This window comes from Pseudomonas sp. ICMP 10191, from assembly GCF_001467335.1.
Taxonomy (GTDB): Bacteria; Pseudomonadota; Gammaproteobacteria; order Pseudomonadales; family Pseudomonadaceae; genus Aquipseudomonas; species Aquipseudomonas cerasi.
This window is the reverse complement of the sequence record NZ_LKGW01000035.1, coordinates 1-56658: the sequence shown is the minus strand read 5'-3', so window position 1 is coordinate 56658 and position 56658 is coordinate 1. Positions and strand designations below refer to the sequence as shown.

The window sequence follows — 56658 nt, the reverse complement described above, 5'->3', positions numbered from 1 at the left end:
CCCAGTGGCCGAGCCGGTGCTGAACTCTGGCGACACTGCATGGATGCTGACCTCGACCGCTCTGGTCCTGTTCATGACCATCCCCGGTCTCGCGCTGTTCTACGGCGGCATGGTTCGTTCCAAGAACATTCTGTCGGTGATGATGCAGTGCTTCGCCATCACCGGCCTGATCAGCATCCTGTGGGTCGTCTACGGCTACAGCATCGCGTTTGACACAACCGGCATGGAAGCGGGCGTCGTCAACTTCAATTCCTTCTTTGGCGGTATGGGTAAAGCGTTCCTGGCAGGCATCACGCCGGCAAGCATTACCGGTCCTGCTGCGTTGTTCCCTGAGGCGGTGTTCGTCACCTTCCAGATGACCTTCGCAATCATCACCCCTGCCCTGATTGTCGGTGCTTTCGCAGAACGCATGAAGTTCTCCGCGATGCTGGTGTTCATGGGTATCTGGTTCACTCTGGTCTACGCGCCAATCGCCCACATGGTCTGGGGCGGCGTCGGTGGTTTGCTGTGGGACTGGGGCGTTCTGGACTTCGCTGGCGGCACCGTCGTACACATCAACGCCGGTATAGCCGGTCTGGTGGCCTGCCTAGTACTGGGCAAGCGCAAAGGCTTCCCGACCACGCCGATGGCACCGCACAACCTGGGTTACACCCTGATCGGCGCAGCGATGCTCTGGGTCGGCTGGTTCGGCTTCAACGCCGGCTCCGCGGCTGCAGCCAACGGCACTGCCGGTATGGCCATGCTGGTTACTCAAATCGCTACCGCGGCCGCCGCACTGGGCTGGATGTTCGCCGAGTGGCTGACTCACGGTAAGCCAAGTGCTCTGGGTATCGCTTCGGGCGTGGTTGCCGGTCTGGTTGCCATTACCCCTGCCGCCGGTACCGTTGGCCCGATGGGCGCTTTGATCATCGGTCTGGCAGCGGGCGTGATCTGCTTCTTCTGCGCAACCAGCCTCAAGCGCAAGCTGGGCTACGACGACTCCCTGGATGCGTTCGGCGTTCACGGCATCGGCGGTATCGTCGGCGCGATCCTGACCGGCGTGTTCGCAGCACCTGCACTGGGCGGTTTCGGCACCGTGACTGACATCGGTGCTCAGGTCTGGATTCAATTCAAGGGCGTTGCGTTCACCGTTGTCTACACCGCAATCGTGACCTTCATCATCCTCAAGGTGCTGGATGCGGTCATGGGGCTGCGCGTCACCGACGAGGAAGAGTCTGTCGGTCTGGACCTTGCGCAACACAACGAGCGTGGCTACAACTTGTAAGCTTCGGCCTACGCAAAAAAGAATGCCCGGTCTCCGGGCATTTTTTTGTCTGACGTTTGTGGATATACCGCCGCTTTTTGCTGTCATTGATCTTGCCCGTGTCAATGATTTCGGCACCGTGACGCAGCGCAGGTAACGAGGTTGCGACAGTCTTCGTCAACTTGCAGGGAAGCCGGTTTATTGCGCGCTTTGCTTTTTTCTCAGTCGAGTTAGAATGCGCGCCGAAGGTGCGGAGAACGGTATGTGGCATCAATCCAGGATTGCCTTGCGGGCCAGGCCCCGCGGGTTCCATCTGGTGACTGACGAGATAGTCGCGGGTTTGCCCGCATTACGCGATTGTCGTGTCGGGCTACTGCATGTATGGCTGCAACATACCTCGGCTTCGTTGACCGTCAACGAAAATGCCGATCCGGCGGTACGTCGCGACTTTGAGCGTTTTTTCAACCGTCTGGTGCCCCAGGGCGTGGACGGCTACGAACATGACGACGAAGGCCCTGATGACTTGCCAGCGCATTTCAAGGCCAGTCTGCTGGGCTGCCAGTTGCTGTTGCCGGTTACGGCTGGGCGACTGGCGCTGGGCACCTGGCAAGGTATTTACCTGGGCGAACATCGAGACGCTGGTGGATCTCGTAACGTCCTGGCCACCCTTCAGGGTGAGTAGACATCACCGCTGAGATCAGCGGTTGTTGAATTTTTCCGATCGCCTTAGCATTTCCGGGCGGTTGGGCTATAACTAATCAGCTTTCGCAAGTCATGAGGTACAACATGAGCGACGACGACGATATTAAGGATGATCTGGAAGACGATCTGGACGGCGAAGAAGACGATGGTCTCGCAGCTGCCTCCCCGGAAGACGAAGCAGCCGAACCAGACGATTCCGACGTTCCGGCGGCACCCGCAAAAGGCAAGGCCAAGGCTGCTGTCTCGGTCGATGAACTGCCCAGCGTAGAAGCCAAGAACAAGGAACGTGATGCGCTGGCACGTGCCATGGAAGAATTCCTGGCGCGTGGCGGCAAGGTGCAGGAAGTGGAGGCCAACGTGGTCGCCGATCCGCCCAAGAAGCCTGACAACAAATACGGTAGCCGCCCTATCTGAGGCTGCATGGCTGTATGAGGAAAGCCCGCCGTCGCTGCGGGCTTTTCTATGCGCGCCTGTCAGTGCGCTTTCAGGCCCAGCGCGCCAGCACCTCGGGCAGTTGCGACAGGTTGTGGATCTCGGCATCCGGCAGTCGATCCGCATCCCAGGCCTTGCCCTGCGGGTTGTACCAGATGGCGCGCATGCCAGCCTGCTGGGCGCCTGCGATATCGTCCATGGGGTGGTCGCCGACATGCACCGCCGAGCCGGCATCGACCCTTGCGCGGCGTAGCGCCTCCACGAACGGCGCCGGGTCAGGCTTGCCGATGCCCAGGTCCTCGGCGCACAGCGCGAAGGCAAAGTAGTCTGCCAGTCCCAAACGACGCACATCAGCATTGCCATTGGTAATCACGCCCAGCGTGAAGGTCTTGGCAAGAATTTCCAGCATCGGTTGCACCTCAGGGAAAATCTGCACCTGATGGCGGCCATGCAGGAAGACCTCAAAGCCCCGGTCGGCCAGGTCCTGTGCCACGTCAGCGTCGTAACCGGCATCTTCGAGTGCATGGAACAGCACGCGGCGGCGCAAGGCGCTGATGCGGTGCTTGAAGGACGGGTCTTCAGCCACGAGACGCGAGCGGATTTCCCACAGGTGCTCGACAGGAACCGCCCCCAGCCTGGGCGCGTGTTCGCCCAGCCAGTCACGCAATGTGACCTCGGCACCGGCAATGGCAGGAGCGGTGTCCCAGAGCGTGTCGTCAAGATCAAACGTCACCAGCTTAATCATCTGCAGCTCCTTTACGTTTGGCTCGGGGGTGGGCGCTGTCATAAACAGTAGCCAAATGCTGGAAATCCAGGTGCGTGTATATCTGCGTGGTCTTGATATCCGCATGACCCAGCAATTCCTGCACGGCGCGCAAGTCCTGTGACGATTCGAGCAGATGGCTGGCGAAGGAGTGACGCAGCATGTGCGGGTGCAGATTCTGCCCCAGCTCTCGCTCACCGGCCGCCTTGAGTCGCACCTGAATCGCGCGCGGGCCCAAGCGCCTGCCTTGCAGGCTGACAAATACCGCATCGTCCTGCGGATGGGTCAGGGCGCGTAACGGCAACCAGACTTCCAGTGCCTGGCGCGCCTTGCTGCCCACAGGCAATACGCGGGTCTTGCTGCCCTTCCCCAGCACCTGCACCAGACCGTCGCGCAGGTCCAGTTGATCGAGGTTCAAGCCGGTCAGTTCGGACAATCGCAACCCTGATGAGTAAAGCAGCTCCAGAATGGCCTGATCGCGGTGCGCCAGAAAATCATCTTCAACGCCGCCGTCCAGCAATTGTGCGGTGCGGTCGGTGTCCAGGGTCTTGGGCAGACGCCGCTCGCCCTTGGGCGGTGACAGGCCGTTTGCCGGGTCGTGCTGGCAGATGCCTTCGCGATTGAGGTACTTATAGAAGCCGCGCACCGCCGACAGCATCCGCGCCAAGCTGCGCGAGGACTGGCCCTGCTGGTGCTGGCGGGCGGTGAAGCTGCGCAGGTGCTGGATATCGAGGTCACTCCAGCTCGACAACCGGGCCTTCTGGCAATACGCCAGAACCTTGCCCAGATCGCGCCGGTAGGCTTCCAGCGTGTGAGGCGACACCTGGCGCTCACTGCGCAGGTGCATGCAGTAGGCGTCCAGATGCTGTTCCATGGCTAGCGAACCGAGCGTAATGAGTGGGCGAAGCGCGGCAGCAGGCGGCTCAGCACGTCGGCGATATAGCTGAGAAACAGGGTGCCGACCGAGCTTTTGTAATGCTGCGGATCGCGGCTGCCGATGGCCAGCACGCCATGCAGGCCCAGATGATTGAGGCTGGCGATGGCGGTCGAACCGACCTCCTTGCCCTGTTCTGCACCAAACAGAAATGCCAGTTCATGCTCACGCAGGGCGCCGCAGATGATCTTCTCGCCAATCAGGCCGCCGATGGCTTTCTGTGCTTCGGCACCGCTGACCCAGCGCCCCACGGGCATCGGGCTGTCGCTGAACAGGATCAGGCTGACGAAGGGCACCTGAAAGTCCTGACGCAGGCTGTCTTCGACGGCGATGACCAGCTCGTCCAGGCTGGTCGCATCCATCAGCGCGAGGTTCAGGCGTCGGGTCTTCTCGAACAGGCGGTCGTTGTCCCGTGCGACGTCCATCAATTGCGACAGGCGATGGCGCATTTCGATATTGCGCTCGCGCAGCAGCTTGAGCTGACGTTCGACCAGCGAAACGGTGTCGCCACGCTGGTGCGGGATGCGCATCGACACCAGCAGCTCGTCGTGCTCGGCGAAGAAGTCCGGGTGCTCGAGCAGGAAGGCGATGACCGCCTCTGCTTCAAGGTCTGGCGCTGCGCTATCGACAGGCGATTCGCAGGGGGTGCCTGTTGAAGCGGGAGGTTGATCGGTCATGGTACTTACTCACTCAAAGACGAACTTGGCCTTCATAAACCCTGACTGCGGGGCCGGTCATCATGACAGAATGTCCCGGCCCAGCCCATTCGATGGACAGGCGCCCTCCGGGCAGGTCGATCAGCAGTGGCGAATCCATCCAGCCCTGACTGATGGCAGCGACAGCCGCCGCACAGGCACCGGTTCCACACGCCTGGGTTTCCCCGGCGCCGCGTTCCCAGACACGCAATTGCGCCCGCTGACGGTCTACAACGTGGAGAAAGCCGACGTTGACCCGGGCCGGAAAGCGCGGGTGATGCTCGATCTTCGGCCCCAGCTCATGCACCGGTGCGTTATTGATGTCATCGACCCGCAGCACGGCATGCGGATTGCCCATGGACACAGCCGCCATTTCGATACTCTGTCCGTCGACGTCAACGGTGTAACAGGTGGCCTGCTCCGCTGCTTCGAAAGGTATCTCTTCGGGGACAAACCTTGGCGGTCCCATGTCGACGCTGATCTGCCCGTCGCTGCGGATATCCAGTTCGATGATGCCGCTCTTGGTCTCGACGCGGATCTGCTTCTTGGCCGTCAGACGCTTGTCGAGTACAAAACGGGCAAAGCAGCGCGCGCCGTTGCCGCATTGTTCGACTTCGGAGCCGTCGGAATTGAAGATTCGATAGCGAAAGTCCACATCCGGGTTGTTCGGCGCCTCGACCAGCAAAAGCTGATCGAAACCGATACCGGTGTGGCGGTCGCCCCATTGTTTGGCGTGCTTGGGCAAGATATGCGCGTGCTGACTCACAAGGTCAAGGACCATGAAGTCGTTACCCAGCCCGTGCATCTTGGTAAAACGCAGCAGCATGGGGATTACTCCGGCAGCAGGCTTTCGCCAGCGAACAGCTCGGCCACGGTTTCGCGACGACGCACTTCAAAAGCCTGGGAACCGTCGACCAGCACCTCAGCGGCACGGCCACGGGTGTTGTAGTTCGAGCTCATGACGAAGCCATAGGCGCCGGCTGAATGAACGGCCAGCAGATCGCCCTCGGCCAGCGCCAGCTCGCGACCCTTGGCGAGGAAATCGCCGGTCTCGCAGATCGGCCCGACGATGTCGTACGCACGAGGTTCGCTGTCACGCGGACGCACCGCCGTGACATCCATCCAGGCCTGATACAGGGCAGGCCGGATCAGATCGTTCATCGCCGCATCGACGATGGCAAAATCCTTGTGTTCGGTGTGCTTGAGGTATTCGACACGAGTCAGCAGCGCGCCCGCGTTGGCGACGATGAAGCGTCCCGGCTCGAACAGCAGCCCCAGGTCGCGACCGGCCAGTCGCTCACGCACGGCCTTGATGTAGTCGGCCGCCAGCGGAGGTTCTTCGTCGCGATAACGTACGCCAAGGCCGCCACCCAGATCGATGTGGTGCAGATGAATGCCGCAGTCGCCCAGACGATCAACCAGGTCCAGCAGACGATCCAGTGCATCGATGAACGGTTCGAGCGTGGTCAGTTGCGAGCCGATATGGCAGTCGACCCCGATCACTTCGAGGTTCGGCAGTTGCGAAGCGCGAATGTACACGTCTTCAGCCGCTGCAATGGCGATGCCGAACTTGTTTTCCTTGAGGCCCGTGGAGATGTAAGGGTGAGTGCCCGCATCCACGTCCGGATTGACCCGCAGCGATATCGGCGCACGAACGTTGAGTTCAGCGGCCACTTCCTGCAGGCGCTCCAGCTCGTCGGTGGATTCGACGTTGAAGCAATGCACGCCGACTTCAAGGGCGCGACGCATGTCTTCGCGGGTCTTGCCGACACCGGAAAAGACGATCTTTTCGGCTTTGCCACCTGCCGCCAGCACACGCTCCAGCTCGCCACGCGAGACGATGTCGAAACCGGCGCCGAGGCGCGCCAGGACATTGAGCACGCCCAGGTTGGAGTTGGCTTTGACGGCGAAGCAGACCATGTGCGGCATGCCGCTCAGCGCGTCGGCGTAGGCACGGTACTGCGCTTCGATGTGAGCGCGCGAGTAGACATAGGTCGGCGTGCCGAAGCGCTCGGCAATGGCAGACAATGCTACCCCTTCCGCGAACAGCTCACCGTCGCGGTAGTTGAAGGCGTCCATTGGAGTCCCTTAAAGGTGCTTGTGCGATTGCGATTTGGCTTGTTCGTCCGGGGTCTTGGTGTCATCCGGCAGATACAGCGGGCCTTTCTGGCCACAGGCTGTAACAAGACAAGCGACCGCGACAAGCGCAGCAAGCGAAGAGATCAGGCGCTTCATGGCGAAATCCTTTGTAAAAGCATTAATTGCGCCCGAGTATACCGACCACCCGGCACCTTGCCTATGCGAGCGGCGTCCCGTCTGGCGGGCCTTTGGCGTGAAAGCCGCAGCAGAGCGGTGGTTGATCGGATTAATACGATCGTGTGTTGCCAATGATGAGTAAGCTTTGCATTTGCCTGCCTGCGTCCGTATCTTGCCCCTCTGCGCTATTTGCAGACACTTATCGAGGTTCCCGCAATGAGTTTGACCGAAGCCCGTTTTCACGACCTCGTCGATGCGACGCAGCAGGTGCTGGAAGATGTTTTCGACGAGAGCGGCCTGGATGTCGATCTGGAAAACTCGGCCGGCGTCCTCACCGTCAAGTTCGAAAACGGCTCGCAACTGATCTTCAGTCGTCAGGAGCCGCTTCGTCAGCTGTGGCTGGCAGCCCGCTCCGGCGGCTTTCATTTCGATTATGACGAAGAGAACAGCCGTTGGGCATGCGACACCAGTGATGAGCTGCTCAGCGAAATGCTTGCGCGCATCACCCTTGAGCAAGCCGGCGTCGAACTGGATTTCGACGAGATCTGATCGTGAGCCAGTCCCCCGTTCGACCGCCCAAGCCGCTTTTCAGCAACGTCAGCCCGGCAGTAGCCTCTCCGTGTATCAGCCTGTGTCGGCTCGATGAGCAGAAGGTTTGCCTGGGGTGCTTCCGTCATGTCGAAGACATCCGCGAATGGCGCTCGGCCGATGACGACCGCCGCCGCCAGATTCGCCATGAGGCCGATCAGCGTCGAGCCCGCGCCGAGGTTGATCAGGCCGCAGGCTGAAACCGCGTCGGGTTGTGTATTTATTGCGCTGTGTTAGTGTCAGGCCATGCCTCTGCAGATCAGGAGGCTCGTCAAACCCCGCCAATTGGTGGGGTTTTGTTTTATCAGGGAGAATAAAGGAGTCTGCCCAGACCATGACCACAGCACCTTCGATCATCCTCACCCGACTCGATGTACAGCGTCTTGAGAGCTTTATCGCCAGCCAGGACGAAGACACGCCGGGTATCCAGGCGTTGCAGGCCGAACTGGACCGCGCCGACCAGGTGGTTGGCCACGATGAAGTGCCTGCGGGCGTTGTGACCATGAATTCGCGTGTGCATTGCCGCGAAGAAGTCAGCGGCAAGGACTACCACCTCAAGCTGGTTTATCCACAGGATGCGGGCGCGGACGGCACCGTCTCGGTCCTGGCGCCAATGGGCTCGGCGCTGCTGGGCCTGCAAATCGGCCAACACATCGACTGGCCTGCACCGGGCGGCAAGACCCTGAAACTGACCTTGCTGGCAGTGGAGTATCAGCCGGAAGCGGCGGGCGAGTACGAGTAATCGAAGGCGCCGCATCCGCAGAGTGCGTCCGCATCCAGGATGCGGACGCAGAGCGTGCGGAACGATAGGCGCGCGCGGAAGGACAAGCGTACGTCAGGCCTGATCCATCGCCTCGTTCAGCAGCTTTTCCAGTTCGGCCTTGTGGCGCAGGAAGAGAATGCTTTGCCCGTGCTTGCCGTCCAGCAGACCGGACAGGTCCAGGTCGGTGATGTAACAGCGATAGCGCTGGGGCTCCAGGCGTTTGCCGAGGATTTGCTGCGCGACGGCGGCGTACAGTCGATCGCCGTATTCCAGTTCTGAAAACTCGCTGTTGTCGCAGTACAGGGTGGCGTTCAGTTGCCCTGGCGAGGTTTCTTCGATGATTGCCTGCACGTCGTAAAACGCCTTGTCCACTGCAATCGGCACCAGTCGATGTTCGACACGTCGTGCAGGCCCAGCACCGGAGGGCAGCATCTGATAGTAAAGGGTTTCCAGCGTAACCGGCGCGGACGGATCATCCAGCGGCAATGAAGCGCCGCGGCGATAAACCAGCGCGTTCAGAAAGCGCTGCAGCGGCACCAGCAGGCTTTGTTCATCGTGATACGGCAGACGCTGGTGCCAGAGCGAATTGTGTTCGTCGAGTACATACAGGTCAGCATCCGGCTCGTTGACCCGGTAGAACACCTGAATGCACTCAGGCTGACCCAGCGGCAGGATCAGGGACAGATCGTGATCATCGAGTGCCTGCGGGTCCAAGTGCAACGGGCTGTAGGACGACAGTTCCTCACCCAGGTACTTGAACAGACCCGGCAGGCTGTTGACCACCACATGTCCGATCTGACCCGGCTTCATCTCCAGCACGTGATACTGCTGCTGCACCTGAATCAGGTAACGGTGATTGAGCCGCCTCTCCAGTAACAAACGCGCCGTGCCGATCAGTTCTTCAACACGCTGGGCAATCGCGGGCGCGCGGTTGTGGCAGAAGCAGCGCACGTGAATCTGCGGCTGCTTACCACTCTGCGGCAGGCTGCCGAGCAGTTCGCTCATGCAGTCGAGCAGGGCGTGCGGGCCGTCGTAGCGGCTGACCAGGGTTTCGTTCCAGGTATTGAGGGTGATCTGGTCCAGCGTCAGCACCAGATTTTCCCGGACACCCGCATAACTGAGCGAGTCGGTGCGCTCGGTGGTCATCAGAATATTCAGGTCGCGGTGATGCCTGAGCGGATCGACGCCGACATTGATCAACAGCAGGATCTCACTGGGCGTGCTGGGCATCAGCAACGCCTCATCGCTGACCTCGGGCAGAGGCAGTTGAATGCTCTGCTGCAAGGCGCCCATCAGGTTGAACAGCTCGAACTCGCTCAGGTCACTGGCGCCCGGGTGCAATGCCACGCGGGTGGTGCTGTCGATCACGGTATTGCGATGGCACCAGGTCAGCAGGTCAAGCAATTCACGGCTGCGTTTGATGGGTGAGAAATTCGGCCACTCATGAATGCCCAGATTGCCGTTGAACAAGGCCCACTGATGCTTGCCGGGCTCGCGCTTGTCGGGGGAATGCACCAGCGTCAGCGTATCTTCGGCAAGGTCAGGGGCGATGCCCGGGTTGATGAACTCGACCTTGCCCGCCTTGCGCTCAAAAGCCGCATAAAGGCGCCGCCCCAGAATAGTCAGGTCGCGGGCGTTGAGCGCATCGGCAGTGCTTTGCGTTTTGGCGAATCGGCTCTGAAAGCGGTAGCTGTAATTCAACTCGTTGACCAGTGCGCGGCGCTCGCCGGCCACCTGGCGGACTTTCCACTGGCTGCGGCTGTCGAGCAGCGCCAGTTGTCGCTCGTCCCAACCCCACTCCGTCGTCAGGCGTTCCAGCAGTTGACGCTGCCAACCGACGTTGCGCAGGCGGGTCGACCCGGTGAGCTTCTTGTTGACCTTCAGGTACAGGCTGCGCCGCACCAACTCCAGGCGTTCCGGCTCGTTGCGTGCCTGCAGGTGCTCCTCGATACGCCGGTACACGACCACGTAAGGGTCCAGCTCATCCGGGTCCAGTTGATTGGCGAACACCGCTTGCTTGAAACGCAGGCTCAGGCACTGCACGCGAGGATGCTCGCTGGAATAGACCTCGATCAACAGCAGCTTGAGCACAGACTTGTAGGGCGACTCGATGCCTTTGAACAACTGCCACAATCCGGCACCGATGAACTCGGCCGGAGGAATGTGCGACATCGGACCGAGATCGAGCACCTCGCTGGCGCGGATGAAGCGCTTGCTCAGCAGGGTATGGGTGTAATCCTCGTAATTCTGCTCCTCATAGACCGGCACCAGCCACCACATCGGGGTGCGCCCGGCGAGCCAGATCGCCGTGCGATAAAACTCGTCGAGCAACAGGTAATGCTGAGTAGTCCCGCAATCGTCCGAGCTGAGCTGCGAATCGCGCTCGCCACTCTTGAAACGCTGTGGGTCGATCAGAAAAAAATGCGCCTCTGCGCCCATCGTCGCAGCCCAGGCTTCAAGTGCCTGGCATTTCTTGCGCAGTTCGGCGATAGCCTCCGGGTCCAGCTCGCTGTCGTGGCAGACCCAGACATCCATATCGCTTTGTTCAGCCTGAGCCAGTGTGCCGAGGCTGCCCATCAGAAACAGGCCATGAATCGGCTGGGGCGGGTTGCCGTGCCGGGCCTTGTAGGAAAAGGAGCGTGTCAGCCGCTGCGCCTCGGCCAGGGCCAGCGTGTCCGGCTCGTAATGCGAAACGCCAGCAGGCGTGCTGCCGGAAACATAACCGGGCAACAGCGGATGATTGACGTGAAAGAACAGCGGCAGCAGGGTCAGAACGCTCTGCTGGCGAGTCGACATACCTTCCAGCGCACGCGCGTATCGCCCGTCGTTGAGCGACAGGAAACGGTTACGCAGCTGGCTGAGAACCTTGCGGTCGATGCCCTCATCCAGGTCGGGGCGAATTTCAGGATTACGCGTCATCGCAACTCAAGGCATCTGGCCTGTGCAGGCGTGGAATTACCGAGAAAGATGGCGGAGAAGGTTTGCAGCCGAGGGAAGCGGATCCGGTCGGATGGTTATTCTGGCGCCAACGTCCTGTATCGACTGGCGCTCGAATAAGTGAAGGGCCTGCCACGCTTTTTTGTGCGCAGGCCCTGCGCCTGTCAGGCAGCTTGTTTAGAGACGTTGAGGATGGTCAGCAATGATTGGGCATGCTGGGCGGCCTCGAGCCCGAGGCTGGTCAGATAACCGCCATCGACCTGGGTCGTCAGCCCTTTATCGAAGAGTCTTTGTGCTGCTGCGACGGCCGTGGGTGCCGCTACATGGTGGACTTTGAGGCCTTCCTGGGTGTTTCCCAGATTGAACAGTGCAAGGATTTCCAGTTCGGCAACCAACTCAGGGGTATACGACATAGGTACTCCAGACTTTTTGTAGTAGTACGACCTCACCGGCTGGTGGGTGTGCTCTGGAATCGACGTGTCCGATCTGCGCTCGTCGGTTCTGGATGACCGTTAAAGCCGGTTTGGCGTGTGGCCCCGGAGGATCAAGCGGCAGCGGGGCATTTGCAGTGTAGTCAGCGTCTGAAGTGTTTGCAGCATATATCTTGCTGGCATGCTCGGACCGCAGGATTACTTTTCCGGCGGCAGGTCGGGCAGGGCGCGCAGCGCTGCTTCATACCATTGAGTGTCGAACGGACGGTCCTGCTCCAGCAAGGCATCGATCTCGATAGCCAGCACGTGGGCCATCATCTCCAGAATATCCTCACGCTCATAGTTCACCAGGGTCAGCATGTTGAAGACCGCTCTGGCTGCAGGCGGATTACCGGCTTCGATCTGGTTTTCGATGGCTTCGATCAGGGTCGAGGCAGCAAAGTCTTCTTCGTCATTATCAATGTCGTCGGTCATGGTCAATCCTCAGGTAAGGCAGGCAGTCTAACCGGCGACCTGAAAACAACAAACCCCGGAGGTCCGGGGTTTGTCAGTACATTGGCGAAGATCAGTCCGCTGTCGGCTGGCCCATCGGTACAGGCTCTTTGCTGCGCCAGTGCGGCAGGGATTCCCAGTAGCGTTCGCCCTTGGCATCGTCGTACATGCCTTCCCAGCGCGAAATGACCAGCACTGCCAGCGCATTGCCGATCACGTTCAAGGCGGTACGCGCCATGTCCATGATGCGGTCGACACCGGCGATGAATGCCAGGCCTTCCAGTGGAATACCGGCACTGCCCAGGGTCGCCAGCAGCACGACGAAGGAAACGCCCGGTACACCCGCGATGCCTTTAGAGGTGACCATCAGGGTCAGTACCAGCATCAATTGCGCGCCAATCGACAGGTCGATGCCGTACAACTGAGCGATGAAGATCGCTGCGATGCTCTGATAGAGCGTCGAGCCGTCGAGGTTGAACGAGTAGCCCGTAGGCACCACGAAGCTGCAGATCGCCTTCGGCGCGCCATACGCTTCCATCTTCTGGATCACGCGTGGCAGCACGGTTTCGGAGCTGGCGGTGGAGTAGGACAGAATCAGCTCGTCCTTGAAGATGCGCATCAGCTTGATGACCGAAAAACCGAATGCACGAGCGATCAACCCCAGCACCACAAAGGCGAAGAAGGCGATGGCCACATAAACCAGAATCACCAGCTTGGCGAGCGGCAACAGGGAGGCGAAGCCGAAGTTGGCGACAGTCACCGCAATCAGGGCAAACACGCCGATCGGCGCGTAGTTCATGATCATGTGAGTGACCTTGAACATGGTTTCCGAGACACCCTGAAACAGTTTCACCAGCGGCTCACGGACCTCGGCCTGCAGGCTGGAAAGCCCCAAACCGAACAGCACTGAGAAGAAGATGATCGGCAGCATCTCGCCACGCGCCATGGCGGCGAAGATGTTGGACGGGATCAGGTTGAGAATGGTCGCGATAAATGCGTGATCGTGCTGAACCTCGGCCGTAGTCTGCTGATACTTGGAGATATCAACGGTGCCCAGGGTGCTCATGTCGATGCCGGTGCCCGGATGGAACACGTTGGCCAGCACCAGGCCCACCAGAATCGCGATAGTGGTGACGACTTCGAAATAGAGGATGGTCTTGAGACCGATACGCCCCAACTTCTTGGCATCGCCCACACCCGCGATGCCGACGATCAGCGAGGCAACAACGATAGGGATAACGATCATCTTGATCAGACGAATGAAGATATCGCCTGCGGGCTGCAGGATGTTGGTGATCCACCAGGCCTTTTCTGCGCTGAAATGATTGAGTAACGCCCCCACAGCGATACCCAGTACCAGTCCGATCAGAATCTGCCAGGCCAGACTCAGCTTTGCCTTCTTCATATTATTACCCTTGTTCAAAGTGGCTTGGGCACGTCCAAAACCAATGCGCCGAGCTGCTTTTTCAAAGCAGTTTCGGGGCAGAAGCTCCCTTTGGAAATGTCCCGAGAAGGTCACCGCAGACGAGCATCCCAGCTCTGTAGCAGGCGAAAAAAGTCGCAACTATTCCCATGGCGCGCGTATACGTCTAATGCCGTAAACGACTACCTCATGCATGATCGGCATACAAATACGGGAGAAATGTGTTGATTTATGTCACGCGGGAGGATGGCTATTCGGCGCGAAGCTGGCTATTACGTCGCCTTAAGCTGAACAGGGGGATACGGGTACAAAGACGCGATGCAAAGACCCGGACTCGACTACCAGGTCTATTTACCTGATGTACGGTAGCTGAGAGCCCAGGCCAGTCTGTCCGCAGACAGAACGCCGGCCCGAGCAATCTGAACGGGTGCGGGACCCGTCAGCCCTTACCTTTGGTACGGGTCATGTGCGGGCCGCTGTTTTTCTCGAGGTACTCGATGATCATCCCGGCCACGTCCTTGCTGGTGGTCACTTCAATGCCTTCCAGGCCAGGCGAGGAGTTGACCTCCATCACCAGAGGGCCGTGATTGGAACGCAGGATATCCACACCCGCCACGCTCAGTCCCATGACCTTGGCTGCACGCAACGCGGTCATGCGCTCTTCAGGCGTGATCTTGATCAGGCTGGCGCTGCCACCGCGGTGCAGGTTGGAGCGAAACTCGCCCGGTTTGGCCTGACGCTTCATCGAGGCAATGACCTTGTCACCGACCACGAAGCAGCGAATGTCGGCGCCGCCCGCTTCCTTGATGTACTCCTGAACCATGATGTCCTGCTTGAGGCCCATGAAGGCTTCGATCACCGATTCGGCCGCCGTGGCCGTTTCGCACAGCACCACGCCGATCCCCTGAGTGCCTTCAAGTACCTTGATGACCAGCGGCGCGCCATTGACCATCTGGATCAGGTCGGGAATGTCGTCGGGCGAGTGAGCGAAACCGGTGACCGGCAAGCCGATCCCCCGGCGTGACAGGAGTTGCAACGAGCGCAGCTTGTCCCGCGAACGGGCAATGGCGACCGATTCATTGAGCGGAAACACGCCCATCATTTCAAACTGACGCAACACCGCACAGCCATAGAAAGTCACCGAAGCACCGATGCGCGGGATCACCGCATCGAAGCCCTCCAGAGGTTTGCCGCGGTAGTGGATCTGCGGCTTGTGGCTGGCGATGTTCATATAGGCGCGCAGGGTGTCGATCACCACCATCTCATGGCCACGCTCGATGCCAGCTTCGACCAGACGACGGGTGGAATACAGACGCGGATTACGCGAAAGCACAGCGATCTTCATGCAACACCTGAGGAAGTAGAGGCCGGGAACACCGGCTTGTCTTGTACGTAAGTTATGCCCGGATTGACCACCAGCTGGCCGTCGATCAGAGCCTTGGAACCCAGCAGCAGTCGATAACGCATCGACTTGCGGCAGGCCAGTGTGAATTCCACCGGCCAGATACGATCACCCAGGGCCAGCGTGGTGCGAATGACATAACGCACCTGCGCCTGACCGTTGGAGCTTTTAATGGTTTTCATGGCAACCAGTTGCGCCTCGCAGCGACGATGGCGCAACTGCACCACCGTGCCAAGATGCGCGTTGAAGCGCACCCATTTCTGGCCATCGCGTTCAAAAGGTTCGATTTCCGTGGCATGCAGACTCGACGTGCTCGCACCGGTATCGATTTTTGCCCGCAGGCCTGCCACCCCCAGATCGGGGAGCGCCACCCACTCGCGCAGGCCGATGACTGTCAGATGATCGAATGTCTTCAATGTGATTCCGTACTTCTCAAGACTTCTGCCAGGCCTCGGGACTTATCCGGGCCAGGGCTTTGAATGCAGGTTTTGCGAACAGATAACCCTGCATCAGGGAAATGCCGCAGTCGGCGAGAAAGTCCCGCTCCTCCACCTGCTCTATACCTTCGGCAATCAGCTTAATCCCCAAGTCCGAACACATTGTGACAACCCCACGAACAATGGACTGACGCGCGCGATTGCGGTGAATGTCGCGGATCAGGTTCATGTCGAGCTTTATCAGGTCGGGTTGGAAATCCGCGAGCAGCGTCAGCCCGGAATACCCGGCCCCGAAATCATCGATGGCGGTCATGAAGCCGAACTCGCGATACTCGCGCAGAATGTTGCTCAAATGACCGTTGTTGTTCACATGCTCGCTTTCGATGGTTTCGAAAATCAAACGCTCGATAGGGAAGTTGTGTTGCCTGGCGGCCTCCAGCGTACTGCGGATGCACAGCTCGGGACGATACACGGCGTTGGGCAAGAAGTTGATCGATAAACGCTCGGTCATGCCCAGTTTCGCGGCACCAGCAATGGCGGTGGTGCGACAGCTTTGATCGAATCGATAGCGGTTCTGGTCGGTGACCTGACTCAGGACTGACATTGCGCCCTCGCCATTAGGCCCGCGAACCAGCGCCTCATGAGCGAAAATCGACTGGTCGTGAAGGTTCACGATCGGCTGATAGGCGTAGTCAAACGAGAAATCCAGCTCTGGACTGCCAGTGCATCCAGCACACCCTTTTCTAGGGGCGGTCAACGAAGTTGGAAAATCGGTCACGTCGCGCTCCATTTAGGTGTGGGGCAATAAAAAGATGAATAGCTGTTTTTGACAAGTACATATCGGTTACTTCATGTTCATGGCGGCGCAGAAAAAGGGGGCGAGCGTGTGCCGTCGCTTTGTTTATCTGGCCTGGTAAAGTTCAGACTGTCACATTGATGAGGAATTCAAATGGCGCAAAAGCCAGAAGAAGACGATAAGGTCCGCCTGGATAAATGGCTCTGGGCCGCGCGCTTTTTCAAAACACGTGCGCTGGCCAAAGCGGCTATCGAAAGCGGCAAGGTGCACTGTCGCGGCGAACGTTGCAAGCCCGGCAAGGAGCCGCGTATCGGTGACGAGTTTCAGATTCGCATGGGCTTCGACGACCGCACGGTGGTGGTCGAGGCATTATCCATCGTTCGGCGTGGCGCGCCGGAGGCTCAAACGCTGTATCACGAGACGCCCGAGAGCATCGCCAGACGCGAGAACGCGGCGGCTCAGCGCAAGGCCGGCAACCTGGGTGTAACCACCGACGGAAAGCCGACCAAGAAGCAACGCCGGGAGCTTTTCGGTTTCCGCGCCAGCCAGAGCAACGACTGAAACACTGCACCGGGCAGCTCCGGCTATCAGTCCGAAGTGCCATCCAGCTTGGAAGCGCACCGGATAGCTCCTAAAATGCCGGTCAATCCGCATGGCCCACGGCGCTTTCGAGTGCCGGACGGCGTTTGCTCAGCCGCGTGCCATCCATTGTCATTACTTCAGATACCTTTCCTACCTATGCATGATTTCCCGGACATCGATTTCACCCAGCGCTTCATCTTCGACGAAAGCGACGTTCGCGGAGAACTGGTCGCTCTGGAGCGCAGTTACGCCGAAGTGCTCGCCAAGCATCCCTATCCGGAGCCGGTCGCGCAGTTGCTCGGCGAACTGATGGCGGCGGCTGCGCTGCTCGTCGGCACCCTCAAATTCGACGGCCTGTTGATCCTGCAGGCTCGCTCCAGCGGCGCAGTGCCATTGCTGATGGTCGAGTGCTCCAGCGAGCGTGAGTTGCGTGGCATCGCTCGCTACGACGAATCGCTGATCAACCCCGGCGCGGGCCTTCAGGACATGATGCCTGACGGATCGCTGGCGCTGACCGTCGACCCGCGCCAGGGCCAGCGTTATCAGGGCATCGTGGCGCTGGACGGGGTCGACTTGTCGGAAAGCCTCTCCAACTATTTCGTGATGTCCGAGCAGTTGGGTTCGCGTTTCTGGCTCAAGGCTGACAGTCACCGTGCGCGTGGCTTGCTGCTGCAACAATTGCCCGCCGCGCAGATCACCGACGCTGAAGAGCGTGATGCCAACTGGGAGCATGTCATCACCCTGGCCAACACCCTCACGGCCGAAGAAATGCTGAGTCTGGATAACCAGACCATCCTGCATCGCCTGTTTCACGAAGACCCGGTTCGCCTGTTCGATATTCAACCGATCTGCTTCCGTTGCAGTTGCTCTCGCGAACGATCTGCCAATGCGCTGGTCAGTCTCGGGCTGGAGGACGCGCAGCAATTGGTTATCGAGCACAACGGCACGATCGAGATCGACTGCCAGTTCTGCAACGAACGCTATCTGTTCGATGCCACTGACGTCGCGCAGCTGTTTGCTGGCGGCGGTGTCGATTCGCCATCTGACACGCGCCATTAATCATCGCGTAAAGGGCCTCAGAATACGGTGTGGGCCCCTGTAATGCTGTTCTGACAGGAGGGTCCTACCATTTCCGGGCATTTCTGGCATAATCCGGCCCACTTTTACGCTGTAGTAGTGGTTGTTTTTTTACTACAAAACCGTTTGGAGCACTCGGCCACAGGCCGACGGGGAACCTCATGACGCAAACCAACAACGCTGTGTACACCGATCTGAGCACCGACGAACTGGTCAAGGAAGCCCTTGCCCGCAAAGAAGGCGTACTTTCCGATACTGGCGCACTGGTTGTGGAGACAGGCCATCGTACTGGCCGTTCGCCGGTCGATCGTTTCATCGTTGAAGAGCCGAGCACTCAGGACGCCATCGCCTGGGGCCCGATCAACCGCAAGTTCCCGGCCGAGAAATTCGACGCCCTGTGGAACCGTGTCGGTGCGTACCTCGCCGAGCGCGAGCGCTTCGTTTCCCATGTTCATGTAGGCTCCGATCCTGCGCACTACCTGCCCGTCAAGATGACCACCGAGACTGCGTGGCACAATCTGTTCGGCCGTTGCCTGTTCATCAACCCTGAACAGTACAACCCGGCTGGCAAGGACGAGTGGGAAATCCAGAACGCGCCATGGTTCGTTTGCGACCCTGAGCGTGACGGCACCAACTCCGACGGCACCGTGATCATCAACTTCGCAGCCCGCAAGGTACTGATCGCAGGCATGCGTTATGCCGGCGAAATGAAGAAAGCCATGTTCTCGGTGCAGAACTTCCTGCTCCCGGCTTCCGACGTTCTGCCGATGCACTGCGCAGCCAACATGGGCGAAGAGGGCGATGTAACCCTGTTCTTCGGCCTGTCCGGCACCGGCAAAACCACCCTGTCCGCCGACGAAAGCCGTTACCTGATCGGTGACGACGAACACGGCTGGGGCGAAGGCGTGGTGTTCAACATCGAAGGCGGTTGCTATGCCAAGTGCATCGACCTGTCCGAGAAGAACGAGCCGGTCATCTGGAAAGCCATCCAGCACGGCGCGGTACTGGAAAACGTCGTACTCGACCCGGTTACCAAAAAAGCCGATTACGCCGACAGCAGCCTGACCCAGAACAGCCGTGCGGCCTACCCGCGCGAACTGATCGAAAAACGCGCACCGAAAAACCTCGGTGGCGAGCCGAACGCCGTTATCTTCCTGACCTGCGACCTGACCGGCGTACTGCCGCCTGTGTCGATCCTCAGCGAAGAACAGGCCGCCTACCACTTCCTGTCGGGTTACACCGCACTGGTCGGCTCGACTGAAATGGGTTCGGGTTCGGGCATCAAGTCCACCTTCTCCACCTGCTTCGGCGCACCGTTCTTCCCGCGTCCGGCTGGCGAATACGCAGAACTGCTGATCAAGCGCATCCGTGGCTTCAAATCCAAGGTCTACCTGGTCAACACCGGCTGGACCGGCGGTGGCTACGGCGTCGGCAAGCGCTTCAACATCCCGACCACCCGTGGCGTGATCGCAGCGATCCAGAGCGGCGCACTGATCGGTGCCGAAACCGAGCACCTCGACACCATCAACCTCGACGTACCGAAGTCGGTACCCGGCGTCGATACCGGCCTGCTCAACCCACGTAACACCTGGGCTGACAAAGCCGCCTACGACGAAGCAGCAAAAGCACTGGCTGGCCTGTTCGTGGAGAACTTCAAGAAGTTCGACGTGAGCGACGCCATCAAGGCTGCGGGTCCGAAGTTGTAAGAAGCTTTAATTAGCCTCTTTAAAAAACCGCCTTCATCAGGCGGTTTTTTTTGGTCCTGGAATTGAGTACTTGATGTAGGCCCTTTCAGATTGCGAACCGACGATTGAATAGCGTCCGCACAACCTGCGTGGAAATGTCAGCGTTGGCATCTGTCATTTATTATCTTGCCTATGTGTGTGGCCCGGTTTTATTAAAATATTCTTTACCAGAGCATTGAATTTTTTACTGTGGTAGAGATCAAGGCACTTTAATAAATCAAACTTTACGCCCTTTACCTCAGACCCAGCCAGAGGGCTTGTATAGTCTCTGGCTAAATACTTATCAATGAGCGCTTCCACTGCATCAGGGCTTTTCTAAAATCCGTAATAAGCCCATTCGTATGAAGACCAAAATTATAGGGGAAGCCTTGCGCGAATCCATTCCAAGCGTGTAGGAGGCATAGTGATTGCGTGGTCTTTCTGCTCCTTGTCGTCTTGATAGGTGATACTGTTTTCAGAAACCTTAAGCGGCTCATGTCCGGGCTGGCCGTCCCAAAAGACCCTATAGTACCTTCTGGCTAATAGCTCGCCTTGATCGTCGAAAATAGTCAACCGGACCCTCTCCATGCCATCGCCATTAAAAAGGCTATTGTTTACTCCGACTCCGCAAATGCTTATCACAAACGTCTTATTGTCAAAGTTTTTTGTGCCTCCGTTTAATTCTTTGGTGTGGTTGTAGCTTTGGCAGTCAGTGCTGTCTAGCACGTTGAATGCAGCGGAGTAAATAACCAAAGCAGTCAGCATGAAAATAAAGAAGAAAAAAGACCTGAGGTACATTTTTCTTACATGGGTTCTGGGGGTTTGCATAATGTATCCAGCTTTATGATAATATGCTTTTTTAGTTTATGTATTTCAGGTCTGCTGTAAATCATAAAATCGCCACCTCGACCATGCTTTTCTCTCCACTCACTATAAGAGCTATTGTACACAGGCCAGTAAACATCTTTCTCCATAAATTTTCTGACAACACCTGTTCTCTTATCTACTGGCTTGTCAATCTGCCCGCCAGGCAAATAGTCCCAATTGACTTTAGTTTCAGCTATAGGGGCACTACCCATATTAGTATGAATTTTCTTACCGTCAACAAGATCACTGACAACAGCAGAGTAGGAAAGAATCATGTCATTTTTGTTCCAGTGCCCCAGATATTGACTATTGCCATCATTTTTGTCGTTAAAGGAATAGTTATCTTTCAGGTAGGTATACACACTAGTGATGGTCGCCGTAGCTTCAGCGCAAAAAGTTTTGGTTCTGCCTTTATCGTCATATCTGTAGAATTTTTCCACAGCAACTTCAACCATGCCAATAGCAGCATAGATATTAAAATTTCCGAGCGTGGCAGTGAGATCAGTTAAACTCAGGCCGTCAAGAGTGTTACGTGTTGATATTGCCTGAAATTGAATTTGCCAGTCAATATGAAACTGCCTGATATCCCTTATCCAAGGAGACGTATCAAAGGAAAGATTTGCTGCCGAACTAGAATCATCGAATTTATTTTTTACATGCTTGAGGATTTTTTGTTTAGCACCTGCAATTGCTTTTTCAGAGTAAATTTTTTCTTCAACCAATTCATTAAATTTTTCTGCTACGCTTCCATACTTCAAAGCCCATTTTAATGTCACTGTTGTGTCATCAATGGGTTGAACTGAATTGGGTTGGTCATTGTAGATATGCTTAGGGTTAGCGAACCACCGTCTGGCGATTTTGGCAGCTGTCGGCCAACCTATTTTGTCCATAGCCAAAGGAACATCCTGAAGATCGAACTTTGGAAGCTTTTCCTTATCTTCCGCATCGCTCTCTAACGTATAGGGCTTTGAGGGTTTGGTTTCCCCGGAGGATGGTTTATTACTTTTAACTTCAGTAAGCGATCTCTTACCTTCCGCTTCTGTTTTTTGCGCTATGAGTTGCTCTTTACTGCGCTCTGTGGGCTTTAAGACTACTTGACCAGGCGCGCAACGATCATAGGAGATTTTTTGTGAAGTATTGATGGGGACAGCACCTTCTAGGCCATCATTTTTTTTCCATACTTTGCCACGAAAAATAGACCGTTTCATCGTGTAATAAGGTATTTTCTTTACTTCAGCCATAAACCCTTTCCTTGGTAAAACAATCAAATCCCAAATCCGCTCAGCACCTCTTGCGCAGCGGCAGGACTGCCGGAGCAAAGTAATGCAGGTCTGCATTGTTTAGCCTGTGTACCCAAACCGTCAATTTCGCTGCACACCGGAGTATCAATTCTCTCTCCATGTGACTCGATTAACATTGTGAGCCCGCACGTCCGCGACGTTTGACCGCGTGATGGATGGCCCAGCCTGTGCCGTTCATGCGTCGAAAATTCTGCCCATATGGCTATTGCTTCGGCCACAGCGCATTAGGCCAGTGATCAGCTCAATCGCAGCGGTCGGGAGTTGTCCACCCCGAGTGGTGGAGGGGCAAGACTGATCGCCTGATTCAACGGCAACCGTCGTAACCGCGAGGTCGCCGAAGCCATGTTGTAATTAAACATCTTCGAGTACGTTCCCAAATGCGCCCCCGGAAATGCTCATGAAGACGCCTCGACTTGTCGGGGCGTTTGCTTGTCTGGAATACTGATTTCCATTTGTGACGATGACAAGGAGGTGGCTTGTGACAGCGACCGGAATTCAGGTACGTCGTTTTGTGCCGAACGATGAGCAAGGTGTGTCGGCATTGATCCTGCCCATCCAGCGTGAAGAATTCGGTATCCCCATCACCGCCGAGGATCAGCCTGATCTGAAGGCGATTCCAGAGTTTTACCAGACCGGCACCGGCGATTTCTGGGTCGCGGTGCAAGGTGATCACGTCGTCGGCAGCATCGCGCTCAAGGACATCGGCTCAGGGCAGGCAGCGCTGCGCAAGATGTTCGTCGCCGCGCCGTTTCGCGGCAAAGAGTTCTCGATTGCAGCCAAGCTGCTGGACCGTTTGATCGAAGAGTCGACTCGCAAAGGCGTGACCGAAGTGTTTCTGGGTACAACCGACAAATTTCTCGCCGCACATAGATTTTATGAGAAGCACGGTTTCCAGGAGATCGCAAAGGAGGATCTGCCTGCGAGCTTTCCGCTAATTGCGGTGGACAGCAAGTTCTACGTGCTGGGTCTGAACCCTGAGTAAAGCTGTGGCCGCAGCTCAGCCCAACGGATTAAACCCGCTCGCCGCACTGCAATAGCGTTGGCGAGTGGCGGATTCAGCGAGACGCTTGCACTGCTCCTTGAAATACACCTTGGCACCCTTGCGACACTCCCGGTATTCGATTGAGCCTCTACGCCAGTTGTGGCACACGCTGGTGCCGTCGATTTGAGCATCTGTAACGATCCATTCAGCGTGATAGGTGCGCTTCCTGTCCCACTGCCACACAACGGCCGACTCAACGAATTGCGCCGCTGCGAGCCTTGGCTGCGGCCTTTGCTGTTGTGCCTTGTAGTGGCTCATATAGCTCGCAGACACCATGCCCTGTGCGGTTGAATTTCGAACTGTCTCTTGGCCTTTGCCAAATCGACAGGTAGCGACTGTTTCGTCGATGAGATTATCCGGTCCCATGCACTCAGACAGTGTTTGGGGGCGGCCCGGCGTCTCGTGTAGTGGTAGCGGAGCAACGGCTGAAGCGTCGGCATCGACGAAAGCAGAAGATAGCGCAGGCGCGGCATCGATTGTTTTCGGCAAATGCCGGTAATGAAACAGGCCGTAAGCGCACAGCCCCATCAGTAAAAGCACCATCAATAGATAGTGCTGGAACGTCGGAGCACTCCTTGACTTGCGGCGCTGAGCACGCGCAATTGTGTCTTCCTCGTCGACACTCAAGTTCTCGGAAGCGTTACGGCGATTCTTCATGTCTTGCAATCAAGCCTCCTGAATATCTGACTGGCTTTTCAGCGCGTTGAAAATGTCCATCGCCGAGCTGTCCCCCGATGTAATGTTGGCGGCGTAGTTGGCGGGATACTGGGCTTTTTCTATGGGTGGCAGCTGGTCATAGTGGGCGAGAAGCATCACCAGTGTTTGCGTGCTTTTGCCGGTTTCATTGTATTCGTCGGTATAGCGTTTACACATCGCCCTGTTCCAGCTTTCCTGTTGAACATGGTTTTCGGACGAAGCCGCGCTTCTCTCATTAATGGTGAAGTCGCCACTTTCGTCATACATAACCAACCTCAATTGATCCTGAGATAAGCCTGCGAACGGGTTGGTGCCTGATCCATTCTTGAACGAAGTCGCCTGCCTCGCTCTTTCGAGCCGCGCAGGGTCGTCCGTATCCGGAATCTCTGCGTCGTGCAGTTTCCTATTGGCGTGATAGCTGTTGCCTGCAATTTTGTCACTAATACTGTTTGCCAGGGACCTCAGGCTTTTGAAGTCAAGACTGCTGTCGCGAGCTTGAGCTCGTGCGGCACTACTACTTAATTGACGGGACAATGTCGAGAAGGTGACACCGTCAATAGCAGATGCAGAATCAAGTTCTTTCAGGCTGGAGTTTAAAGTCGTGGCGGAGGTGCTTTTCTCGACAGTCGTTAGTGCAGTTTTATGGGTGAGGTGTGTGAGGGATGTTGTATCAATCATGCTGCGTCCTCGCGGCAGAGGCCAATCCATGGCTTTATATTCCCTCTTTATATCGGCCCAGCCAGACACCGCTTTAGTTTTCCGCTGAAAAGCGTGCGTATCAAAATGCGACACGCACGCTCCGGGGGCTTATTTCATGGTGAATTCAGCAGCCCACGCGTAGGTGGAGAGATTGGTGGCGCGAGACGTCGCCGCGCAGACTGCGCCGCCTTCAGAGTTTGCAGTCCGGTTCCATTTCGGCACCTTGGCCCCGCCTGCACCGGGAAGCTTTATGAAGGTGGTCGAGAATACGCAAACCTTGGAACCCATGACGTAGCGAACACTGGCGTAGCTGGTATCCGGCGAGAGAGTGCTTTGCACCGAGTAAACATTTGAATCTCCAATTTGGACTTTCGGAGCAATAGCCGTTCTGGCATTAAGCCGAGTCGACATTTCGTTGCGAGTGACCGGCTTATACTCCGCCACCTCCGTTCCAAGATTCTTGAACGTCACAGTGACCGGGGGTCCCGCTTGCGCCGTAACGCTGGTGCACAGTGTTGCAAAAGCAAGGGAAGCCAATAAGGTCTTGTTGGTTTTCATAGGGAATAATCCTTAAGTTACATGAGTAATTTCATATTGATTTTGAATAAGGTAAACGCGAGACGAAACGGGGTAGCGGTCGTTCGTGCCCATACGGATCGTTCAGCTTATAGCGTGTCGCGGAGGGTTAGTAAGTCGTGCGCACAGTGAATGCGTCGGTCAGATAAAGTATCTCCCGTCAACATGATAGATAAAGGTTAAGCGATGCATAAAGCGCATGACTGCCTTGATGGGCCCGTCAGGAGCAAATTTTAACTTACTGAAATTAGTTATTGTTTTTTAACACAAGCGACACGGAAGGCAAGTAGGAAACTTCTGATTCTTCGTGCATTGGCGAAAGAAATTTTTAATTCTTGTCTTTTAGCGCTGCATTGGATTAACTGCGCTGGCGAGAGCTAAACATGTAAGTATATTGCGCCCTACAAGGCTGAAGGGCGCAATAACTTTCTTCACGTCACCGCATAAAACTTGCGCACATACCCCGTGCTGGTCCATTTGCAGGGCGCGCCCTGGGCGACGAATACGGTATCGCCGGTATTCACACTCAGGCTCGGGCCGTTTTCCAGGCTCAACACTACGCTGCCTTCGATCAGGTTCATCAGTTCATGGATCTTGTGCGGCCGCGAGATGCGCTCGTAGGGTGTGGAGTCCCAGACGCCGATGCGCAAAGTGCTTGCGGTGTCTTCAAACAGGTTGTTGCTGCGGCACTGCGGCAGCGCGCTGATCATGATCGCCGGGTCTGGCGGTGACGACGGCGTGAGCATGGCGAGGCGGTCGAGCGCGGTGATGCCGGGTTTGTCTGGCCCGCTGGCCTGGGTGGACGCGCAGAACGCCCAGAGGCTGTCCGGTTGCGCTTCGATACGTACTTGAGTGCCGCGCCCGATCACGGCACTTTCGCCGGTCTTGATCATGATGCTCTCGGTGCCGGAGGTCAGAGTGGCGGACCCGCGATGCATCACCAGCATTTCGGTGTAGGGGTAGGCTGCCAAGGACAGTGACATGCCGAAGTGAACGAGGCCGGCCGCAATACCCTGTTCATCGACAAATGCCGTGCGGCGGCCACTGTCGAACGGGTCATGCGCATCAATGGGGCCGGTGGTGAATTCGGTGTCTACCGGGCTGAGGTCAGCGCGGGCCAATAGCAGGACTGTGGGGTGGGGCATTGAGTCGGGCTCCTGAAGTTGAAGAGTGGCTGATCGTTCCCACGCTCTGCGTGGTAATGCCTTTCGTGACGCTCTGCTTCACATGCTCAAGACCGGACGCAGAGCGTCCAGAACTGCATGCCAACGCAGAGCATTGGCACGATGATGTTCTTCCGGGCGATCAGCCGATCGCCTGGGTAATCAGCGCAAACTGGCGCACACCCTGACTGGCTTGCGGGACTGCGCCCATGCTCATGCAGGTCACGCTATCGACGCGCTTGAGGCCGGCGTCCTCCAGCCAGTCGGCCAGGCCGCTGTCGGTCGGGATGTCGATACGCACGAAGGCATAAGGCACGCGGGCCAGCAGTTCTCCGATCATGTGTTTGGCCTGGTCGACGCTCTGGGCGACGACAGGGCCGAGGCACAGGCCACGGCCGAACGGGCGCAGCAGAGCAAAGGCCTGTAACTGGCCGTCGTGCTCGATGCCGACGGCGTGCTCAAGGTTGTTCAGCACATCGCCCAGCGTCACCGAGCGGTCCATGCCCGAACCGGCGTTGGCCAGTTCCAGCACGCGAGGGTGGTCAGCCTCGCTCAGCCCCCGGCAACGTTCCTGTGCCTTCAATTCGGTGGTGCCGGTCGGTTGTGCCTGCCCCTGACGCTGCTGGATCTCGCCAAAACTGACAAACCCCATCTTCGCGTAGAGCGGCGCACCCGCCAGTGTGGCGTTGAGGACCGCCGTGCGGGGCGCGACGCAGCCGACGGCCAGCTCCATCAACTTGCGACCAATGCCCTTGCCCTGATATTCGTCGCTGACAATCACCAGACCAATGGTAGAAAACTCGCCCTGATGGCAGGCAAAGGCACTGCCGATCAACCGCCCGTTGTGTACCGCGACAAAGCCTTGGGCGACACGTTGCAGCATGGCCCAGTCCTCAAGCCGATGCGGCCACTTCAAGGCGATGGATAACTCGTGCGCGTTGCCGACGTCGGCTGCGGTCATGGGGCGAAATTCAAAATCGAGGCGTTGCTGAGCGAGCATGACGTGTCTCCGTCCAGAAGGATGCACAGGCAATAAAAGGATGCGTCAGGCATGTTGTATCCCACCTGCTGCGGACGGTGACAAGAGGGCTGCACGCATTCGGCAGATTCCACGAAGTGCCGTTCGCCAGACCACAGTTACTGCTTAAATCGGCGCGGCCTCCGGCAGCAAATGCTTAGGGTTTTCACCCCGTGTTCAAGCCTTTTATATAGGGCTCGGAGTTTGTCGCCCGCCAAGCGCTGTCGCGGCGCAGTTTCTGCGGCGCAAACCCGCGGGTTTGAGCCCGAGCGCCCTGAAAAGGGTCATAAAAGCGCCGAAAACCGGGCTCTGCCCAAGGCTGGAGCGCCCCGCAAAGTCTGCTGAGCGCGCACCTCAAAACGGTGGTTTCTATCAAGCAGCCATCACTTTTAACGCCATCTGCTGATTTCACGGTGTTGTAATGAGGTTGTGCTGCAGCGTGCATCACCGCCCCTGAACATCAGGCCGGATTGCTCGTCATGCCATGACCTCAACGAACTTTCAGGACCGCACACAATGAGCTTTCTTCGACCAAAATTCATTACGTTCGACTGCTACGGCACCTTGACCAATTTCCACATGGGCACCATGACGCGCGAGCTGTTTGCCGACCGCGTTGCGGCTGAACAGATGGATCAGTTCGTCAAGGATTTTTCGGCGTATCGTCTGGATCAGGTCATGGGTGACTGGATGCCGTACGACGAAATCCTCAAGGTCGCACTGGCTCGCACCTGCAAGCGCTGGAACGTTGAATACCGCGAAGAAGGCCAACTGTATTACGACGCCGTGCCGACCTGGGGCCCGCACGCCGATGTGCCCGCCGGCCTGTCGAAAATCGCCGACAAGATCCCGCTGGTGATTTTCTCCAACGCCAGCGACAGCCAGATCATGTCCAACGTCGAAAAGCTCGGCGCGCCGTTCCACAAGGTGTTCACCGCTGAACAGGCCAAGGCCTACAAACCGCGTCTGGCTGCTTTCGAGTTCATGCTCGACAACCTGGGTTGCGGCCCGGAAGACATCTTGCATGTGTCCTCGAGCTTCCGTTACGACCTGTTCTCGGCGCATGACATGAAGATCAGGAACAAGGCATTCGTGGCGCGTGGTCATGAGCAGCCAGCCAACAGCAGCTTCGAATACCACCAGATTCCCGATATCGGCGGACTGGCCGGGCTGGTCGGCTTGTAAGCCAGGCCCGGCGCCTGACACCGGCATTTTTCAAGGTGCTCTTCGATGAGTGACAAGGGGAACGAGATGCGCAGTGAGTCTTACTGGCTCGATACGGCTCCAGGCTTTACCGGCGCGCAGGACGGCGCAGTGGAGGGGCAGGCTGACGTGGTAGTGGTCGGTGGCGGTTTCACCGGCCTTGCGGCGGCGCGTGCATTGGCCTTGAAAGGTGCCAGCGTGGTGGTTCTGGAAGCAGGCCGGGTGATCGGCGAAGCGTCGGGCCGCAACGGGGGACAGTGCAATACCGGCGTGGCCCAGGACTATGCGTCGCTGAGCGCAACCCTGGGTGCCGATCAGGCACGCGAGTATTACAAGGCTTACGAAAGTGCGGTGCAGAGCGTCGTGACCGTGATCGAGCAGGAAAACATCACCTGCGACATCAAGCGTAACGGCAAGCTCAAGCTGGCGGCCAAGCCAGGGCATTACGAAGGACTGGCGCGCACCTGCGAGCTGATCCGCCGTGAAGTCGATGCTGACGTCGAGCTGCTGTCCGCCCAGGACGTGCGCGCCGAAATCGATTCGAACGAGTTTCACGGCGGCCTTCTGCAGCGCAACGGCATACAGATGCATGTCGGACGTTTCGGTCTGGGTCTCGCCGACGCGGCGGTGCGTCATGGCGCAAGGGTCTATCAGAACGCAACGGTAAAGGACTGGAAGGCCAACCGTGGCGGCTTTGTGGTCAACACCTCGAAGGGCTCGATCCAGGCCGGCCAGCTGCTGCTGGCGACCGGTGCCTGCCAGCATGGCGGACTGGGCTGGTATCGCCGGCGCATCGTGCCGGTCGGCAGTTTCGTCATCGTCACTGAAGTGTTGCCGCAAGCGCTGATCGACCAACTGTTCCCCCACCAGCGCGCTTACGTGACCAGCCGTTTGATCGGCAACTATTTCCGCCTCACGCCGGACAACCGCCTGCTGTTCGGCGGGCGGGCGCGCTTCGCCATGTCCAACAGCAGCTCCGACGCCAAGAGCGGCAAGGTGCTGCAGGCGGCCATGGTGCAGATGTTTCCGCAACTGGCACACGTCAAGGTCGACTACTGCTGGGGCGGACTGGTGGACATGACCTCGGACCGTCTGCCGCGTGCAGGCGAACACAACGGGGTCTTCTACTCGATGGGTTACAGCGGCCACGGTGTACAGATGTCAGTGCACATGGGGCGGATGATGGCCGAAGTCATGGAAGGCAAGGCACAGGCCAATCCGTGGAAGGACCTGAGCTGGCCAGCCATTCCCGGCCACTTCGGCAAGCCATGGTTTCTGCCGCTGGTAGGCGCGTATTACCGCTACCAGGACAGCCGCCACTGAGTGTTTGTTTGACCGTCGTCGTGTGTGTTTGAAGGACGCTCCGGCCAACCGTGAGCAATTCGGAATTTCCCCTTTTCGACAGGTAGAACTGATATGGCTGATAACAAAACCGACTCCGCGTTGATCACAGGCCAAGACAGCCTGCGGGTTTTCGAAGGTCTCAATCGTGGCCTGTCGCGGCGCGATGCGTTGCGCATGCTGGGTGTTGCAGGTGTGGTTGCGGCGGGCTCCACCAGCCTGTTCGGCGCGGCCGGCAAGGTCTTTGCCGACGACGCGGATGCCCCTGTCAAAGGCAAGCCGGGCGGCCGCATTCGCGTTGCCGGCATGTCCAGTTCTACCGCCGACACGCTGGATCCGGCCAAAGGCGCGCTGTCTACCGACTACGTGCGTCATTTCATGTTCTACAACGGCCTGACCCGTTTCGACAGCCATCTGGTGCCGCACATGGAGCTGGCCGAGAAGATCGAAAGCGACAACGCGACCGTCTGGACCGTGACCCTGCGCCAGGGCGTGACCTTCCACAACGGCAAGGCGCTGACCGCTGGCGACGTGGTGTTCTCCCTGTCGCGCCACAAGGACCCGGCCACCGGCTCGAAAGTCCTGCCACTGATGGCACAGTTTTCCGAGATCAAGGCCACCGGCCCGCTGGAAGTGCAGATCACCCTCAGCTCGCCAAACGCCGAATTGCCGTCGATCCTCGCCGTTTCGCACCTGCTGATCGTGCCCGAAGGCACCACCGACTTCAGCAAAGGCATCGGCACCGGGCCGTTCACCGTCAAGGAATTCAACCCTGGCGTGCGCTCGGTCAGTGCACGCAACCCCAACTACTGGAAGCCGGGCCTGCCGTACCTGGACGAGATCGAATTCATCGCCATCAGCGACGAGCCATCGCGGGTCAACGCGCTGCTTTCCGGCGACGTACACATGATCAACGAGGTCAATCCGCGCTCCACCACACGCATTGCCGCCAGCGCCAAACACCGCGTGGTCGATGCACCGTCCGGCAACTACACCGACCTGATCATTCGTCAGGACCAGATGCCCGGCAAGAGCCCGGAATTCACCGAGGCCATGAAGTACCTGCTGGACCGTGAACAGGTCAAATCGGCGGTGTTCCGTGGCTACGCGCGCGTGGGTAATGACCATCCGATCTCGCCAGGCTCGCGCTACTTCAACGCCGACCTGCCACAGCGCGCCTACGACCCGGAAAAAGCCAAATTCCTGCTCAAGAAAGCCGGCATGGAAAAGATCACCATGGCCGTCGCGGCATCGCCTGCTGCCACGGGTTCGGTGGACATCGCCGTGCTGCTGCAACAGTCCGCCAAACAGGCCGGGCTGACCCTCAACGTCAACCGTTTGCCAAGCGACGGCTACTGGTCCAACCACTGGATGAAACACCCGCTGAGCTTCGGCAACATCAACCCGCGCCCCAACGCAGACGTGATTTTCTCGCAGTTCTTCCAGTCCACCGCGCCGTGGAATGAATCCGGCTGGAAAAACGACCAGTTCGACCAGTTGCTGTTGCTGGCCCGTGGCGAAACCGACGACGCCAAGCGCGCCAAAATGTATGGCGACATGCAGGCGCTGGTGAGCCAGAACTGCGGCATCGGCATCCCCGTGTTCATCAGCAATATCGACGGTGTGGACAAGCGTATCCAGGGCTACTCCAGCAACCCGCTGGGCGGCTTCATGGGCTACATGTTCAGCGAGCAGGTGTGGCTGGACGCATAAATGCAACGCTGAACCGAGCAGGAGGATGCAGATGAATAGCAACACACTCTGGTTGATCGTGCAGCGCTTCGGCGCGGCGATCGTGACGTTGTTGATCGTTTCCATCGTGGTCTTCGCCATCACGGCAGTGTTGCCCGGAGACGCAGCGCAACAGGCCCTTGGGCAATTCGCGACGCCTGAACAGGTCGCGGCATTGCGTACCCAACTGGGTCTCGATCAGCCAGGTGTGGTGCGTTATCTGCATTGGTTGACCAACCTACTCGGCGGCAACCTCGGCGAATCGGTCTCCAACGCGATGCCGGTTTCCGAGCTGATTGCCGGACGCTTCCCGAAAACCCTGATGCTGTCGGCCACCACCGCGCTGGTATCGGTGCCGGTCGCGCTGGCACTGGGCATCGGCGCCGCAATGGGCCGTGGCGGTCGCCTCGATGGCGCGCTGAATTTCATCACCCTGTCACTGGTCGCGGTGCCCGAGTTTCTGGTGGCGACGCTGGCGGTGCTGATTTTCGCCGTCAACCTGGGCTGGCTGTCCGCGCTGTCCTACGGCGCCGATGTCAGCTCGCCGTGGCAGTTCATGCGCACGTATGCATTGCCGGTGATGACCCTGTGTTGCGTGATCGTGGCGCAGATGGCGCGCATGACCCGCGCTGCGGTCATCGACCAGCTGGACAGCCCGTATGTGGAAATGGCGCGCCTCAAGGGCGTCAGCCCGGTGCGCATCGTCTTGCGCCATGCCTTGCCGAACGCCATCGGGCCGATCGTCAACGCCGTGGCACTGAGCCTGTCGTACCTGCTCGGCGGGGTGGTTATCGTCGAGACCATCTTCAACTATCCCGGCATCGCCAGCCTGATGGTCGATGCCGTGACCAACCGTGACATGGCCCTGGTGCAGGGCTGCACGATGCTGTTCTGCTCCGCTTACCTTGGGTTGGTGCTGATGGCCGACCTGTGTGCAATTCTTTCCAATCCGAGGCTGAGAACCCAATGACTCAATTCATTGCGAAATCGACGCCTGCGGCGCCGCAACCGGTGCTTCGCAAAAAGGCGTCCCGTCCGACCTCATGGCTTGGCCTGCTGGGCGCTACGGTGTGCTTCATCTGGTTGATGGTCGCCCTGTTCGGCCCCTGGCTCGCGCCGCATCCGGTGGGCGAAGTGGTCTCCGACAACATGTTCGAAAACATGAGCGCAGCCTACCCGTTCGGCACTGATTACCTGGGCCGTGACATGCTCAGCCGCGTGCTGGTCGGTGCGCGCTTCACCGTCGGTCTGGCATTGATTTCTGCCGTGCTGGCCAGCGGCATCGGCACCCTGTGTGCGCTGCTGTCGGTGATCGCGCCAAAATGGCTGGACGAAATCATCAGCCGCCTGATGGACGCGTTCATCTCGATCCCCAGCAAAATGCTGGCACTGATCATGGTCTCGGCGTTCGGCTCGTCCGAAGTGTTGCTCATCTGCACGGCGGTACTGAGCTACACGCCAGGCGCGTTTCGGATCGCCCGCAGCCTGGCGGTGAACATCGAGGCGCTGGAGTACGTGCAAGTGGCGCGCACACGCGGCGAGGGCCTTATCTACATTGCCTGCCGGGAAATCCTGCCGAACATGCTCAACCCGGTCATGACCGACCTGGGCCTGCGCTTCGGCTTCATCGTCTTGCTGCTCAGCGGCATGAGCTTTCTGGGACTCGGTGTACAGCCGCCTGACGCCGACCTTGGCTCGCTGGTACGCGAGAACATCGGCGGCCTCAGCCAGGGCGCTCCGGCCATCGTGATCCCGGCACTGGCCATCGGCACCCTGACCATCGGCGTCAACCTGTTCATCGACCGGCTGGCCTCGCGGCGCGGCCGTCGTTCGGGAGGGCATTGAGATGAGCCAGTTGATTCGTGTGCAAGACCTGCGTGTGGTTGCCGAGGGCGACCATGGCGAGCTGGAGATCGTCAAAGGCGTCAGCTTCTCGCTGGAAAAAGGTGAAGTGCTGGCACTGATCGGCGAGTCGGGCTCCGGCAAGACCACCATCGCGCTGGCCCTGCTCGGTTACGCCCGACGCGGTTGCAAGCTGGCTGGCGGGGTGGTTCAAGTGGGCGAGCACGACATGCTCAGCCTGCCCGAAAGCCAATTGCAGGGCCTGCGTGGCAACCGCGTTTCCTACATTGCACAAAGCGCCGCAGCCGCCTTCAACCCGGCGAAAAAGCTGATCGATCAGGTGATCGAAGGTGCGCTGATTCATGGTCTGGGCAGCCGCGCGGAACTGGAAGCCAAGGCTGTCGAGCTATTCCGCGACCTGGCCCTACCCAATCCGGAAAGCATCGGCCGGCGTTACCCGCATCAGGTCTCGGGTGGCCAGTTGCAGCGCGTCATGGCGGCCATGGCGCTGATCAGTGATCCGTTGCTGGTGATCCTCGACGAGCCGACCACCGCACTGGACGTCACCACGCAGATCGACGTGCTGCGTGCATTCAAGCGAGTCGTCCGCGACCGGGGTGCCACGGCAGTCTATGTCTCCCACGACCTTGCGGTGGTGGCGCAGATGGCCGATCAGATCGTGGTGCTCAATGGCGGGCGGATCATCGAACAGAGCAGCACCGCCGAGCTGCTCAAAGGTCCGGCGGATGCCTACAGCCGCAGCCTGCTGGCGGCGGCGCGTCCGGATAAAGTACTGAGTCCGGCCAGCGAAGTGGTCAAGGACAGCACGCTGCTGACCATCAAAGGCCTGACGGCGGGGTATGGCAAAAAAGACCTGCAAGGCATGCCGATGATTCGCGTGCTGGAAGACATCGACCTGACCATCCGCCGTGGTCAGGCCATCGGCGTGATCGGTGAGTCGGGCTCGGGCAAATCGACGCTGGCCCGTGTGGTCGCCGGTCTTCTGGACCCGGCGCATGGCAGCCTGACGTTCGACGGTGCCGACTTGTCCGGCACCCTGGCAGGTCGTACCGAAGAACAGTTCCGGCGCATCCAGATGGTGTTTCAGAACGCCGATACCGCGCTCAACCCGATGCACAGCATCAGCGCGATTCTGGCCCGCCCGCTGAAGATGTATTTCGGCCTGAAGGGCAAGGCCCTGCGCGAGCGCATCGATGAGCTGATGGACCTGGTGCGCCTGCCTCGCGAGCTGGCCGAGCGGCGTCCCAACGAACTCTCGGGCGGGCAGAAACAGCGCGTCAACCTGGCCCGCGCCCTGGCGGCCAAGCCGGACCTGATCCTCTGTGATGAAGTGACCTCGGCGCTGGATACCGTGGTCGGTGCATGCATCCTCGAACTGCTCGGCGAACTGCGCCGCAAGCTGGGGGTTTCCTACCTGTTCATCAGCCACGACATCTCCACCGTTCGCGCGCTGTGCGACGACATCGTGGTGATGTACAGCGGCCACAAGGTCGAAGAGGGCAGCCGCGAAGCCTTCAGTCGAGTGCCGTTCCATCCTTACACCGATCTGCTGGTGCATTCGGTGCCGGAATTGCGTCAGGGCTGGCTGGAAACCTGCGGTGTGACCAGCGGCAAGCTGCCGCCCATCAGCGCACCGGCCAACAATCCGGAGCTGTGCACCTTCCTCAATCGCTGCCCGGCCCGCATCGAAGGCCTGTGCAACAAGACCGCGCCGGGTCGTCGCCTGATCGCAGGTGGCAGCGAGATCCTTTGCCACCGCGACAGCGACGAGCTGCAGGCCGTGCAAGAAAACCTGAACCCTGAAACCGTCGGAGCTTACGCATGAATGGCCGTTTTGTGAGACTGGGCGAACGCGAACGCCCGGTCGTGAGCCTGATGGTCGATGGCGCGCCCATCGAGGCATTGCAGGGCGATACCCTGATGGTGGCGTTGCTGACCCGCAAGGCCACATTACGCCAGTCCGAGTTCGACACCGGGCGCCGTGCAGGTTTCTGCCTGATGGGCGCCTGCCAGGATTGCTGGGTCTGGACCCGCAGCGGCGAGCGGCTGCGCGCCTGCTCCAACGAGGTCCGCGACGGACTCGACATCGTCACCACCCAACCGGAGGCGAAATGGCCACTTCTTCACGGTTAGACGTTCGCAACCCCGGCAGCCCCAGAGTCGTCATCATCGGCGCCGGCCCGGCAGGCACCCGTTGCGCCGAAACCTTGCTGGCTGCAGGCATCAAACCGATTTTGATCGACGAAAACCGGCGTGACGGCGGGCAGATCTATCGCCGTCAGCCAGAGGGCTTCAAGCGCGATTATTCAGCGCTGTATGGCACCGAGGCGGCCAAGGCGCGTGACCTGCATGAAAGCTTCGATCGCCTGCGCACGCAGATCGACTATCGCCCCGACACGCTGGCCTGGAACCTGACCCACGGCGAACTGTGCTGCGCCAGTCAGGGCGTGCACACCGTGGTCGAATACGACGCACTGATCCTGTGTGCCGGGGCCACCGACCGCCTGATGCCGATCAAGGGCTGGCAGCTGGCAGGCACCTACAGCCTCGGCGGCTCGCAGATTGCGCTCAAGTCGCAATCAGTCTCGATTGGCAGTCGCGTGGTGTTCATGGGCAGCGGCCCGCTGCTGTACCTAGTCGCCAGCCAGTACGTCAAAGCCGGTGCCGATGTCGCTGCGGTGCTCGACACCTCACCGTTCGGCAAACGCGTCAGCGCGATGCCCAAATTGCTGGCGCGTCCCGGTCTGCTGTTCAACGGCATGAAACTGCTGGGCCAACTGTACAGCGCCGGGGTGCCGGTGCATCTGGGCGTGCAGCCCGAGGAAATCATCGGCAGCGAACAGGACGGCGTGGTCGGCGTGCGCGTGAAGCTGGCCAATGGCACCTCGCTGAACGTCGATTGCGATGCTCTGGCGCTGGGTTACCACCTGCGTCCGGAAACCCAGCTGGCTGATCTGGCCGGCTGCCAGTTACGCTTCGACGAAGCGTCCGGGCAATGGGTGCTGGCAGTTGATGAAGAGGGGCGTACTTCGGTCAAAGGTTTTTACGCCGCAGGTGACGGCGCGAAGATTCGTGGCGCCGATGCCGCCGAACAGGCCGGTCGACTGGTGGCGATGGCACTGCTGGAGGACCTCGGGCGACCTGTGGATAACTCGCGTCAGGAAGAAGTACGCAAGAGCCTGGTGGCAGTGGATCGCTTTCGGGTCGGGCTGGCCGAGGCGTTTCCGTGGCCTGCGGCCCAGGCCGCTGCCTTGCCCGATGACGCCATTGTCTGCCGCTGCGAGATGATCAGCGCCGGTGAGTTGCGCGGCGTCGTACGTGAAAAGGGAGCCTGCGAAGTCAATCGCGCCAAGGCTTTCAGTCGCGTCGGCATGGGCCGCTGCCAAGGCCGCTACTGCTCGCAGGCCGGGGCCGAGGTGATCGCGGCCGAAGCCGGTGTGCCGGTCGAACAGGTCGGTCGCCAGCGGGGTCAGGCGCCGGTCAAACCGTTGTCGATGCTGATCGACGAGGTGGTGTCATGAGGCAGCCGAGAGTCGATGTGCTGATTGTCGGCGGTGGCTTCATGGGCTCGGCGTCAGCCTTCTTTCTGCGCCAGCGCGGCAAGTCGGTGACGCTGTTGGAGCGCGACGTGATCGGCCAGTACGCCAGCGGCGTGAACTTCGGCAACGTGCGCCGTCAGGGGCGGCATCTTGGCCAGCTGGAACTCGCCAACCGTTCCAGAGCGTTATGGCAGCGGCTGCCGGAGCTGATCGGTGAAGACCTGGAATTCCTGCCCAGCGGCCACATGCGCGTCTGCTATCGCGAGGACGAAATCGCCGAACTGGAAGCCTACGCAGCGGCCCCGGAAGCCCGTGAGCTGGACCTGAAAATCTATAGCGGGAAAGCGCTGCACGAGCGCTTTCCGTTTCTCGGGCCGGACGTGAAGGGCGGCTCCTACGCGCCACACGATGGCCACGCCAACCCGCGTCTGGCAGCACCGGCTTTCGCCCGCGCGGCGATTCGGGCCGGGGCGCGGATCGAAGAGCGTACCGAAGTGGCCCATGTGGAAAAGGTCGGTCACGAATTCGAAGTCACCACCACTGACGGGCGCATATTCACCGCCGATCAGTTGCTGATCACCGCTGGCGCCTGGGGACAGAAACTCTCCACGCAGTTTGGCGAATCCGTGCCGCTGGACACCCACGGTCCGCAGATGGCCGTGACCGAGCCGGTGCCGTATGCACTGCCGACAGTGATCGGCGTGTTCACCAAAATCCCTCACGAGGTGATCTACTTCCGGCAGATCGCACGCGGCAACATCGTCATCGGTGGTGGTTTTCGCAGCAAGCCGGACATGATCAACCGCCGCGCCTACGTCGAGCCGCGCAGCATCATCAATCAGGTGCAGCAAATGCGTCGCCTGTTGCCCGGCGTCGGCAACCTGAACATCATCCGCGTGTGGAGCGGCATCGAAGGCTACACGCCGGATTCCCTGCCGGTGATGGGTCGCAGCGGCAAGGTCGACGGCCTGTTCTATGCGTTCGGCTTCTGCGGCCACGGCTTCCAGCTCGGTCCGGGCGTGGGCGACATGATGGCTGAGCTGATCAGCACCGGCGCGACCAGCACCTCGATCAGCCCGTTCGACATTCGCCGGTTTGATGTCAGCCTTGTGGACAACCTCACTGAACAGACGAGTAAAGCCTCATGAGCCCACGCGTACTGGAAATCCTCAAGCGCCTGATCGCCTTCGACACCGTGTCGTCGGAGCCGAACATGGCGCTGATCGAATACGTCCGTGAACTGTTGGCCAGCAAAGGCATCGAGTCGCTGATCGTCAAGGACGAGACCGGCAAGAAGGCCAACCTGTTCGCCAGCACCGGCCCGCGTGATGTACCCGGCGTGCTGCTGTCCGGCCACACCGACGTGGTTCCTGCGGCCGGTCAGGCGTGGACGATGCCGCCATTTCAGGCCACCCTGCGTGACGGGCGCATCTACGGCCGTGGCACCTGCGACATGAAGGGCTTTATCGCCCTGGCTATCGACGCGATGCTCAATGCCGCGGACATGCCCCTGATGCGCCCGCTGCAATTGGCGCTGTCCCACGACGAAGAGATCGGCTGTGTCGGTGTGCGGCGTCTGCTCGACGTCCTGCATCTGGCACCGGTACGCCCGTTCCTGTGCGTGGTTGGCGAGCCGACCCTGATGCAGTTCGCTGTCGGTCACAAGGGCAAGGCGTCCTATCGCACCTTCTGTCGAGGCCAGGAAGCGCATTCCTCGCTGGCCCCAAGAGCGGTCAACGCGATTCATCTGGCCAGCGATTTCATCGCCGAGCTGCGCAACAGCCAGAAGCAGATCGAACAGCAGGGCGCGCGTGACGAGGGCTACGACATTCCCTACAGCACCGTGCACATTGGCCGTATCGATGGCGGCAAGGCGCTGAACATCGTGCCCAACCTGTGCACCATGGAATTCGAGTTCCGCAACCTGCCGGGCGACAATCCCGACGTGCTGCTAGAGCAACTGCGCGAGCGCGCCGAAGTGCTGGTACGCGAAGCGAAACAATTGTCGGGCGTGGCCGCTATCGAAATCGAAGTGATGAACGAGTACCCGGCACTGGAGACACACCCAAGCGTTGAAGCAGTGCGCATGCTGCATGCATTTGCCGAACCGGGCACACAGCACATCAAGGTCTCTTATGGCACCGAGGGCGGCCTGTTCGCCGGGCGCCTGAATGTGCCGGTGGTGGTCTGCGGGCCAGGCTCCATCAAGCAGGCACACAAGCCGGACGAGTTTATCGACGAGAGCCAGATGGACGCGGGCGAGCGGTTTCTGCAGAGCCTGCTGGGGTCATTGAAGCAGTAGAGGCTGCCGTCCGCAGGCAAATTTCAGCATCGGACGCTGCCGTTATCCTGCTTTCAGCATCCTGGACTGTGGCGTCTGCCTAGACTGGCAGTCATCCCGGAACAGGACTCGATCATGCTCAAGAATCAGTTGAAAGACCCCAGCCTGCTGGTAGACCGCGCCTACGTCGATGGGCAATGGATCAGCGCTGACGATGGTGCAACCCTGACCATCAGCGACCCGGCCACCGGCGAGGCGCTGGCGCAGGTGCCGGCCCTGCAGGGCGTCGAAACCCGGCGTGCCATCGAAGCGGCCGATCGCGTCTGGCCTGCCTGGCGCGCGCGTCCCGCGGCCGAACGCGCGGCGCTGCTGGAGCGCTGGCATCAGGCAATGCTCGACAACGTCGAAGACCTGGCGCTGATCATGACCCTTGAGCAGGGCAAGCCGCTGAACGAGTCGCGCGGCGAGATCCGCTACGGTGCCAGCTTCGTCAAATGGTTCGCCGAAGAGGCGCGTCGCTCGTACGGTGAAACCATTCCCGCCCCCAGCGCAGACCGTCGCTTGATGACCCTCAAGCAGCCGGTGGGTGTCTGCGCCGCGATCACGCCGTGGAATTTCCCCAACGCCATGATCACCCGCAAGTGTGCGCCAGCCTTGGCCGCAGGGTGCCCGATCATCGTCAAGCCATCTGACCTCACGCCCTTGTCAGCCCTGGCGCTGGCGGTGCTGGCCGAACGCGTGGGCATTCCTGCCGGGGTGTTCAATGTCATCACTGGCATGCCCACCGGGATTGGCGAAGAACTGACCGGCAACCCGGTGGTGCGCAAGATTTCCTTCACCGGTTCGACGCCGGTCGGCCGTCTGCTGATGCGCCAGAGCGCCGAACACATCAAGCGTCTGAGCCTTGAACTGGGCGGCAACGCGCCCTTCATCGTGTTTGACGACGCGGACCTGGAACAGGCGGTGACGGGCATCATGCTCAGCAAATTCCGCAACGCCGGGCAGACCTGCGTGTGCGCCAACCGGATTCTGGTGCAAAACGGCATCTACGACCGTTTCGCTGCGCGGCTGGTGGAAGAGGTCGCCAAGCTCAAGGTCGGCAACGGCCTGGAAGAGGGCGTGACCATAGGCCCGCTGATCAACCCGGCAGCGGTCAGCAAAGTCGCCCGGCATATCGACGATGCGCTGAGCCAGGGGGCGAAACTGCTGCACGGCGGCTCTCCCGACGGCACCAGCCAGTTCGTCCAGCCCACGGTACTGGGCGATACCCACGCGGGCATGCTGCTGGCCAACGAAGAAACCTTCGGCCCGGTCGCGCCGCTGATGCGCTTCACAGATGAAGCCGAAGCGCTGGCACTGGCCAACGCCACGCCTTATGGCCTGGGTGCGTATTACTTCACCCAGGACCTGCGTCGCTCATGGCGTTTCGGCGAGGCGCTGGAGTTCGGCATGGTCGGACTCAACACCGGCATCATCTCCATGGAAGTCGCCCCGTTCGGCGGCATCAAACAATCCGGCCTGGGCCGCGAAGGCTCCAGCTACGGACTGGATGAATACCTGGAAGTGAAGGCGTTTCATGTGGGCGGGTTGTAGCGTTCAGAACGGCGTACCAACGCGGAGCGTCGGCACGATAGTTGAGATTATCGTTCCTCACGCTCCAGCGTGGGGAACGATAATCCAACGCATCAGTAACCCTGGCCGCGATCCACCTGCCCCTGCATCGCTTCACCACGCTCAAAACGGCGAATGTTATCGAGCAGGCCAGGAAAGGCGCTTTCCGGCTGGGTCATGGCCGCCACATGCGGGGTCAGCAGGATCTTCGGGTGGGTCCAGAACGGATGGTCGGCTGCCGCCGGTTCCTGCTGCAGCACATCCAGTACCGCAGCGCTGAGTTGGCCGCTGTCCAGCGCTTCCAGCAAGTCCGCTTCCACCAGATGCCCGCCACGACCCATATTGATCAGCGCGGCACCCTTGGGCAATTGTTCGAAAAGCTGACGATTAAGGATGCCTTCGGTCTGCCCGGTCAGCGGCAGTACACACAGCAAAATGTCGCACTGCCCCAGAAAGGCTTGCAGTTGCCCTTCCCCGGCATAGCACTCGACAGCGTCGATTCGATGCTCGCTGCGCGCCCAGCCCGACAGTTGGAAACCGAACGGTTTGAGGCTCGACAGAATATGCTGCGCCTGCAACCCAAGCCCCATCACGCCCACTCGACGTTGCCTTGCCGGTATCAGCGGGTGGGCTTTCCAGACGCCTTCAACCTGCTGCTGCCGATAACGCAGCATTTCCCGGTGCAGGCTCAGCACGGCAAAGGTTGCGTACTCACACATCCCGTGACTGATACCGGGGTCCAGCAGACGCACCACCGGCAGCGATTTCGGAATACGGCTCAGGTCCAGCTGGTCCACACCTGCCGAGAGGGCGAACAGCACTTTCAGGTTGGGCAGCAGCTCCTGCAGATCATCGGGCGCCAGCCAGGCACCCAGATAGTGGATGTCGGCCGGGTCGCCGATGTCCGGCCATACCCTCCATTCAATGTCCGGCGCGTGCTCGGCAAACAGGACGCGCCATCGTTCGGCACGTGCGGGATCGGCTTTGTAGAGCAGGGCGGGCATGGGCATTTCCTGAGCATGAAAGGGGAGCCCCATCATGCCGCAAATGCAAAGCAGGATCTGTCGAAACGCCTGCTTCCTGGCCTCTCCAATGTCCGAAAAGCGCCGCTGCCCGGCAGATTGCATGGCGATTTGCGGGCATGAAGGAATCTGCCGTTTGCAAGGCGAAAAACAGTCGATATGGACATCTGAGGGGGCAAGTTCGGCGTAGATCATTTCGCTGAACGCTTAACCTGAACAGCATCGCAGCCACCCCGCCGGCTGCCTGGCCCACGACAGGTATAACCATGAACAGCAAAGTCGACGAAACCCCTCATCTGCTCCGCCAGCGCGATCAGTTCGTGCCGCGCGGGATTGTCACGGCCCACCCGCTGGTCATCGACCGGGCACAGGGTTCTGAATTGTGGGACGTCGATGGCAAGCGCTATCTGGATTTCGTCGGCGGTATCGGCGTGTTGAACATCGGCCACAACCACCCGAACGTGGTCGCGGCGATTCAGGCGCAACTGACCAAAGTCACCCACGCCTGCTTTCAGGTGGCGTCCTATCAGCCCTATCTGGACCTGGCCAAACGCCTGAGCCATCTCATCGCGGGCCAGAGCGGCATCGATCACAAGGCCGTGCTTTTCACCTCCGGCGCCGAAGCGGTCGAAAACGCGGTGAAAATCGCCCGCGCCCACACCAATCGCCCGGCAATCATCTCGTTCCGCGGCGGTTTTCATGGCCGTACGCTGCTTGGCACCACGCTGACCGGCATGAGCCAGCCGTACAAACAGAATTTCGGCCCGATGGCTCCCGAAGTGTTCCACACGCCGTACCCGAACGAGTATCGCGGCGTGACCAGCGAAGTCGCGCTGGCGGCGTTGCACGAGCTGTTGGCCACTCAGGTCGCACCGGAGCGTGTGGCGGCGATTCTGATCGAGCCGATGCAGGGCGATGGCGGCTTCCTGACTGCGCCGGTGGAGTTCATGAAGGCCTTGCGTGCGCTGACCGAGCAACACGGCATCGTGCTGATTGTCGATGAAATCCAGTCCGGTTTCGGGCGGACCGGCAAATGGTTCGGCTTCGAGCATTCGGGTATCCAGCCTGATCTGGTGACCGTGGCCAAGAGCCTCGCGGGCGGCATGCCGCTGTCGGGCGTGGTCGGGCGTGCCGAGATCATGGACGCACCGCTTCCGGGCGGCCTGGGCGGCACCTACGGCGGTAATGCGCTGTCGTGCGCCGCTGCGCTGGCGGTGATCGACACGTACGAGCAGGAAAACCTGCTGGCACGCGGCGAGCAGTTGGGCGAACGTCTGCGTGCGGGTCTGCTTGCGCTCAAAGAACGTTACGCGTGTATTGGTGACGTGCGCGGCACGGGTTTCATGCTCGCCATGGAGCTGGTCAAGAATGACGCGGCACGCAGTCCGGACGCCGATCTTAACCAGAAGGTCATCGATCAGGCGCGCATCGGCGGCCTGCTGGTGATCAAGTGCGGCGTGTACCGCAACGTCCTGCGTTTCCTGGCCCCCCTGGTGACCACCGAGCAGCAGATCGATGAAGCACTGGGCATTCTCGACGCTGCCTTGGCACGAGTATTGAAGTCCAGCTGAGCGCAAGCGTGGTCGCGGCCGTCGCGAGACGCTGCGACCACCCGCGCTGGGGATCATTGTTGAATGGAGACGTTGCCTGCCATGGGGCTTATTGATTACCGCGCACTGCTGATCGATTGTGATGAAGTGCTGGTGGACCGTGATTCAGGTGTCTGGGCGGCGTTGCAGCCGTTGCTGGAAAACGGCCTGAATACACCGGAGAAAGATCAGGTGCTGACCGAGTTCAATGACGTGGTCCGCACCTTGTATCCGCGCTTCGACGAACTGGGTTTCAGCGGGCTGCTGTGCTTTGCGCATCGACAGCTGGCCGAACGCCTGGGGATCAAGGCGAGTTGGGAAGAGGGCATGACCTTCGCCCGCTCGGTGCCGAACTGGACGCTGTTCGAGGATGCGCCCGGCGCGATGCTCTACCTGCGCAAGTTCTATCGATTGCTGGTGTACGCCGACCGCGACCTGCAGGATCGCGGTGCGCTGTGCGAACGACTGGGGCTCGAGCCCGACAGCCTGCTGTCACTGACCACCCACCCGTTGGGCGACACGGCGTGGCTTGCCGACATGGATCTGGAGCCGCGTGACACCCTGATAGTGTCACGCCCTCCGGCCTCGGCGCTGAGCACTGGCGGGCTGTGCCTGATCCGCCGCAGCCGTGAGCAACACCGTCAGCCATGCACCGCCGACCTGTGCATCAACAGCATGGCCGATCTGGTCGCTCAGCATCAGCTGTCTTTACGGCGCTGATTTTGCTAGAAGGTAGGCACCGTGAATGGCAATACAAGAGGTAGGTAATGGAAGGCTTGGTCAAACTGGATCGGATTGATATCAATATTTTGGTAGAACTCCAGAAAGACGGGCGCATGACCAACGTCAGCCTGGCCGATGCCGTCGGGCTTTCCGCGAGCCCTTGCCTGCAACGCGTCAAACGTCTGGAGTCGGCAGGTTACATTTCCAGCTACAAGGCGCACCTCAATCTGGCCAAGATCACCGAATCGGTCACCGTGTTCACGGAGATCTCCCTCAGCGACCACAAGCGCGAAGACTTCGCTAAATTCGAAGCCAACATCCGTCACGTCGACGAAGTGCTGGAATGCCACCTGATCAGCGGCGGCTACGATTACCTGGTGCGCTTCATGACCCGCAGCATTCAGCATTATCAGGAAGTGATCGAAGAGCTGCTGGACAAGAACATCGGCATCTCCAAGTACTTCAGCTACATCGTCATCAAATCCCCGGTCATGAAAGACGGCGTACCGCTGCGCAAACTGTTGCGCCACTGAAGCTCCAGCCAAGAGGGCGCGGAGCGTCCGGAACGGCATACCCACTTCAGAGCATGGGCACGAGGGCCATGTGGATTGTGGGAGTGACCGGGACGGCGATCTGCATTGCTTCGAAGGCGGTGGTTAAAGCGACCTGATATCAAGGCTGACTGGCCTCTTCGCGAGCAAGCTCGCTCCCATAGGATGTGTGTATCGCGCTGAGCCACGATGGTGTTTGCCCGGACACCTCGCGCGCCACCCGCTCTGCGATATCCCTGACACCTATCGTTCCTCACGCTCCAGCGTGGGAATGCCTTGCGTGACGCTCCGAGTCACAGATCTGCGCAGCACCGCATACGCAGCCGTGAATACCGGGCAAAGAATATGTATTTCTGAAATTCTGGCATAGGGCTACTATCCGGACGGCACTTTGGCCGGGCTTTTGCTCGTGCAGATTTGAAAACCGGCAGGAGCCCCTGTCGCCATGGATTTCAAAAGGATGTGTTCGATGCCCGTAGCCCCCCGTTTCCTTGACCATTACCGCAAGGCCGACCGGATCATGCTGGGTCTGATCTGGCTGTTGTTCATCTACGCGCTCGGGTTGGCGTTCTGGTTCGACACCTTCACCCAGGCAGTCATCGTCGGTGGCGGCACCGCGGTGGTGCTGACCGGGCTGTATCGGGCCATCGGCGGCACCCGATTGATGCGTTGCTGTTTCGGTGTGGGCCTGATGGTCATGACCGCGCTGCACATCAATCAGACGCACGGGCAGGTCGAGATACATTTCGGCATCTTCGTCCTGCTGGCAGTGCTGACCTTCTACCGCGACTGGCTGCCGATTCTGGTCGCTGCCGTCACCATCGCTCTCCACCACATCGTTTTCCATGCCTTGCAGCACTCCGGCTTCCCGGTGTACGTCATGCACCACGGCTTCGGCTGGAGCATGGTGCTTGTGCATGCGGTGTATGTAGTCGTTGAAAGCGCGATTCTGGTTTACCTGGCCGTGCAGAATCAGGCCGAGGCGGTCGAGAATCAGGACATGCTGGACCGGATGCTGGCCACCACCAACCAGTTCTCTACCGATAGCCAGTCCAGCGAGCGCTCGGGCAAACATGTCTCGCTGGCTCAACGTTTCGAGCAGTTTCTGGCGCAGATCACCAGCCTGGTCGACGGTGTGGTACGTGACACTCGCGGGCTGGGCGAACTGGGTCATGACCTCGCCAAGGCCAGTGGTACGCTGGAAACCGGTGCGCAGCATCAGCTCAGTGAAATCGCCCGCATGACCAGCGCCATGCAGCGCATGGGCGAAGCCATGAACGATATCTCCAGCCACGTCGCGCAAGCTGTGCAGCGGGCCGGTGACGCCAGCGATCAGGTCGCCCACGGGCGCGACAGTGTCGACCGTGCACAGAGCGAAATCACTCAGCTTGCCGCACGCATCACGACCACCGATGAAACCGTACAGGCCCTGGCCAACCAGTCAGAACAGATCGGCAAAGTGCTGGACGTGATCGGCAGCATTGCCGAGCAGACCAACCTGCTGGCCCTCAATGCTGCAATCGAAGCCGCACGCGCCGGTGAGCAGGGCCGAGGCTTTGCGGTGGTGGCGGACGAGGTGCGCAACCTCGCGCAGCGCACAGCGTCGTCGACCAAGGAAATCCAGACCATCATCGAAGACCTGCAAAAAGGCAGTCGTCAGGCCGCTACGGCCATGAACGACAGCCTGCAGGGCGTCGGGCGTTGTGTCGAGGACAGCCAGCGCGCTTCGGAATCCTTGCGCGCGGTCGGCGAAGGCATCGGCCATATCACCCAGCTCAACGGCCTGATTGCCACGACGACCGAACAACAGTCCGCCGTCAGCCGGGAAATTGCCGATCAGCTGCGCTCGGTACAGACCATCGCCGAGCACACCGCTGCCAATATCGGTGTGTTGGCGACCAGCAGCCAGAGCCTGTCGCCGCTGGCCATTCGCCTGGAAGCGCTGGGCCAGAGCTTTCACGCGTAGCTTTCGGGCTCAGGCAAACACCAGCCCCGACGAGCGCAGCAGTTCCTGAGTGTAGGCCTGCTGCGGTGCGGCGAAGATCTCGCGGGACGGGCCCTGCTCGACCACCTTGCCGTCCTTGATCACGATCAGATCATGGGCCAGGGCGTGAACCACCGCCAGGTCATGGCTGATGAACAGGTACGTCAGACCGCGACGGATTTGCAGGTCACGCAGCAGGGCGACGATTTGCTTTTGCACGGTCCGGTCGAGCGCCGAGGTCGGCTCGTCGAGCAGGATCAGATCCGGTTCAAGCACCAACGCCCGTGCGATGGAAATACGCTGACGCTGACCGCCGGAAAACTCGTGCGGGTAACGATGCCGGGTGGCCGGGTCCAGACCGACTTCCTGCAACACGCGGATCACCGTCTGTTCCCGCTCTTTCGGCGTACCGATGTTGTGCGTCACCAGGCCCTCGGCAATGATCTGTTCCACGGTCATGCGCGGGCTGAGGCTGCCGAACGGGTCCTGAAACACCACCTGCAACTGGCGGCGCAACGGGCGCATCAGGTGCTGACTGTGCAGGCTCAGTTCCTTGGTGCCGAAGCGTATGCTGCCCTCTGAATCGACCAGGCGCAAAATCGCCTGACCCAAAGTCGATTTACCCGAACCCGACTCGCCGACAATGCCCAGCGTCTTGCCCTTGAGCAGCTCGAAACTCACCCCGTCCACCCCCTTCACATACTGCGGCTCACGTTTGAACCAGGCCTTGCCCAGCGGGAACCAGACCTTCAGGTCCTGCACCGACAGCAGCGTGTTGCTGTGCGTAGACGGCACCGGTTCGCCATCCGGCTCGGCATTGATCAGCAGGCGGCTGTAAGGGTGCTGCGGACTGTCGAACAGGGTCTGGCAATCGGCCTGCTCGACAATCTCGCCCTCACGCATCACGCAGACCCGCTGGGCGATGCGCCGCACCAGATTGAGGTCGTGGCTGATCAGCAGCAGCGACATGTTCAGCCGCTGTTGCAGGGACTTGAGCAATTCCAGGATCTTCACCTGCACGGTCACGTCCAGCGCGGTGGTCGGCTCGTCGGCGATCAGCAGATCCGGCTCGTTGGCCAGCGCCATGGCAATCATGATGCGCTGCCGCTGCCCACCCGACAGTTGATGCGGATACGCCTTGAGACGTGACAGCGGGTCACGAATGCCGACCAGTTCCAGCAGCTCCAGGGTGCGGCTCAGGGCGGCCTTGCCCTTGAGGCCCTTGTGGGTCACGAGGATTTCGCCGATCTGTTTTTCGACCGTGTGCAGCGGGTTCAGCGAACTCATGGGCTCCTGAAAAATCATCGCCACGCGATTGCCGCGCAGGCTGCGCAACTGCTTGTCGCTGGCGCTGACCAGATCCAGCCCGTCGTAACGAATCGAGCCTTGCGTGCTGACGGTTTTCGCCGGCAACAGGCGCAGAATCGAATGCGCCGTGACCGACTTGCCCGAGCCGGATTCGCCCACCAGCGCCAGGCACTCGCCACGACGGATATCGAGGCTGACGCCATGCACCACTTCGCGGCCGTTGAAAGCGACCCGCAGGTCGCGAATTTCAATCAGGTTGTCTTGCATGTCAGCTCCGAGGATCGAACGCGTCGCGGCAGGCTTCGCCGATGAACACCAGCAGAGAAAGGATCAAGGCCAGCACCAGGAACGCGGTCAGCCCCAACCAGGGCGCTTGCAGATTGCGCTTGGCCTCGCCGATCAGCTCGCCCAGCGACGCACTGCCCGCCGGCATGCCGAAGCCGAGAAAATCCAGCGCAGTGAGGGTGGCGATGGCGCCGGTGATGATGAACGGCAGGTAGGTCAGGGTGCTGGTCATCGCGTTGGGCAGGATGTGCCGCCACATCAGCGCAGCGTCGGTCAGGCCCAGTGCGCGGGCGGCTTTGACGTATTCCAGATTGCGCCCGCGCAGGAACTCGGCACGCACCACGTCAACCAGCGACAGCCAGGAGAACAGCGCCATGATCCCCAGCAGCCACCAGAAACTGGGGGACACGAAGCCGGACAGAATGATCAGCAGGTACAGCACCGGCAGCCCCGACCAGATCTCCTGAATGCGCTGGCCGATCAGGTCGGTCATGCCGCCGTAGTACCCCTGAATCGCCCCGGCACACACGCCGATCACCGTGCTGATCGCGGTCAGCAGTAGCGCGAACAGAATGGAAATCCGCGCGCCGAACAACACCCGCGCCAGCACATCACGGGCCTGTTCATCCGTGCCCAGCCAGTTGATGTGGCCCGGCGGGCTGGGCGATGGCGCGTCCAGGTCGTAGTTGATGGTGTCGTAGCTGAACGGGATCGGCGCGAACAGCATCCAGCCGTTTTTTGCCGCGATCAGCTTGCGCACATAATCGCTGGCATAGTCCGGCTCGAAAGGCAGCTCGCCGCCGAAATCGGTTTCCATGTAGGTGTGCAACACCGGGTAATACATCTGCCCGTCGTAGCTGACCAGCAGCGGCTTGTCGTTGGCGATCAGTTCGCCGCACAGGCACACCAGCATCAGGCCGATGAAGATCCACAGCGACCACCAACCGCGACGGTTGGCCTTGAACAGGTCGAAGCGACGCCGGGTCTGGGGAGAGAACTCGAACATCAGGCGCTCCTCGCGGAAAAGTCGATGCGTGGGTCGACCAGCGTGTAACACAGGTCACCGATCAGTTTGATCAGCAGGCCGAACAGCGTGAACAGAAACAGCGTGCCGAATACGATGGGGTAGTCGCGCGAGACGGCTGCTTCGTAGCTCATGCGCCCCAAACCATCGAGGCCGAAGATGGTTTCGATCAGCAGCGAGCCGGCGAAGAACACCTCGATCAAGGCCTGCGGAATACCGGCGATCACCAGCAACATGGCGTTGCGAAACACGTGGCCGTACAGCACGCGATGCTCGGTCAGGCCCTTGGCGCGCGCCGTGACCACGTACTGGCGGCTGATCTCGTTGAGAAAGCTGTTCTTGGTGAGGATGGTCAGCGTGGCGAAGCCGCCGATTACCAGCGAGCTGACTGGCAACACCAGGTGCCACAGATAGTCCTTTACCTTGCCCCAGGTGCTCAGGCTGTCGAAGTTGTCCGAGAACAGCCCTTGCGCCGGAAACCAGCTCAGGTAACTGCCCCCGGCAAACACCACGATCAGCAGAATGGCGAACAGAAACGCGGGCGTGGCGTAACCGATGATCACCAGCGTGCTGCTCCAGACATCGAACGCGCTACCGTGCCGCACCGCCTTGCGAATGCCCAGCGGGATGGAAATCAGGTAGGTGATCAGCGTCGCCCAAAGCCCGAGGGACAGCGACACCGGGAGCTTTTGTGCAATCAGTTCGGTGACCGGCGCACCGCGGAAGAAGCTGGTGCCGAAGTCCAGTTGCGCGTAGTTCTTGAGCATCAGCCACAGCCGTTCGTGCATCGGTTTGTCGAAACCGTAATGTTCCTTGATCTGCTCGATCAGCGCCGGGTCCAGCCCACGGGTGCTGCGGCTGGCGGTGCCGCTTGCGGCTACTTCGCCCCCGCCGCCCCCCACACCGTTGGGGCTGAAGCCCTGAATGCGCGCGATGGCCTGCTCGACCGGTCCGCCGGGAGCGGCCTGCACGATCAGGAAATTCACAATCAGAATGGCCAGCAGCGTGGGAATGATCAGCAGCAGGCGTCGAATCACATAAGCCAGCATCTCAGTACTCCTTGGCGGCGGCAGGCTTGCCGGTCAGCGCAGCGGCCTGAGCATTGGTCAGCGGCGTCGGGCTGATCTGCCACCAGGTTTCCAGACCAACGTCATAGGTCGGTGCCACATCAGGCATGCCGAAACGGTTGGCGAACACCAGTGGCGTGCCCTTGGAGTAGTAGTTGGGAATCATGTAGTAACCCCATTGCAGGACCCGGTCCAGGGACCGTGCGTAGAGCACCATGTCATTGCGCGTATTGGCGCTGACCAGCCCGTCGATCAGCGTGTCCACCGCAGGATTGCGCAGCACCATGGCGTTGGAGCTGCCCACTTCGGTGGCGCTTTGCGAGCCGTACAGGTTGTACAGCTCACGGCCAGGGGAAATGATCGGATTACCGTTTTTCGGCAGGTTGACCACGATCATGTCGTAGTCCCGCGCATTGAGCCGGTTGATGTACTGCGCCGAATCGATGCGCAGGAAATCCAGGGTGATGCCGATCTGCGCCAGCGTGCGCTTGAACGGCAGAATCAGCCGGTCGAAACCGCCTTGACCATCGATGAAGCTGAACACCATCGGCTCGCCCGCCGCGTTGACCAGCTTGTTGTCCTTCGGATGCCAACCGGCTTCGGCCAGCAGCTTGAGGGCCTGCAACTGCTTGTCACGGATGTAGCCGCTGCCGTCGGTTTTCGGTGGCTGATAGACCTTGCTGAACACCTCTTCCGGCACCTGGCCGCGCAAGGGCTCGAGAATTTTCAGCTCGGCCGGGGTCGGCAGCTCGGTGGCGGCCATGTCGCTTTTCGGGAAATAGCTTTGTTCGCGCACGTAGAAATTGCGCATGACCCGACGATTGATCCAGTCGAAATCCCACAGCAACGACAGCGCCTCGCGCACGCGGCGGTCCTTGAACATGGGTTTGTCCAGATTGAACACAAAGCCCTGCGCGGCGACCGGCCGTTGCGGTGCGAGGATGCGCTTTTGCAGGCGCCCGTCGTCAATCGCCGGGCCGCTGTAGCCGACCACGAAGCCTGAAGAGGAGAACTCGCGGTTGTAGTCGAACATCCCGGCTTGCAGCAGTTGGCGGGCGATTTCGATGTCGCCGTAGTAGTTCACGGTGAGCGTGTCGAAGTTGTACAGGCCACGGCTGACCGGCAGGTCCTTGCCCCACCAGTCCTTGACCCGTTCAAAGACCACGCTGCGTCCGGCATCGACCTTGGCGACCCGGTAGGGCCCGTTGCCCAGCGGCGGCTCGAAACCGCCGCCGTTGGCGAAGTCGCGGGTCTTCCACCAGTGCTCGGGCAGAATGTGCAGGCTGGCAATATCCAGCGCCAGCATGCGGTTGAGGTTGTTCTTGAAGTCGAAGCGAATCTGCAGCGGCCCTTCGATGGTCACCTCTTTGACGTCGGCGAACATGGGTCGATAACTGAAGCTGGCCTTGGTGGTTATCAGCTCGAAGGTGTAGCGCACGTCTTCGGCGGTGACGGGCTTGCCGTCCTCGAAGCGCGCCTTGGGGTTGAGGAAAAAACGAATCCACAGACCGTCCGGGTCCATCTCCATCTTTTCCGCGATCAGGCCATACACCGTGTACGGCTCATCCAGCGAGCGATAGGCCAGTGGCGAGTACACCCAGCTGTCGACCTCGCGCACATTGATGCCCTGATCGACGTAGGGATTGAGGTAATTGAACTGGCCGATTTCTTCCGCCGACCGGGTCAGCGAACCACCCTTGGGAGCGTTCGGGTTGACGTAATCGAAGTGCTGGAAGCCGGCCGGGTATTTCGGTGCCTCGCCATAGACGGTCAAGGCGTGGGTCGGCGTCGCCAGCACAGTCTGCCAGCCACTGCACAGTGCAACACCCAGAAGCAGGCGCCGCAGAAAACGGTTAAGACGCGACATGGTGGGGCTTTCCTCGTACGCACTGAATGACGGAACACTGCGAAAAAGCCCCCGGCCGGGGAAGGCGGATGAAACCTGGGCCGGAGGGGGCGAGCTCGCAATCTGACGTGGCCCACGGAGCGTTATGGGCCACGTCGTCACACTCAGAAGTGGTAAGTCGCGCGGGCGAACAGGGTGCGGCCCAGCGGGTCAGCGTAACGAGGGTCGTAGCCGGACTGGAAGTTGTAGGCCTGGTTGGAGAACGGCGGGTTGCGGTCGAACATGTTGCGCACACCGGCGTCGATATCCAGCACCTTGTCGAAGGTATGACCCACCGACATGTCCCACAGCGCATACGACGCGACCCGCGCATTGGTGGTGCGGTCGTAGTCGTTGTAGCCGCTGGTGAAGCGGTTGGTGATGGAGGCGCGGGTATCGCCCAGTGCCCAGGTACCGGTCAGCACGTGTTTCCAACGCGAAATCACGCCGTCGCCCTGGAAGTCGCCGACCTTGTCGGTGTATGGGCCGTCGATGATGTTCTGGAAGTCATAACGCGTCACATAGGTGCCGGTCATGCCCAGACCGAACTGACCATAAGGCGTGTTCGGGAAGCGATAGTCGAGGGTTACGTCGACACCGCTGGTCTTGACGATGCCCAGGTTGGCGTTGCCGGTGACGATATTGGCGATCGAACCGTCGGCAGCGCGCACGTAGCGGTCGGCGTAGGTGTTGGGGTCATCGAACACGGTCGACTCGGGGAACGCCTGGATCTGGTTGGAAATGTGAATCCACCAGAAATCCAGGCCCATCGACAGGTTGTTGACCGGCTGATAGACGAAGCCCAGCGTCATGTTGCGGGCTTTTTCCGGGGCCAGCTCGGTGTTGCCTCCACCATTGTTGAGGAACTGCTGCTGGCAATCACGACCGGCGTTACCACCCGGCTGGACGACGCCACCGGCACACAGAACCGGGTCGTTGTAATAGCCCTGGGTGAAAGTCGTACTGCGCGGGGCATACAGCTCGTAAAGCGACGGCGCGCGGAAACCTTCGCTGTAGGCACCACGGACCACCAGTTGCTTGAACGGCTGGTAGCGGAACGAGTATTTCGGGTTGGTGGTGCTGCCGAAGTCGCTGTATTTGTCGTGACGGACGGCGGCGGTCAGTTCAAGGCTGTCCAGCACGGGCACGTTCAGTTCGGCGTATTCCGCCTTGACGCTCCTGTCGCCTTCGACGCTACCGGCGGCATCTGCGCCCAGGCTGCTGATGTCGTTGACGTAGGCTTCGTACTGCTGATGCATTTTCTCTTTGCGGTATTCGCCGCCCAACGCCAGACCCGCAGGGCCTGCACCGAACCAGTCACCGATTTCCCGGCTGATGCGCGCATCGAGCCCGGCCACCCGGCCCACAGCACTGGAGTACTGGCCGTGATATTCGTTGGCATCGATCAGTGCCTGACCGGCAGCGGTTTGCGGGCCGAACGGGTTAAGGGTGCCATTGGCCAGGCCGTTGAGCATTGCAGCGTCACTGACATAACCGTTGGTGAGCGATGACAGGACTTTGTTCTGGTTGTAAGAAGCACCTACGTTGTAGTCCCAGCCGCCCACCAGGCCGTCGAAGTTCAGCAGGAAACGCTGGCTGGTGTTCTGGTCGCTGGACCCGCGTGGCCCGGCTGCGGTTTCTCGCCAGGCTGTGCTGATCGGTTGGGTCGGGTCGAGAGTAAAGTCGGTCGGTGCCGGAGTGATGCCGTTGCCGGGATAAAAAGGCGACGATGAGTCCAGAGACAGGCCGGTAAGGGGCGCAGGCCCGATATCGGTATGGTTGTTGTTACGAGCCCAGAAGTATTCGAGGCTGACGTTATGATCGTCTGCCAGCTTGCCGGTGGCCTTGCCAAAAAACGAGGTCTTTTCGGTTTGCGGGATCAGGTCGATGTATTCACGGGTGCTGAACCGGCAGATGCCGTTGCTGGCGATCAGGTTAGGGCCGCCGCAGTTTCTGCCCAGCGGGTTCGCAGAGTTGTCACCCTGGAAGTAATTGCCGGGATAGGCCGTACCGGAGGTCTGATTGAGCCCGCGTCCTGGCACGTAATCTCTGGCAAACGAGCGGTCGTTGGCGTCCAGGTTTTGCTGTTTGTTGTAGTTGAATACACCCATGACGTTGAAGCGGTCTTGCTCCAGATCGCCAAAGCCCCAACTGGCGCTCATGTCCTTGGTGGCACCGCCGCCGCTGGCGGTCGGGGTTTCTCCACCCAGGGTCAGGCTGCCGTCGGTCAGGGATTTTTTGGTGATGAAGTTGATCACACCGCCAATGGCGTCAGTCCCGTATAGCGCCGAGGCGCCGTCACGCAATACTTCCACACGGTCGATGGCGGCAAAAGGGATCATGTTCAGGTCGATGGCGCTGCCGTTGGGCGTGCCCACACCCGACAGTGCGTTATTGGCCAGACGGCGGCCGTTGAGCAGCACCAGCGTCTTGTTGGCGCCGATGCCGCGCATATCGGCAAACGAGGCACCACCTGTTCCGGCGCCGACCGAGCCCGCGCTGTTGTTGATCGACTGGCTGCCGGTAATGCGCTGGACCATTTCCTGGGTGGTGGTCACGCCCTGTTTCTTCAGGTCGTCGGCGCGCAGGATGGTTATCGGCACGGCGGTTTCGGCATCGACCCGGCGGATTGCCGAACCGGTGACTTCTACACGTTGCAGTTGGGTTGTGGCAGGCACAACCGCTGCACTGGTGGACACGGCCGAGCCGCTGGTGTCCGCATCGACGGCGTCTGCCGCCTGGGCACCGCTCATGCCCATGGCCAATGCACAGAGCAGGGCACGTGGATGACGCCGGACCGCAAGGGCCAGTGGTTTGAGGGTGCAACCGGGAAGATTCATCAGCATGGTTAGTTCCGACTTGATCCAGACATTATTGAAATGGCCTTGTGAGCCCTCTGTTCCCGACGCGGTTGTGCCGAGCGGGAGTTCCACTTCTTCTTTTTCCAGCAAGCCGCTCCCCTCCAGGGGCTTTTCAGCCCACGGACAACCGCATTCACGGGGGTCGGGTCAGACGGCTTCGCGAGGCGAAGCCACCCGGTCAGTCGAGCGTCATTTCGCTGTCATGACGGATATCTTCGTAATGCCGGAGCGTTCGATGGAGGCCATGGCCTTGGCCACCTGGCCATAATTCACGGCGGTATCGGCCTGCAACTGAACGCGGATTTCCGGGTCCTTGGCCTTTTCGTCCTGCAGGCTTTTTTCCAGCAGCTCCGGGGCGATTTCCGATTTGGCGAGGTAGAACTTGCCGTCCTGATCGACGCTGACCACCACCGGGTTTTTCTTCTCGGCGGGAGCGACTGCGTCGGTCTTGGGCAAGTTGACCTTGATCGCGTTGGTCATCAGCGGCGTGGTGACGATGAACACCACCAGCAGTACGAGCATCACATCCACCAGCGGCGTGACGTTCATCTCGCTGAGTACTTCATCGCTGTCCTGAGTGGAGAAAGACATTAGCTGGCCTCCCGAACGGCATGGCCATTCTTACTGGCGATGGGCTGACGGGTGACCGCGAAGGCGCTGCGCTGGGCGAGGGCGTCGAAGTCGTGGGCGAAGTCATCCATGTCGGCCACGGCGAGCTTGAGGCGGCGCAGGAAGAAGTTGTAGATCAACACTGCTGGCACGGCTACGGCGATACCCACACCGGTGGCGACCAGCGCATGGCCGATAGGCCCGGCGACCGCTTCCAGGCTGGCCGAGCCAGTCACACCGATGCTTTGCAGTGCTTCCATGATCCCCCAGACGGTACCGAACAGGCCGATGAAGGGCGCGGTGCTGCCGATACTGGCGAGAATTGCCTGACCACTTTCCAGTGCGCGACGCTCTTTTTGTATCTGCTGGCGCAGGTTGCGCTCCAGACGGTCCGAGCGGTTGATGGTGTGCGCCAATTGTTGCGTGGTGCGCGGCGACTCATCGACCGCCATGGCTTCGAAGCCACTGTTGGCGATACGCGCCAGCGCGCCGGGGTATTGCGCAGAATGCTCGGCAGCGGTGAGCAGGTCCGGTGCGCTCCAGAACACTTTGGTGAACTGTTTGTTCTGGGACTTCTGGCGGACATACTGCGCCGACTTGATCAGCAACAGTGCCCAACTCAATACGGAAAACAGAATCAGTGCCCAGAGCACGGCCGGGACGATCATGGAAGAGAGCGATGCGTTCATGGTTTAAACCTCACCAGCTTTAATAATTGAAGTGTCGGTTGTCAGGTGCCGGATCATTCCGGCAACTTGAAGTCGATGGTCTGCGTCGCGAAGCCTTCTATCGGCGTGTCACCGCGTTTGGCCGGTATGAACTTCCAGTTGCGCACAGCCTCCACGGCCGCTTCGTCCAGTACCGGTTTGCCGCTGGATTTGGTCACCTCGACAGCGCCAGCGCGGCCGTTGGGCAGCACCTTGATGCGCAGAATCACGCGACCTTCCCAACTGCGTCGCAAGGCCAGCCCCGGGTATTCCGGCGGCGGATTGCCCAGACTGGCGAGCCCGGATACCGCAGCGCTTTCCTTGACCGGAGCCGGTGGCGCAGCAGGTGCCGGCGGCGCGGGCGCAGGTGTTGGCGGCGCGGGCGGGCTGGGTGCGGCGGCAGGCGTTGGCGCAGGCGGCGTCGGCTTTTTCACC

The 56658-nt window shown here is 59.9% G+C and carries 54 protein-coding genes and 1 pseudogene (1 of these 55 only partly in view); 25 read left to right on the top strand and 30 right to left on the bottom strand.

Going from position 1 to position 56658, the window contains the following annotated elements:
* The 3 genes from AO388_RS04380 to sutA all read left to right on the top strand — a co-directional run.
* On the top strand, positions 1-1264 hold the 3' portion of the coding sequence (locus tag AO388_RS04380) for an ammonium transporter (RefSeq protein WP_003435008.1). It extends 74 nt beyond the left edge of the window; 1264 of the gene's 1338 nt are visible here — the last part of the coding sequence; its start codon lies beyond the left edge, outside the window; the stop codon is at positions 1262-1264.
* Positions 1265-1505: 241 nt separating this feature from the next.
* Entirely contained in the window at positions 1506-1925 is a 420-nt protein-coding gene (locus AO388_RS04375) for a secondary thiamine-phosphate synthase enzyme YjbQ (protein ID WP_003367544.1), read from the top strand.
* A gap of 104 nt (positions 1926-2029) precedes the next feature.
* The gene (sutA, locus tag AO388_RS04370) at positions 2030-2359 is read left to right on the top strand and encodes a transcriptional regulator SutA (RefSeq protein ID WP_003367546.1); all 330 of its coding nucleotides are present in this window, start codon (positions 2030-2032) and stop codon (positions 2357-2359) included.
* A gap of 70 nt (positions 2360-2429) precedes the next feature.
* On the opposite strand, the gene AO388_RS04365 is transcribed toward sutA, so the two are convergent.
* From AO388_RS04365 to lptM, 6 genes are read right to left on the bottom strand one after another with little or no spacing between them, the layout of a single operon-like run.
* Positions 2430-3122, bottom strand: a complete 693-nt coding sequence (locus tag AO388_RS04365; protein WP_058416109.1) for an HAD family hydrolase — start codon at positions 3120-3122, stop codon at positions 2430-2432.
* Entirely contained in the window at positions 3115-4014 is a 900-nt protein-coding gene (gene xerC / locus AO388_RS04360; protein ID WP_003367550.1) for a tyrosine recombinase XerC, read from the bottom strand. The genes AO388_RS04365 and xerC overlap by 8 nt, the downstream gene beginning before the upstream one ends.
* Positions 4015-4016: 2 nt before the next feature.
* Complete coding sequence (locus AO388_RS04355) at positions 4017-4751, bottom strand: DUF484 family protein (protein WP_003367552.1); 735 nt, start codon at positions 4749-4751, stop codon at positions 4017-4019.
* Positions 4752-4764: 13 nt separating this feature from the next.
* Positions 4765-5595 (bottom strand): diaminopimelate epimerase, encoded by an 831-nt coding sequence (gene dapF, locus AO388_RS04350; RefSeq protein ID WP_044310515.1) that lies wholly within the window; start codon positions 5593-5595, stop codon positions 4765-4767.
* A gap of 5 nt (positions 5596-5600) precedes the next feature.
* Entirely contained in the window at positions 5601-6848 is a 1248-nt protein-coding gene (lysA, locus tag AO388_RS04345; RefSeq protein WP_003425829.1) for a diaminopimelate decarboxylase, read from the bottom strand.
* 9 nt (positions 6849-6857) lie between these two features.
* Positions 6858-7004, bottom strand: coding sequence for an LPS translocon maturation chaperone LptM (gene lptM, locus AO388_RS26755; RefSeq protein WP_002555817.1), 147 nt, complete (start codon positions 7002-7004; stop codon positions 6858-6860).
* Between the two features lie 237 nt (positions 7005-7241).
* On the opposite strand from lptM, the gene cyaY reads away from it, so the two are divergent.
* The 3 genes from cyaY (at position 7242) to rnk (ending at position 8355) form a co-directional block, all read left to right on the top strand.
* Positions 7242-7574 (top strand): iron donor protein CyaY, encoded by a 333-nt coding sequence (gene cyaY, locus AO388_RS04340; protein ID WP_002555818.1) that lies wholly within the window; start codon positions 7242-7244, stop codon positions 7572-7574.
* A 2-nt stretch (positions 7575-7576) separates the two neighbouring features.
* Positions 7577-7813 carry a DUF1289 domain-containing protein gene (locus tag AO388_RS04335; RefSeq protein ID WP_003318094.1) on the top strand — a complete coding sequence of 79 codons (237 nt, stop codon included), beginning with the start codon at positions 7577-7579 and terminating at the stop codon, positions 7811-7813.
* A 134-nt stretch (positions 7814-7947) separates the two neighbouring features.
* Complete coding sequence (gene rnk / locus AO388_RS04330; RefSeq protein WP_003367560.1) at positions 7948-8355, top strand: nucleoside diphosphate kinase regulator; 408 nt, start codon at positions 7948-7950, stop codon at positions 8353-8355.
* 93 nt (positions 8356-8448) lie between these two features.
* Here the strand turns inward: rnk and AO388_RS04325 are convergent, their stop codons facing one another.
* The 7 genes from AO388_RS04325 to rimA form a co-directional block, all read right to left on the bottom strand.
* Complete coding sequence (locus AO388_RS04325) at positions 8449-11295, bottom strand: class I adenylate cyclase (protein ID WP_058416108.1); 2847 nt, start codon at positions 11293-11295, stop codon at positions 8449-8451.
* A 182-nt stretch (positions 11296-11477) separates the two neighbouring features.
* A complete protein-coding gene (locus AO388_RS04320; protein ID WP_003367562.1) occupies positions 11478-11726 on the bottom strand; it encodes a TIGR02647 family protein in 249 nt (82 codons plus the stop codon).
* 216 nt (positions 11727-11942) lie between these two features.
* Entirely contained in the window at positions 11943-12218 is a 276-nt protein-coding gene (locus tag AO388_RS04315) for a hypothetical protein (RefSeq protein ID WP_003344493.1), read from the bottom strand.
* A gap of 91 nt (positions 12219-12309) precedes the next feature.
* Positions 12310-13641, bottom strand: coding sequence for a glutamate/aspartate:proton symporter GltP (gene gltP / locus AO388_RS04310; RefSeq protein WP_003367565.1), 1332 nt, complete (start codon positions 13639-13641; stop codon positions 12310-12312).
* A 457-nt stretch (positions 13642-14098) separates the two neighbouring features.
* Positions 14099-15004, bottom strand: a complete 906-nt coding sequence (gene rimK / locus AO388_RS04305; RefSeq protein ID WP_003318100.1) for a 30S ribosomal protein S6--L-glutamate ligase — start codon at positions 15002-15004, stop codon at positions 14099-14101.
* Positions 15001-15477: a retropepsin-like aspartic endopeptidase RimB gene (gene rimB / locus AO388_RS04300; protein ID WP_003367567.1), complete on the bottom strand. Its 477-nt coding sequence runs from the start codon at positions 15475-15477 to the stop codon at positions 15001-15003. The genes rimK and rimB overlap by 4 nt, the downstream gene beginning before the upstream one ends.
* Before the next feature lie 16 nt (positions 15478-15493).
* On the bottom strand, positions 15494-16276 hold the full coding sequence (rimA, locus tag AO388_RS04295) for a S6 modification regulatory phosphodiesterase RimA (RefSeq protein ID WP_003367569.1): 783 nt from the start codon (positions 16274-16276) through the stop codon (positions 15494-15496).
* A 171-nt stretch (positions 16277-16447) separates the two neighbouring features.
* Here rimA and AO388_RS04290 point away from each other — a divergent pair, with 171 nt between their 5' ends.
* The 3 genes from AO388_RS04290 (at position 16448) to AO388_RS04280 (ending at position 19659) form a co-directional block, all read left to right on the top strand.
* A complete protein-coding gene (locus AO388_RS04290) occupies positions 16448-16855 on the top strand; it encodes an RNA-binding S4 domain-containing protein (RefSeq protein ID WP_044310511.1) in 408 nt (135 codons plus the stop codon).
* Positions 16856-17032: 177 nt separating this feature from the next.
* On the top strand, positions 17033-17935 hold the full coding sequence (gene hslO, locus AO388_RS04285) for an Hsp33 family molecular chaperone HslO (protein ID WP_003367572.1): 903 nt from the start codon (positions 17033-17035) through the stop codon (positions 17933-17935).
* 179 nt (positions 17936-18114) lie between these two features.
* The gene (locus AO388_RS04280; RefSeq protein ID WP_003367573.1) at positions 18115-19659 is read left to right on the top strand and encodes a phosphoenolpyruvate carboxykinase; all 1545 of its coding nucleotides are present in this window, start codon (positions 18115-18117) and stop codon (positions 19657-19659) included.
* Positions 19660-19812: 153 nt separating this feature from the next.
* Here AO388_RS04280 and AO388_RS26750 read toward each other — a convergent pair.
* The 3 genes and pseudogenes from AO388_RS26750 to AO388_RS04270 all read right to left on the bottom strand — a co-directional run.
* Positions 19813-20007: pseudogene (locus tag AO388_RS26750) on the bottom strand (T6SS amidase immunity protein Tai4 family protein); the annotation flags it as partial.
* A 45-nt stretch (positions 20008-20052) separates the two neighbouring features.
* On the bottom strand, positions 20053-20505 hold the full coding sequence (locus AO388_RS04275; RefSeq protein ID WP_058416107.1) for a hypothetical protein: 453 nt from the start codon (positions 20503-20505) through the stop codon (positions 20053-20055).
* Positions 20481-21785 (bottom strand): DUF6402 family protein, encoded by a 1305-nt coding sequence (locus AO388_RS04270; RefSeq protein WP_058416106.1) that lies wholly within the window; start codon positions 21783-21785, stop codon positions 20481-20483. Before AO388_RS04270 ends, AO388_RS04275 begins: the two co-directional genes overlap by 25 nt.
* 538 nt (positions 21786-22323) lie before the next feature.
* On the opposite strand from AO388_RS04270, the gene AO388_RS04265 reads away from it, so the two are divergent.
* Positions 22324-22827, top strand: coding sequence for a GNAT family N-acetyltransferase (locus AO388_RS04265; protein WP_058416105.1), 504 nt, complete (start codon positions 22324-22326; stop codon positions 22825-22827).
* Between the two features lie 15 nt (positions 22828-22842).
* Here AO388_RS04265 and AO388_RS04260 read toward each other — a convergent pair whose 3' ends face one another.
* From AO388_RS04260 to AO388_RS04240, 5 genes are all read right to left on the bottom strand, one after another.
* Complete coding sequence (locus AO388_RS04260) at positions 22843-23415, bottom strand: hypothetical protein (RefSeq protein ID WP_054078464.1); 573 nt, start codon at positions 23413-23415, stop codon at positions 22843-22845.
* A gap of 138 nt (positions 23416-23553) precedes the next feature.
* Positions 23554-24261 (bottom strand): hypothetical protein, encoded by a 708-nt coding sequence (locus tag AO388_RS04255; protein WP_058397905.1) that lies wholly within the window; start codon positions 24259-24261, stop codon positions 23554-23556.
* Positions 24262-24390: 129 nt separating this feature from the next.
* Positions 24391-24840 (bottom strand): hypothetical protein, encoded by a 450-nt coding sequence (locus AO388_RS04250; RefSeq protein WP_044295756.1) that lies wholly within the window; start codon positions 24838-24840, stop codon positions 24391-24393.
* Between the two features lie 449 nt (positions 24841-25289).
* Positions 25290-26003, bottom strand: coding sequence for a cupin domain-containing protein (locus AO388_RS04245; protein ID WP_058416104.1), 714 nt, complete (start codon positions 26001-26003; stop codon positions 25290-25292).
* Positions 26004-26163: 160 nt separating this feature from the next.
* Positions 26164-27021 carry a GNAT family N-acetyltransferase gene (locus tag AO388_RS04240; RefSeq protein WP_003367578.1) on the bottom strand — a complete coding sequence of 286 codons (858 nt, stop codon included), beginning with the start codon at positions 27019-27021 and terminating at the stop codon, positions 26164-26166.
* A 534-nt stretch (positions 27022-27555) separates the two neighbouring features.
* Between AO388_RS04240 and AO388_RS04235 the strand changes: the two genes are divergently transcribed.
* The 11 genes from AO388_RS04235 (at position 27556) to AO388_RS04185 (ending at position 40590) form a co-directional block, all read left to right on the top strand.
* Positions 27556-28224: a haloacid dehalogenase type II gene (locus tag AO388_RS04235; RefSeq protein WP_003367579.1), complete on the top strand. Its 669-nt coding sequence runs from the start codon at positions 27556-27558 to the stop codon at positions 28222-28224.
* 66 nt (positions 28225-28290) lie between these two features.
* The gene (locus tag AO388_RS04230) at positions 28291-29565 is read left to right on the top strand and encodes an NAD(P)/FAD-dependent oxidoreductase (RefSeq protein WP_058416130.1); all 1275 of its coding nucleotides are present in this window, start codon (positions 28291-28293) and stop codon (positions 29563-29565) included.
* 93 nt (positions 29566-29658) lie between these two features.
* A complete protein-coding gene (locus tag AO388_RS04225; RefSeq protein ID WP_003435048.1) occupies positions 29659-31296 on the top strand; it encodes an ABC transporter substrate-binding protein in 1638 nt (545 codons plus the stop codon).
* Positions 31297-31327: 31 nt separating this feature from the next.
* Positions 31328-32284 carry an ABC transporter permease gene (locus tag AO388_RS04220; protein WP_003367584.1) on the top strand — a complete coding sequence of 319 codons (957 nt, stop codon included), beginning with the start codon at positions 31328-31330 and terminating at the stop codon, positions 32282-32284.
* A complete protein-coding gene (locus AO388_RS04215; protein WP_058416103.1) occupies positions 32281-33159 on the top strand; it encodes an ABC transporter permease in 879 nt (292 codons plus the stop codon). The genes AO388_RS04220 and AO388_RS04215 overlap by 4 nt, the downstream gene beginning before the upstream one ends.
* A 1-nt stretch (position 33160) precedes the next feature.
* Positions 33161-35002, top strand: coding sequence for an ABC transporter ATP-binding protein (locus AO388_RS04210; RefSeq protein WP_003435054.1), 1842 nt, complete (start codon positions 33161-33163; stop codon positions 35000-35002).
* Complete coding sequence (locus AO388_RS04205) at positions 34999-35310, top strand: (2Fe-2S)-binding protein (protein WP_003367589.1); 312 nt, start codon at positions 34999-35001, stop codon at positions 35308-35310. Before AO388_RS04210 ends, AO388_RS04205 begins: the two co-directional genes overlap by 4 nt.
* The gene (locus tag AO388_RS04200) at positions 35289-36698 is read left to right on the top strand and encodes an FAD/NAD(P)-dependent oxidoreductase (RefSeq protein WP_058416102.1); all 1410 of its coding nucleotides are present in this window, start codon (positions 35289-35291) and stop codon (positions 36696-36698) included. The genes AO388_RS04205 and AO388_RS04200 overlap by 22 nt, the downstream gene beginning before the upstream one ends.
* Positions 36695-37864, top strand: coding sequence for an NAD(P)/FAD-dependent oxidoreductase (locus AO388_RS04195; RefSeq protein ID WP_058416101.1), 1170 nt, complete (start codon positions 36695-36697; stop codon positions 37862-37864). Before AO388_RS04200 ends, AO388_RS04195 begins: the two co-directional genes overlap by 4 nt.
* Complete coding sequence (gene argE / locus AO388_RS04190) at positions 37861-39018, top strand: acetylornithine deacetylase (RefSeq protein ID WP_058416100.1); 1158 nt, start codon at positions 37861-37863, stop codon at positions 39016-39018. Before AO388_RS04195 ends, argE begins: the two co-directional genes overlap by 4 nt.
* Before the next feature lie 114 nt (positions 39019-39132).
* Positions 39133-40590, top strand: coding sequence for an NAD-dependent succinate-semialdehyde dehydrogenase (locus AO388_RS04185; RefSeq protein WP_003367599.1), 1458 nt, complete (start codon positions 39133-39135; stop codon positions 40588-40590).
* A gap of 92 nt (positions 40591-40682) precedes the next feature.
* Here the strand turns inward: AO388_RS04185 and AO388_RS04180 are convergent, their stop codons facing one another.
* Entirely contained in the window at positions 40683-41612 is a 930-nt protein-coding gene (locus AO388_RS04180; protein ID WP_044310401.1) for a 2-hydroxyacid dehydrogenase, read from the bottom strand.
* Between the two features lie 284 nt (positions 41613-41896).
* Here AO388_RS04180 and gabT point away from each other — a divergent pair, with 284 nt between their 5' ends.
* From gabT to AO388_RS04160, 4 genes are all read left to right on the top strand, one after another.
* Positions 41897-43201 (top strand): 4-aminobutyrate--2-oxoglutarate transaminase, encoded by a 1305-nt coding sequence (gene gabT, locus AO388_RS04175; RefSeq protein WP_054082330.1) that lies wholly within the window; start codon positions 41897-41899, stop codon positions 43199-43201.
* Between the two features lie 81 nt (positions 43202-43282).
* The gene (locus AO388_RS04170; RefSeq protein ID WP_058416099.1) at positions 43283-43939 is read left to right on the top strand and encodes an HAD family hydrolase; all 657 of its coding nucleotides are present in this window, start codon (positions 43283-43285) and stop codon (positions 43937-43939) included.
* A gap of 47 nt (positions 43940-43986) precedes the next feature.
* On the top strand, positions 43987-44475 hold the full coding sequence (locus AO388_RS04165) for an Lrp/AsnC family transcriptional regulator (RefSeq protein ID WP_002555947.1): 489 nt from the start codon (positions 43987-43989) through the stop codon (positions 44473-44475).
* A gap of 487 nt (positions 44476-44962) precedes the next feature.
* On the top strand, positions 44963-46459 hold the full coding sequence (locus tag AO388_RS04160) for a methyl-accepting chemotaxis protein (RefSeq protein WP_058416098.1): 1497 nt from the start codon (positions 44963-44965) through the stop codon (positions 46457-46459).
* Positions 46460-46468: 9 nt separating this feature from the next.
* Here the strand turns inward: AO388_RS04160 and AO388_RS04155 are convergent, their stop codons facing one another.
* From AO388_RS04155 to AO388_RS04120, 8 genes are all read right to left on the bottom strand, one after another.
* The gene (locus tag AO388_RS04155) at positions 46469-48052 is read right to left on the bottom strand and encodes an ABC transporter ATP-binding protein (protein WP_058416097.1); all 1584 of its coding nucleotides are present in this window, start codon (positions 48050-48052) and stop codon (positions 46469-46471) included.
* 1 nt (position 48053) lies between these two features.
* Positions 48054-49076, bottom strand: a complete 1023-nt coding sequence (locus tag AO388_RS04150) for an ABC transporter permease (RefSeq protein ID WP_058416096.1) — start codon at positions 49074-49076, stop codon at positions 48054-48056.
* Positions 49076-50143: a microcin C ABC transporter permease YejB gene (locus tag AO388_RS04145; RefSeq protein WP_003367615.1), complete on the bottom strand. Its 1068-nt coding sequence runs from the start codon at positions 50141-50143 to the stop codon at positions 49076-49078. Before AO388_RS04145 ends, AO388_RS04150 begins: the two co-directional genes overlap by 1 nt.
* Before the next feature lies 1 nt (position 50144).
* On the bottom strand, positions 50145-52028 hold the full coding sequence (locus AO388_RS04140) for an extracellular solute-binding protein (protein ID WP_058416095.1): 1884 nt from the start codon (positions 52026-52028) through the stop codon (positions 50145-50147).
* Positions 52029-52171: 143 nt separating this feature from the next.
* A complete protein-coding gene (locus tag AO388_RS04135; protein ID WP_024661789.1) occupies positions 52172-54997 on the bottom strand; it encodes a TonB-dependent receptor in 2826 nt (941 codons plus the stop codon).
* Between the two features lie 99 nt (positions 54998-55096).
* The gene (locus AO388_RS04130; RefSeq protein ID WP_002555939.1) at positions 55097-55498 is read right to left on the bottom strand and encodes an ExbD/TolR family protein; all 402 of its coding nucleotides are present in this window, start codon (positions 55496-55498) and stop codon (positions 55097-55099) included.
* The gene (locus AO388_RS04125; RefSeq protein ID WP_003425751.1) at positions 55498-56184 is read right to left on the bottom strand and encodes a MotA/TolQ/ExbB proton channel family protein; all 687 of its coding nucleotides are present in this window, start codon (positions 56182-56184) and stop codon (positions 55498-55500) included. Before AO388_RS04125 ends, AO388_RS04130 begins: the two co-directional genes overlap by 1 nt.
* A 74-nt stretch (positions 56185-56258) precedes the next feature.
* The coding region (locus tag AO388_RS04120; RefSeq protein WP_153003964.1) for an energy transducer TonB at positions 56259-56658 on the bottom strand (400 nt) is incomplete at its 5' end.

Coding starts and splice junctions, on each gene's coding strand:
- AO388_RS04375 (WP_003367544.1), top strand. CDS start 1,506: ATGTGGCATCAATCCAGGATTGCCTTGCGGGCCAGGCCCCGCGGGTTC.
- sutA (WP_003367546.1), top strand. CDS start 2,030: ATGAGCGACGACGACGATATTAAGGATGATCTGGAAGACGATCTGGAC.
- AO388_RS04365 (WP_058416109.1), bottom strand. CDS start 3,122: ATGATTAAGCTGGTGACGTTTGATCTTGACGACACGCTCTGGGACACC.
- xerC (WP_003367550.1), bottom strand. CDS start 4,014: ATGGAACAGCATCTGGACGCCTACTGCATGCACCTGCGCAGTGAGCGC.
- AO388_RS04355 (WP_003367552.1), bottom strand. CDS start 4,751: ATGACCGATCAACCTCCCGCTTCAACAGGCACCCCCTGCGAATCGCCT.
- dapF (WP_044310515.1), bottom strand. CDS start 5,595: ATGCTGCTGCGTTTTACCAAGATGCACGGGCTGGGTAACGACTTCATG.
- lysA (WP_003425829.1), bottom strand. CDS start 6,848: ATGGACGCCTTCAACTACCGCGACGGTGAGCTGTTCGCGGAAGGGGTA.
- lptM (WP_002555817.1), bottom strand. CDS start 7,004: ATGAAGCGCCTGATCTCTTCGCTTGCTGCGCTTGTCGCGGTCGCTTGT.
- cyaY (WP_002555818.1), top strand. CDS start 7,242: ATGAGTTTGACCGAAGCCCGTTTTCACGACCTCGTCGATGCGACGCAG.
- rnk (WP_003367560.1), top strand. CDS start 7,948: ATGACCACAGCACCTTCGATCATCCTCACCCGACTCGATGTACAGCGT.
- AO388_RS04325 (WP_058416108.1), bottom strand. CDS start 11,295: ATGACGCGTAATCCTGAAATTCGCCCCGACCTGGATGAGGGCATCGAC.
- AO388_RS04320 (WP_003367562.1), bottom strand. CDS start 11,726: ATGTCGTATACCCCTGAGTTGGTTGCCGAACTGGAAATCCTTGCACTG.
- AO388_RS04315 (WP_003344493.1), bottom strand. CDS start 12,218: ATGACCGACGACATTGATAATGACGAAGAAGACTTTGCTGCCTCGACC.
- gltP (WP_003367565.1), bottom strand. CDS start 13,641: ATGAAGAAGGCAAAGCTGAGTCTGGCCTGGCAGATTCTGATCGGACTG.
- rimK (WP_003318100.1), bottom strand. CDS start 15,004: ATGAAGATCGCTGTGCTTTCGCGTAATCCGCGTCTGTATTCCACCCGT.
- AO388_RS04290 (WP_044310511.1), top strand. CDS start 16,448: ATGGCGCAAAAGCCAGAAGAAGACGATAAGGTCCGCCTGGATAAATGG.
- hslO (WP_003367572.1), top strand. CDS start 17,033: ATGCATGATTTCCCGGACATCGATTTCACCCAGCGCTTCATCTTCGAC.
- AO388_RS04280 (WP_003367573.1), top strand. CDS start 18,115: ATGACGCAAACCAACAACGCTGTGTACACCGATCTGAGCACCGACGAA.
- AO388_RS04275 (WP_058416107.1), bottom strand. CDS start 20,505: ATGCAAACCCCCAGAACCCATGTAAGAAAAATGTACCTCAGGTCTTTT.
- AO388_RS04270 (WP_058416106.1), bottom strand. CDS start 21,785: ATGGCTGAAGTAAAGAAAATACCTTATTACACGATGAAACGGTCTATT.
- AO388_RS04260 (WP_054078464.1), bottom strand. CDS start 23,415: ATGGGGCTGTGCGCTTACGGCCTGTTTCATTACCGGCATTTGCCGAAA.
- AO388_RS04255 (WP_058397905.1), bottom strand. CDS start 24,261: ATGATTGATACAACATCCCTCACACACCTCACCCATAAAACTGCACTA.
- AO388_RS04250 (WP_044295756.1), bottom strand. CDS start 24,840: ATGAAAACCAACAAGACCTTATTGGCTTCCCTTGCTTTTGCAACACTG.
- AO388_RS04245 (WP_058416104.1), bottom strand. CDS start 26,003: ATGCCCCACCCCACAGTCCTGCTATTGGCCCGCGCTGACCTCAGCCCG.
- AO388_RS04240 (WP_003367578.1), bottom strand. CDS start 27,021: ATGCTCGCTCAGCAACGCCTCGATTTTGAATTTCGCCCCATGACCGCA.
- AO388_RS04235 (WP_003367579.1), top strand. CDS start 27,556: ATGAGCTTTCTTCGACCAAAATTCATTACGTTCGACTGCTACGGCACC.
- AO388_RS04230 (WP_058416130.1), top strand. CDS start 28,291: ATGCGCAGTGAGTCTTACTGGCTCGATACGGCTCCAGGCTTTACCGGC.
- AO388_RS04225 (WP_003435048.1), top strand. CDS start 29,659: ATGGCTGATAACAAAACCGACTCCGCGTTGATCACAGGCCAAGACAGC.
- AO388_RS04220 (WP_003367584.1), top strand. CDS start 31,328: ATGAATAGCAACACACTCTGGTTGATCGTGCAGCGCTTCGGCGCGGCG.
- AO388_RS04215 (WP_058416103.1), top strand. CDS start 32,281: ATGACTCAATTCATTGCGAAATCGACGCCTGCGGCGCCGCAACCGGTG.
- AO388_RS04210 (WP_003435054.1), top strand. CDS start 33,161: ATGAGCCAGTTGATTCGTGTGCAAGACCTGCGTGTGGTTGCCGAGGGC.
- AO388_RS04205 (WP_003367589.1), top strand. CDS start 34,999: ATGAATGGCCGTTTTGTGAGACTGGGCGAACGCGAACGCCCGGTCGTG.
- AO388_RS04200 (WP_058416102.1), top strand. CDS start 35,289: ATGGCCACTTCTTCACGGTTAGACGTTCGCAACCCCGGCAGCCCCAGA.
- AO388_RS04195 (WP_058416101.1), top strand. CDS start 36,695: ATGAGGCAGCCGAGAGTCGATGTGCTGATTGTCGGCGGTGGCTTCATG.
- argE (WP_058416100.1), top strand. CDS start 37,861: ATGAGCCCACGCGTACTGGAAATCCTCAAGCGCCTGATCGCCTTCGAC.
- AO388_RS04185 (WP_003367599.1), top strand. CDS start 39,133: ATGCTCAAGAATCAGTTGAAAGACCCCAGCCTGCTGGTAGACCGCGCC.
- AO388_RS04180 (WP_044310401.1), bottom strand. CDS start 41,612: ATGCCCGCCCTGCTCTACAAAGCCGATCCCGCACGTGCCGAACGATGG.
- gabT (WP_054082330.1), top strand. CDS start 41,897: ATGAACAGCAAAGTCGACGAAACCCCTCATCTGCTCCGCCAGCGCGAT.
- AO388_RS04170 (WP_058416099.1), top strand. CDS start 43,283: ATGGGGCTTATTGATTACCGCGCACTGCTGATCGATTGTGATGAAGTG.
- AO388_RS04165 (WP_002555947.1), top strand. CDS start 43,987: ATGGAAGGCTTGGTCAAACTGGATCGGATTGATATCAATATTTTGGTA.
- AO388_RS04160 (WP_058416098.1), top strand. CDS start 44,963: ATGCCCGTAGCCCCCCGTTTCCTTGACCATTACCGCAAGGCCGACCGG.
- AO388_RS04155 (WP_058416097.1), bottom strand. CDS start 48,052: ATGCAAGACAACCTGATTGAAATTCGCGACCTGCGGGTCGCTTTCAAC.
- AO388_RS04150 (WP_058416096.1), bottom strand. CDS start 49,076: ATGTTCGAGTTCTCTCCCCAGACCCGGCGTCGCTTCGACCTGTTCAAG.
- AO388_RS04145 (WP_003367615.1), bottom strand. CDS start 50,143: ATGCTGGCTTATGTGATTCGACGCCTGCTGCTGATCATTCCCACGCTG.
- AO388_RS04140 (WP_058416095.1), bottom strand. CDS start 52,028: ATGTCGCGTCTTAACCGTTTTCTGCGGCGCCTGCTTCTGGGTGTTGCA.
- AO388_RS04130 (WP_002555939.1), bottom strand. CDS start 55,498: ATGTCTTTCTCCACTCAGGACAGCGATGAAGTACTCAGCGAGATGAAC.
- AO388_RS04125 (WP_003425751.1), bottom strand. CDS start 56,184: ATGATCGTCCCGGCCGTGCTCTGGGCACTGATTCTGTTTTCCGTATTG.